This is a genomic window from Clostridium sp. 'White wine YQ' (genome assembly GCF_028728205.1).
GTDB lineage: Bacteria > Bacillota > Clostridia > Clostridiales > Clostridiaceae > Clostridium_T.
The window spans coordinates 57,672-115,342 of the sequence record NZ_JAQYUU010000007.1; the positions used below are offsets into that span (position 1 = coordinate 57,672).

Genomic DNA, 57,671 nt, shown 5'->3' on the forward strand with positions numbered 1-57,671 from the left:
TAATGCAGTAAGCTCTACTCCAAGTTTATCTGCAATTTTTCTTCCTTCTCCTAATAATTCAAGAGAAACTTTTTGAAGTTCTCCTTCTCTTTGTTCAGCAAAAACCCAAACGCCTTTGTAATCTGCTATATTACTCATTATCTTTACCTCCTAATATTAGATGTAGTGTTTTTCTTTTAACTTAGATATTACGTAACTTGCTGCTTCTTTTGCTGGCTTATCAATTACTTCTCCAGCTCCCTTAGTTTCTTTTGTCATAGACTTCTTAACCTTGGTTGGAGATCCTTTTAAACCAAGCTCAGCTTTATCTACATCTATATCGTCAGCTGACCATATTTTAATTTCTGCATCCTTTGTATCAAAGATGTTTCTAACGTTCATATATCTTGGGTTGTTTAATTCTTTTATTGCAGTTAATAATACTGGAGCTTTAACTTCAACTAGTTCATATCCATCTTCTAATGCTCTGTTTATTACTAGTTTATCTCCTTCAACTTTAACATCTTGAACATATGTTACTTGAGGAATGTCTAAGTGTTCAGCAATTTCTGGTCCTACTTGAGCAGTATCTCCATCTATTGCTTGTCTTCCAGCAAATATTATATCATATTCTAATTTTTTTATTGCTCCTGCTATTGCTTTTGAAGTTGCTAATGTATCAGCTCCTGCAAATGCTCTATCAGTTATAAGTATTGCTTCATCAGCTCCCATACTTAAAGCTTCTCTTAAAGCATCTTTAGCTTGTGGAGGTCCCATACTTACTATAGTAACTGTTGCTCCTAAGTTTTCTTTTAATACTAATGCTTCTTCTAATGCATGTTTATCCTCTGGATTTATGATTGAAGGAACTCCATCTCTTATAAGTGTTCCTGTCTTTGGATCTATTCTTACAGCTGTTGTATCTGGAACTTGCTTTAAACAAACTACTATTTTCATATTAATTAGCCCTCCCTAAATTACTTTAAAAGACTTCCTGAGATAACCATTTTTTGAACTTCTGAAGTACCTTCATAAATTTCAGTTATCTTAGCGTCTCTCATTAGTCTTTCTACTGGATATTCTTTAGTATATCCGTATCCACCAAAGATTTGTACAGCTTTAGTAGTAACTTCCATAGCTACATCAGCAGCAAATAATTTTGCTCTAGCAGCTTCTAAAGTGTATGGAAGTCCTTGATCTTTAGTCCATGCTGCTTTATAAACTAATTGTCTAGCTGCTTGTACTTTAACGTCCATTTCAGCTATATACCATTGTAATCCTTGGAATGCAGCTATTGGTCTTCCGAATTGTTTTCTTTCTTTCATGTAAGCAATTGCTTCATCTAAAGCTCCTTGAGCTAATCCTAAAGCTTGTGCAGCTATACCAATTCTTCCTCCATCAAGAGTTTTCATTGCTATACCAAAGCCTTTTCCTTCAGCTCCTAATAAGTTTTCTTTTGGAACTATACAGTTTTCCATTATTAATTCTGTAGTTGAAGATGCTCTAATACCCATTTTGTTTTCAAGTTTTCCAATTGAGAAACCTGGGAAGTCTTTTTCAACTATGAAAGCTGATATTCCTTTAGTTCCTTTACTTCTATCTGTCATAGCAAATATTATGAAAGTTTCAGCAACTCCACCATTTGTTATGAATATTTTAGAACCGTTTAATATATAGTTATCTCCATCTAATACAGCTACAGTTTGTTGTCCTGCTGCATCTGTTCCTGCTCCTGGTTCAGTTAAACCAAATGCACCTATCTTTTCACCTTTAGCTAATGGTGGAAGATATTTTTCTTTTTGAGCTGGAGTACCAAATTGATCAACTACTGATGCACATAAAGATGTGTGAGCTGAAACTATAACTCCATGAGTTCCGCATACTTTTGATAATTCTTCAACAGTCATGATGTAAGATACTGTATCTCCACCAGCTCCGCCGTATTCTTTCTTAAAAGGAATACCTAACATTCCTAATTTAGCCATTTTCTTTACATTTTCCATTGGAAATTCTTCAGTTTCATCAATTTCCCCTGCTATAGGCTTTACTTCGTTTAATGCAAATTCTCTTACCATTTGTCTTACTAATTGTTGTTCCTTTGTTAATGCAAAATCCATTATTTTACCTCCTTATTAATCCCCTAATTATTTATTTTGGAAGTTCTTAGCTCTTCTTTCAATGAAAGCGCCCATTCCTTCTTTTTGGTCTTCAGTTGAGAAACATTTTCCAAAGTCTTCTGCTTCAACTAATATTGCTTGATCCATATCAACTTGTGTTCCTCTATTTATAGCATCCTTACATAGCTTAACAGCTATAGGAGCATTTTCAGCTATTTTATTAGCAAGTGTTAAAGCTTCTTCCATAAGATTTTCTAGTGGAACTACTTTATTTACTAGACCTATTCTTAAAGCTTCATCAGCCTTAATAATGTCTCCTGTATATATTAATTCTTTAGCTTTTCCAAGTCCAACTATTCTAGGTAATCTTTGAGTACCTCCAAAGCCTGGAGTAATTCCTAAACCAACTTCTGGTTGAGCAAATTTAGCTTTTTCTGATGCAATTCTAATATCACATGCCATAGCTAATTCACATCCGCCACCTAAGGCAAATCCTGATATAGCAGCTATTACTGGCTTATCCAAATTCTCTAGTCTTCTGAAAACATTGTTTCCTAAAATACCGAATTCTTTTCCTTGTTCTTCTGTTAAGTCCTTCATTTCAGCTATGTCAGCACCAGCTACAAATGATTTGTCTCCTGATCCAGTTAATATTACTGCGTATAGGTCTTTGTCTTTTTCTAATTCTGCTATAACAGTATCTAAATCCTTTAATGTTTCTGAATTTAATGCATTTAAAGCTTTAGGTCTGTTAATTGTTACAATAGCAACCTTCTCTTTTTTTTCAAGAGTGACATTTTTTAATTCCATGGTGGCAATCCTCCTTAAAATCAACCTACAAGTTTAACTCTTTTTTTGACATATTTTTTAAAATCTAATTAATTTTCTTTGTAATTTCATGAATATTTTTTAAATCTTTGTTAATAATATAACAATTACAGCCAAAAAAATAAGTGAAGTTTGTAACTCCACTTACGATTATAATAGATTGTTAAATTCTTTGCAATATTTTTATGGTATATTTCACTATAATTTAATATTATATTGTGAAACCTTAATCTATTAATCATTCTCTTATATATATCAATGACTAATCTTCATCTTATTTAGAAGTCCAATATCAATATTAGGATTTCATAAGTTCTTCTACTCTATCTTTTTACTGCATTTCTTCTCCTTAAAGCCTCACCTGTAATTATAGCCAAAGCCCCCATAATTAGTAAGGCACTTGTCCCAACTTCAGACCCTGTCTTAGGAAGATTATCAGTTGAAGCGCCAGTATTGTCCGTATTACTTGGGTTATTAGTATTGCTTGGGTTAGTGGGGTCAGGATTATTATTTCCATTAACTAATACCAATTTACTTAGAGCTTCTCTAACACTCTTAATTACATTATCAACATCTTCTTGAGTTGTATTTTTATCGCCTAGTAATTCATTTGCACTTTTTACAGCTTTTATAAGTGCTTCTATACTTTCTTTTGTATATTTGCTTTCATCTATTTTACCCGCCTCATTTATAGCTTCTATAAGTTTAGATTTATCAGGAAGCAATTTTAAACTTTCAATAGCATTACTCACTAAATCTGTTGCTTCATTAACTTCTGTTTGAGATGCTGCTTTATCTTCATATATTACACTTGCACTTTGTACAGACTTCTCTAATGCAATTACACTTGCCTCTGTATATTTTGTTTTATCAATGTTTTTAGCCTTCTCTAAAACTTCTGTAAGTTCTGCTTTATTTGTAACAATCCTACTTTCATATTCTACATTACTGCTAAAGGATTTTGCCACTAGGATATTGTCAAAATTATAAGTTCCTGCATATCTCATTGCAAGCCGTATCTCTACTATTTGTGATTTGTCAATATCTCCACTAGCATCACTTAATCGCAATGTAACTTTAGACCATGCTCCTTTTAAAGAAGGTGTGCTAGTTTGGGTTTGTACTGTTATCATCTTTCCATTCTTATCCACCAAAGTTACATATACACTTCTATTAGTACCAGTTCCATTATAAACATCAAATACTAAATAGTTAGGGAATCCACTCGCATCATCAGTTAAATCTAATACTTTTGAAGGTTTAATACTTACATATTGTTTTGTGCCGTCTGGTTTTTCATTTCCTGTAATCACAAGTTTTACTGAGGCTTTACCTATTTTATTTTCCTTATCTATACTTGCTATTGCTCCACTACCTGCCTCAAAGGTAACATCATTACTTTCAAAATCAGCTATATTTATTTTTTTATCAGTATTTCTTGAAGCTGGGTTTGAAAATGCTCTAATTGTATCTGCATAATAGTCATTACGTTTAAATGAAGTATCTGTTCCTACTTTTGACCACTTATTTCTTATTGCCTCTTCTGTATCATTATAAATATCAACTTTTTCAGGATCTCCTGTGTAAAGTCCCCAGCTACTTCCACTACCTGTCACCTTATAACACCATGTTGTATAGTTCCATCCCTGTTCTTCATATGTCTTAAGGGCGTATTCCCAGCTTTGTAGGTTGTTAAACAATGTAAATTCTCCAACTAATAGTGGAACGTTATAATTAGTAAGTTCATTAACCATTGGAACTTTAGAATCAGTAAAATTACTTTGTGCAACAGAATCCCCTGTGTTTGACCATCCATAAAAATGATATTGATAAAGCACATTTTCCCATCCATATATCTTTGGATTTGGTAAATGATATGGCTCCCATATTGCTTCTATTGAGATCACATGATTTTTATCCTGTGCTCTTACTGCTTTATATAATCTATCATATAGCTCGAATTGAACAGTTCCCACAGCACCACCTGGTTCATTTAATAAATCATATGCAGCTACCCAAGGATTATCCCTATATCTTTCAGCTATCTTACTCCACAAGAATTCAGTTTTCTTAATATTTTCTTCATTTCCAAATAAATCTCCTTTATCTGGCTTAGTAATATCACCTGAATGATCTTTACCATTTTGAGAACCAGGTGCTCCATGCATATCTAATATTACATAAAGTCCTCTCTTTGAACTTTCTTCAATAAACCAATCCATTCTTTTGAATGCACTTTCCTTTAATGTTCCATCATTGTTAAGCATTTCGAAATAAGAAAATGGTAATCTTATTACATTCATACCTTCCTTTTTAACATTATCAAAATCTATTTCTTTCCACCAATTATCTTGATATAGATTAATTAGTTCCCATGCCTTCTCTTCCCCAAAACGATTTGTTAAGGTTTCAATGGTTGTTTTTTGATCAGGTGAATTAGTAGGGCTCATCCACCCTTCCATTACTAGCCATGAACCTGCATTTGTGCCATGTAAAGTAACTGCATCTCCTGATCCATAATCCTTACGCAATACCTTTCCATCTGCCTTTAAAAACGGAGTTGGTGTCTTATCAATGGTATAATCACTTATTGTAACATCACTTTTTCTATTATCTTTTACTGAGATTGATTTAATCACAGTATTTTTAGAAACTGTAATTGGAGAAGTATATTTATTAGAACTTGTAGTTGGTACACTTCCATCAAGGGTATAATAAATTTCGGCTCCTTCTGTTGTTGTATTTAATTCTACTTTCTGAGTTCTTGAATAAACTCCTGATGCAGGTAAGGAAGTTGGATTTACTAATTTACCTGTTTTATTTATAACATAGTTAAATTCGCCTACATCACTAATTCCATCTTTTACAGCATCATATGCTACTGCTTTAATTGTTTGATTTTTAGTTATTAGCAAAGGATTAGTATAACGTGTAGAATTTATGCTTGGTGTACTTCCATCTAAAGTATAATATATTATGACCTTATCAGTAGCGCATCTTAATTCAACTACAGCAGAATCATCATAAGTTCCTGGCACTTTATCTGCAGTTGGTGAATAAGGTACAATTGAATATTCTAGAGTTACGACATTACTATATAATCCATCCCTTTCAGCTAGGGCTTTAATTGTCGTATGTTTATCAATTAATATATTTTGTGTATATTTAGTGGATGCACTTGTGGGCGTTGTTCCATCCAACGTATAGTAAATGTTAGCATCACTATCAGATAATAGCCTTACTCTTTGATTTGATAAATATTTCCCAGGGGCTACATCTGGACTTGGTGTCGTTGGAACCTCAGGGAACTGATACTTGAATGTCACTACATTTCCTTCTACTCCGTTTTTAACTGCTAAAGCTTTAATAGTAGTAGTTTTATCAATATGAATTGGTTTTTCATATTTAGTTGAATGCTGAGTAGGTTCACTTCCATCTATAGTGTAGAATATTTCGGAACTACTAGTACTACTTGAAAGTGTTATATCTATTGGATTACTATATTTATTTACTTCGGGTGAGGCTACGACATTCTCTGGAACTGCACTGTCAATTGTATACTTAAATGTTTCAGTTGCACTTTTATTTCCCTGCTTTATGGCAAATGCTTTAATTGTTGTGTCTTTATTCACTGTAATTGGACTAACATAAAGTGACGAATCCATATTAGGTTCTGTTCCATCAATACTGTAATATATATCTGCATTTTTACTAACTGTGCTTAGCTCAACTTTTCTTTCAGAATTATACTTTCCAGAAACAGGATTAGCAGTTGGTACCTCTGGAACTAATGATGGTAAATCTCCATTTAAGCTTACATCAAAGAAAACTCCATCGATATAATAAGTTCCTGCATTCCACTCTCCAATACGTATTTGTGTAATTGAAGTCTTGTCTATACCTGAAAAATCACTCATAGGTATATAATATTTTATCCACTGATTTTTAACTGTACTTACTGATCTCCAATTAAATTCTGATTCAAAACCTTTTGAATCAGTTAATGAAGCTTTAAGCGTATTTGATCCTTGAGTATCTTTAATATACATAATTAAATATTCCATACCCGTTGTATTAATAGGTCCATCCATACTATTAAGAACTATACTTCCACTCGAAACACTTGGATCTCCGCTATATTTCACTTGATACTTAAGACTTTTTTGTCCGTCGTACTTATCTGCATCTGTTATGGACGCTAATACATTATTTGAAGTTATAAAAGATTTATCTGCATCCTTACCCTCGAAATTTTGAAACCATATTTTTTCATTTATAGCCTTTACTTTGACTATTGAAGATGGAAATAATCCAAGTAATAAGAATGCTGCTACAATAACTGATAACATTTTTCTTATTTTTAAATATCTCATAAACATTCCCCTTTCTCATGTATTTTGATGATATCTACATAATAATTATACATATTTTACCATTTACGTATGAGTATCCATTTTAATGAAATAGGGTTCAAATTTAGGGATTTATTTATAAATAATAAAAACATAGGGACGTTTTGTTTGCGCTAACAAACAAAACGTCCCTATGTATTAGAGTTATTCTAATATTCTACTCTTCCTTTTGGTTTAATAAATAAACTAGGGTCATAACACTTTCACTTAAATGAACATTTTCTACCGTCATGCCTTCAGGTACATTTAAATCCACTGGAGCAAAGTTCCAAATCCCTTTTACTCCACCTTGAACTAATTCATCGCAAACCTTTTGAGCATTTAATTTCGGAACACAAATAACTCCTATGTCAACGTGGTTATTTTTCAAGAAACTTTGTAAGTCATCAATATCTTGAATCTCAATATCCCTTATTCTTATCCCAATAAGTTTAGGATTAGCATCAAAAATCCCAACTAGATTAAATCCAGCTTTATCAAATCTATAATTAGCTATTGCCTGACCAATATTACCAGCACCAACTATTATAGTATTATATTTTTTATTTAATCCTAATATAGAACTTATTTGAGAATGAAGTTCTCTTACATTGTAGCCATAGCCTTGTTGTCCAAAGTCTCCAAAGCAGTTTAAATCCTGTCTTATTTGTGAAGCAGTAAATCCTATTTTCTCACTTAGTTCTTTTGAACTTATTCTATCTACATCATTCTTTAAAAGTTCTCCTAAATATCTATGGTATTTAGGAAGTCTTTTTATAACTGCCATTGATATATTTTTCTTTTTCTCCATGTCTGCACCTCTTTCATTAAACTCTATATTGAAAGTTAAATACAAATTTGATATACCAATCTTCATAATTAAATTTATATTTTACTGTGTAAAAACTTAGAATAACTAAGCTTTTAATTAAATTTATGTATGGAAGTAGTATAGCTTAAAATATGTAAATTATAAAAACAACCTAACTTAAATATTTTAACATAAAATTCACTTTTTATCTATATGCTAATAGGAATATAAAACCCATTAAATTAGATGCATAATGGGTTTTATTGGCAATAAATTTTGCCACGATATTATTATATAACACTTCTTATTAAGAATAAAATATTTAATGAACTTAATTTACTACTATTTATAAGTTTTTTCGCCATATATTTTGTTGATATACCTATTATAAAGAGGTATAATATGTAAAAAGATATTTGGAGGTGTAATTATGTTTAGTACTAAACTATTAGATGCATTAAATCATCAAGTTAATTATGAATTTTACTCATCTTATTCATATCTTTCTATGGCTGCCTATTGTGAATCCATCGATTTACCAGGTTTCTCAAACTTCTTTAGAGTTCAAGCTCAAGAAGAACTTTTTCATGCCATGAAATTTTTTGATTACATACAACAAAAAAATGGTGAAATAATATTAGAAAAAATCGATCAACCAACTATAACCTTTGAAAGCGTAGCTCATGTCTTTGAAACTGCTTTTGAACATGAACAAATAGTAACAAAGAAGATATATAACCTTGCAGATATAGCTACAGAAGAAAGAGAACATGCTACTTTAAGTTTATTAAAATGGTTTATTGATGAACAAGTTGAGGAAGAAAATACTTTTGATACCATTTTGAAAAAACTAAAAAGAGCTAAAGATAATCCCGCTGCCCTATATCTATTAGATGATGAACTTGCCAAAAGAGTATATACTCCACCAGCTGCTACAAATTAAATTAAATAACTATAAATACAAGAGAAACTCATATTTTTTGAGTTTCTTTTTTAATATTAATGTATAAAAAAATAGGACTTATATATACTGAAATTCAGCCATATATAAGTCCTTATAATACAAAACTTATTGAAAATTTTGTACCAGGCTTATGCCTGTAGCTATTCCCTTTTGCCTGAAAGTTTACTATCGAAATAGATTATATTTAAAATATCGATTTTTGTCAATATATATCGTATTATGAAACTTTATTTTTTCTTAATATCCTCATAGAATTCAGTACAGCTAAAAGAGCAACTCCAACATCTGCAAAAACGCCTTCCCACATTGTACCTAATCCTATTACTGCTAATATTAAAACTAACGCTTTAATCCCTAATGCGAAAATAATATTTTGTTTAACTATTAATGATGTTGTTTTAGAAATACTTATTGCCTTAGCTATTTTAGATGGCTCATCTGTCATAATAACAATGTCAGCTGCCTCAATTGCCGCATCTGAACCTACCCCTCCCATTGCTATTCCAATATCAGCCCTTGCAAGTACAGGAGCATCATTTATTCCATCCCCAACAAATATTACTTTAGTGTCATCATTCTTATTACTTAATATTTCTTCAACCTTCTCAACCTTATCTTGTGGAAGAAGTTCTGAATATACCTTATCAAGATTTAGTTTTTCATTAACAGCTTCGGCAGTAGCTTTATTATCTCCTGTAAGCATAACTGTCTCTTTTATCCCTAATGATTTTAACATTTTAATTGCTTCATCAGAATCCTTTTTAATTTCATCTGATATTACAATAGCACCAATATATTCTCCTTCTAGTGCAATATATACTAGTGTTCCTTCATGTTTAATATCCTCAACCACAATGTTATTTTCAACCATTAATTTTTCATTTCCAGCAATAATCTTTTTTCCTCTTACTACTACACTTATCCCTTTTCCAGCTATCTCTTTATAATCTGAAATCAATGCATTATCCAATGATCCATTAAAAGCATTCTTTATAGATTCAGCTATTGGATGATTTGAATAGCTTTCTGCATAAGCAGCACATTCCAATATTTCCTCGTTTGTATATTCATTTGTTGAATAAATTTTAGTAACACTAAATACCCCTTTGGTTAATGTTCCTGTTTTATCAAAGATAACTGTATCTACTGACTTTAATGCTTCTAAATAGTTTCCGCCTTTTATTAATATTCCATGTTTAGAAGCTGCCCCTATACCTCCAAAGAAAGCAAGAGGTATTGATATAACTAATGCACAAGGACAAGAAACAACAAGGAATATTAGAGCTCTATATATCCACTGACTAAATGACCCTAATCCTATAACTGGAGGAATTACTGCCAATGCTAGAGCTGAAAAAACTACAGCAGGTGTATAGTATCTTGCAAACTTAGTAATAAATTTTTCTGTTTTAGCTTTTTTGTTTCCTGCATTCTCAACCAATTCTAAAATCTTAGATACAGTTGATTCTCCAAAAGTTTTTGTAACTTCAATCTTAATTGGTGAATTTTTATTTATTGAACCAGAAAGGACTTCATTTCCTACGCTTACCTTACGTGGAAGTGATTCTCCTGTTAATGCAGATGTATCCATCATAGCTTCTCCATTTACTACTTTCCCGTCTAAAGGCACTTTTTCACCAGGTTTAACTATTATAATATCACCAATTGCTACTTCTTCTGGCGAAACTTTAACTTCTCTTTCATTTACCATCTTATTTGCATAATCAGGTCTTATATCCATTAATTGACCAATAGATTTCCTAGATTTATTTACTGCATACCCTTGGAACATTTCTCCTATTCCATAGAAAATCATTACTGCAGCACCTTCTGGATATTCACCTATCGCAAATGCACCTATTGTTGCTATAGTCATAAGGAAGTTTTCATCAAAAACTTCACCATTTCTAATATTTTTTAATGCTGTAATTAGAACTTCTCCCCCTACAATTACATAACTAATACCAAATGCAACCACTTCTACGTAAGGTATCCCTTTAAAAAAGAATCCTATTCCATAAAAAATTATTCCTATAACTAACTTTATTAATTCCTTAGAGTCAAATCCTTCATGAGAATGCTCATGATTGTGTTCATGAGTATGTTCATGATCATGATGTTCTTCTTTGTGTTCTTCTTCTGTTTTGTTAATTTGAATATTACTTCTTACTGCTTTATCTGATGATAGAACCTCCTTTACTTTAACATGAGGTTCTAATTTTATTACAATTTCTTCAACCTTATTTTTAATCAAATCTAAATTTGTTGCTTCTTTTGGGGATATAGCTAAGGTATTAGATGAAAAGTTTAATGAAGCTTCCTCTACTTCTTCTAATGCATTAACTCTACTTTCTATTTTTGCAGCACAATTAGCACAATCTAACCCTTCTAATAATAATTTTATCTCTTTCATATTATTTTCCCCTACCTTTCTGTTATATGTCTTAACCCTTGATTAAATATACCTTTAACATGTTCATCATCTAGGGAATAATAAACTACTTTTCCTTCCTTTCTAAACTTAACTAACCTAGCTGATTTTAAAACTCTTAATTGATGTGATATAGCTGATTGAGTCATTCCAAGAAGTGCTGCCATATCACAAACGCACATCTCACTTTCAAATAAAACACATAAAATCTTTATTCTTGTAGAATCCCCAAAAACCTTAAATAATTCAGCTAAGTCATAGAGAGTTTCCTCTTCCGGAATGGTGTCTTTAACCTTATTTACTATATCTTCATGAATAATATTGCAGTTACAGCTTTCAATTTTATTTAAATCCTTCATAATTACACCTCTGAATATATGAATAATTGTTCATACGTTTTCTTATATTATATTCATTTTTCATATAAATTGTCAATATTTCTTTATATAAATAAAAAATAAAAACTAGATAAAAGAATTTTTGAGTTCCTTTACCTAGTTTTAAATTAATCAAATACTCTTTTTTATTTTAGTGATGCACTATATAAGGATGTATATATTCCATTCTTAGATAAAAGTTCTTGATGATTTCCTTTTTCTGCTATACCTTCAGCAGTTAATACAACAATCTCATCTGCATTTTTTATAGTTGATAATCTATGGGCTACTATAAGAGTTGTCCTTCCTTTTGCTAGTTCTTCTAAAGATTTTTGTATTATAAGTTCTGTAGTATTATCAAGTGCAGAAGTTGCTTCATCCAAAATTAATATTTTTGGATTTTTTAAGAACACTCTTGCTATTGACATTCTTTGCTTTTGTCCACCAGATAATTTTAATCCCTTTTCTCCAATATAAGTATTATACCCATCTGGCAAGCTCATTATAAAATCATGTATATTTGCTCTTTTAGCTGCTTCAATTACTTCTTCTTCACTTGCATCAGGATTTCCATATAGAATGTTTTCATATATGGTTCCAGTAAATAAAAATACATCTTGCTGAACTAATCCAATATTCTTTCTTAAGGAGTCTCTATTAATATCCTTTATATTAATATTGTCAATAAATATATCACCCTCATCAACTTCATAAAATCTAGGTACCAAGTGACATAGAGTTGTTTTTCCTCCACCTGATGGTCCAACTAATGCAACAGTTTGTCCCTGATTAATACTAAGTGATAATTCTTTTAAAACATGAGTTTCTTCGTCATCATATTTAAAACTTACATTATCGAATCTTATTTGCCCTTTTACATCTTTAATTTCTATGGCATTATCTACGTCTTCCTCTTCTGGAACTTCCATTATTTCTTTAAATCTCTCAAAACCAGTCATTCCAGACTGTAATTGCTCAACAAAATTAATTAATCTCTTAATTGGATCCATAAACATTTTTATATAAAGTAAATATGCAACATAATCTCCCACTGAAATATATCCCTTGAAAGTAAAGAATCCACCAAGCGATAGAACAGTTAGATTAAGAAAGTCAACGATAAAATTCATTCCAGAAAAAAACTCTGCCATCGCTTTATATGCAAATTCTCTTGCTCTTTTAAAGTCATTATTGCCCTCTTCAAATTTCTCAATTTCATAAGCTCTATTAGTAAATGCTCTAGAAACCCTAATTCCTGAAACAGAATTTTCTAAAGAGGCATTAACTTCACCAATCTTTACTCTAGTTTCCTTAAATGCATTTGCCATCTTCATTCTTTTCTTAATAGCAAATATCAATAAAAATGGTATAAATGCAAAAGTAATTAATGTTAACTTAACGTTTATAGTACACAAAATAACAAATGACCCTATTAACATTATTATCGATAAAAATAGATCTTCTGGGCCATGATGTGCAAGCTCAGATATATCCATTAGATCATTAATTATTCTAGACATAATTACACCTGTTTTATTATCATCAAAATATTTAAATGGCAGCTTCTGAAGATGCTTAAAGATATCTCTTCTCATATCACCCTGCATTCTTACTCCAACTACATGCCCCCAGTATTCAACAAAGTAATTAAGGCCTAACTTAAGTATATAAATGAATAATAAAGCAATGCTCCAGGTTACTAAAAGCCTTAAATTTTTATTTGGAACATAATCATTAATAATTCCTCTTGTGATCATTGGGTAAAACAAATCACAAATTGCTGCTAAAAATGCGCAGAATAAGTCCATTATAAAAAGTTTTTTATGTGGTTTATAATATTTTATAAAATCTCTAATCATCCTATCCCTCCTTTATTAAAAAATCGTCAAGGCGATTATGAGCCGTCGATTTTTTACTCGCATCTGCCTTTCCAAACGCATGTGAGGAAAAATTGGCAGGCGACTAATTCTTTTTTTATTCTTTAAGGGAGTCTAGTAAATCCTTAGATTATAATTCAAACTTATAATGTTATCCAAAACCTTAAAATATTATAAACTCTTAAAGAATAAAAAATTGAAAACCCACAAAAATGAGTTTTCATATTAATACATTATACCTATTTAATTGCTAATATACTAGTGAAATATAAATTATAGGGTTTTAAGTTCAACTAATAACTTATTCATGCATGAACTCAAACAAGAATAAATTAAGTTTCCTATAAAAAACCCTATCTACTTCCTTATATCATTAATACTTATATTCACTTACATTTTCACAAAGATCTATATTTAGCTGTTTGTCATCTATTACTTTTTTATAAGAAACTAAAAATTCATTTAACTCATTATCTGTTAAGTCTATTTTTCCACTACTTAAAATCATTATATTTTCTTTATCTAATATAATTTGTATTTTATTCTTTGCATTTTCTATTGAATACTTAGTTATATTACTAACATTTAATCTACCTTTATACTTCTCTTGGAATCCTATAGTTTTTCTTAATTCCTCATAGTTAGAACCTAACCCATATGCATTTAAATCTATACCCATATTTTTAATTTGGCCTTCTATATTATTCATATCCACGCCATATCTTTTCATCATTTCTTTTTGTATATTCATAAACTTTTCTTGGGAAATATTATTTTCTTGCATATATTTATTTATCTTAGTCATCATTTCTGCCATGGATAACTGACCTTGTGATAATGAATAGTATAATTCATAAATATACGACTCAAATTTATCTACATCTTTATCCCTAGCCTTATTTTTCAATTCATTAAAATCTATTATTCTATCATCCATAAGCTTTTCCTCCCATATTCATTTATAGGGTTTTAAGTTAAGTTTCCTATAAAAAACGCTATATATATATTATAGTCTATTAGTTTTTGTAAAGAAAGTCTTATTGGTATGATATAAGTAAAGCTTAAGCAATATTTAATTATTGTTATGAAAAACTTATGTTTAATATTTTTTCTGTATTAATAAAATCAACACTTACTCTTTTTTTGGTTTCTTTAAGTAGTTTATCAATATCTTCATTTACATCCTTAGGACTAACAATTACACCATTGTAAACACTGCTCTTTACTAAAATTCCAAGAAAACTTAAAAATTCATCCCTGTCTATAGCACTCTTATTACAATAAACGAGCACGTTTTTCTCTTTATCCTTTCCAATTATTAATTTATTTTCTTTCTCCTTAAATTGCATATTATTATAGTTTATTTTTTGCAAATAATTTAAACAATATCTAGTATATTCATAATCAGATAGTCTTTCTATATCCTTTAAAGTAAGGACCTTATTTTTTAGTCTACATAATCTATCCTCTTTATATCTTAAATATCTAATAAGGGATAATACTTTATCCATAAAAATCAAAAACTTTATTGTTACTATAATAAGCAAAAATCCATATACTAAAGATAAAAAATTACTAATCATATTCTCTCCTCTTAAACTATTTATTACAGTATATATTTAAACAGTGCTTTAACCCCATACTTCTCTTCTTCTCTCACAAAAATCATATCCATCAATCAAGTCAACACTTATGCTACTTGGTAATTCTTCTATGTACTCTACTATACCTTTTGAGAACTTCCCTTGAGTTATTACTGTTGCTCTATTAATATTTTTACTTATCATTATTCCTAGAATTTCTTGCATATCTTCTAATTTAACTTCTTGTAAAACCGTCTCATCTAAGATATCTTCATCATACTTGTAGTATACAAATGTAGCTATGCCTTTTAGATTATTTTTCTCATACTTCAAAACCTTCATGTCTTTCTTATTCTTTTCTTCAATGGAATATATATTATATCCACAATTGGTTAATAATTCTTCACAACTCTCAAAGAAATCCTCTTTCTTACACGTCATCAAATCCTTTATCGCAGGAAATCCCCAAAAAAAATCTTCTCTTCTATAGTATTCTTCTCTTTCTATTTTAAATTGTCCTAATTTTTTGTCCAAAACCCTTAATATAAAAATGATTAAAATTAATAAAACTATTTTTCCCATTCTTTCCTCCACTACTTTCTTTCATATATAATTATTAAACTTATTAAGCTTATTTATTCACACTTCTTATTTATTTTGTGTCTTATAAATTCAATGCTATAATAGTACTGATATTATAAAAAGGGGGCTACTTAAGTGTTAGGCACAATTATTAATTTCATTGCCATATTAATTGGAGGTTCATTAGGGCTGTTTATTAAAGGTGGACTACCTAAAAGATTTATGGATACTATCATGAATGGTATAGCTTTGTGTATTATTTACATTGGGTTTTCAGGTGCAATTAAAAGTGAACAAATGCTATTAATTGTTGTATCCATAGTAATTGGTTCATTAATTGGGGAACTTATTGATATTGATGGAAAGCTAGTTGCTTTAGGTAATTTTATTGAAAGTAAAAGTAAAAAATCCTCTGAAGGGGTTTCCATCTCTCAAGGCTTTGTTACGGCAAGCTTATTATTCTGTGTTGGCGCCATGGCTATTGTTGGGGCATTAGAAGGTGGTTTATCACATAAACATGATATCTTATTTACTAAGTCTATTTTAGATGGTATTACTTCAATAATATTGTCATCTACTTTAGGTATTGGTGTTCTTCTATCTGCTTTTTGTGTTTTAATATATCAAGGTATCATAGTGCTTGGCTCTAGTTTACTTCAAGGGATATTAACAACTAGTATAATAACAGAAATGAGTGCTGTAGGTAGTTTATTAATTTTAGGACTTGGTTTAAACATGTTAGGAATAACTAAGATAAAAGTTGCTAATATGCTTCCTGGAATAATCGTACCTATTATATATGGAATAGTCATTAGTCATATTTAACATAATAAGCTAATAAAAAAAAGTGGACAATTTGTCCACTTTTTATTTTATAGTTCTATTAATGGAACTATCTTATCTAATCTTCTTAAGCCAAAGTCTGCTGGTTTAAGCTCTACATATTTAATACCCTTACTATCTAGATCAGCCTTTATCTTAGCTTGAACTAGAATCATTTCAGGAGATATAAGAACTATATCAATACCATCTAAAACATTAACATATTCTTTTTCATCAGCAAAAACCCATTCAAAAGGTAAGGCATTGTCCACTCTATACTTTTCTGCATCCTTTTTGAAAGCTCTTGCTTGACCTGTTTCTTTGCACAATACTAATACTTTTTTCATTTTTACCCATCCTCTCTACTAAGTATATTAATAATAACTTATATACTCATTTTAGTTGTGAATTTACCCGTTCACACTTACTATTTTACCATGACAGAAAAGATTTACAAACATCTTTATTGCATTTTTTCTGCCAAAATAACTACATTACGCTGACTTTTTGTTATTTTTCTGTTTTATATATACTTTTACAAGCAGAAAAACAAATCCCCCGTTAAATATATTTAACGAGGGATTTATGATTAATTTTTATTTTACATCTGAAGCTAATTTATCTTTTCCGTAAACAGTTCCCCAATCATTTATAAATTGATCTATACTCCAATCAGTTAATGGATGAGCTAATAGTGCATCCAATATTTCTGGATTAACAGTTACTGAATGACCACCTGCAAGTGCAACATTATGAACTTGTTGAACATTTTTGAAAGAAGCTGCAAGGATTTTAGCATCTAAGCCATAAATATCAAACATTTCTCTAATTTCTGCTACAACTCCTACGCCATCCCCACTAATATTATCTATTCTATTTACATATGGTGCTACATAGTCTGCACCAGCCATAGCAGCCATTAATGCTTGATCTGCAGTAAAGATTGCAGTTGCAGTAATTTTTACTCCTCTTTGCTTAAGTAATTTCATTGCTTTTATTCCTTCTGGAATTACTGGAATTTTGATATATAAATTCCCGCCTATTGTTTTGTTTAAATATTCTGCTTCCTTTATAATATCCTCTGCCTTTATTCCTAATGCTTGAACATGAAGCATAGTATCTGCTCCAATTACCGCTCTAATATCCTTTAGTATCTTTATAAATTCTGATTTTTCCTTTGATATTATAGTTGGGTTAGTTGTTACTCCGCTAATTGGATATAAATCATAAGCCCTTCTAATTTTATTAACATCTGCAGTGTCTAACATATAAATCATATTCTCATCCTCCAAAATTTATTTATCCACCAATGACTACTTTTATTCCTGAGCTCTCAAATATACTTCTCACCTCATCTATTTCTTCTGACTTTGGCGGCGTTATGTCTTTAAGCTCATATTTTTTATTTATTCCTTTATATTTCGAACTACCATATTGATGAAATGGTAGCAGATGGACCTCTTTAATTCCAATAGAGACTATAAATTCTTTAATTGATTCTATATTTTCTTCTTCCATTGTATATCCTGGAATAAGTGGAATCCTTGGGATCACTTTATGTCCAAGATTTATAAGTCCTTTTAAATTATTTTGTATTACTTCACTATTTGCTTTTATTATTTTTTGTGATTTATCATTATCCATTATCTTTAAATCAAATAGAATTGTATCCGTATATTCTGCTAACGCCTTTAGCGTCTCAAAGTTTCCTGAACCTGAGGTCTCTATTGCTGTATTTATCCCTAGTTCTTTTACCCTTTTAAGTAAAGCACAGGCAAATTCCCCTTGAGAGAGTACTTCTCCTCCTGAAAGAGTTACTCCTCCTTCTGTTGAGTCATAAAAAACCATATCTTCTTTTATGATTTCAAGCAATTCTTCTATTGTGTACTCTTTTCCTACATATTCAAGTGCTCCAGTAGGACAACTTTCAGGATTTTTAGAACATTTATAGCAATCATCAGAACTGCATTTTATACACAAGCTATTCTTCCTTATTATTTCTCTATTAAAGTTTTGAGATTCAGGGTTAGAACACCATGGACAAGATAAGGGACAACCTTTGAAAAAAACAACTGTTCTTATACCGTCGCCATCATGAAGACAATATTTTTGAATGTTAAATATATAGCCCTTCTTCAACTAATCACTTCCTATAATTGATGTTCTGTTCTATTTATAATATCATCTTGTATTGCCTTATCTAACTCAACAAAAATCGCACTATATCCTGCAACTCTAACTACAAGATTTTGATATTTTTCAGGATGCTTTTGAGCGTCTTTAAGTGTGTCAACTGAAACTACATTAAATTGAATATGTTGTATTTTTAGTCTCATAAATGCTTGCATATATCCAACTAACTTCATTATTCCACTATTTCCTTCTAATGTTGAAGGACTAAACTTAACATTTAGCAAGCTGCCATTTGAAGTTAAATAGTTATCTAGCTTACTTACACTCTTTAAGCTTGCCGTTGGACCTAATCTATCTCTTCCAACCATTGGTGAAAGACCTCCATCAGCTAATTGGTCACCAGCTTTTCTTCCATCAGCAGTTGCTCCAACAGCTCCACCTAATGGAATGTGAGCTGAGACTGTATATGACCCTGGTTGGAATATACCATCTCTTATATTTCTATATTTTGAAACCTCATCACAATAATGGGTTAAAATATCTGAACTTAATTCGTCTACCTCAGTATTGTCATTTCCATACTTACTGAATTTGTTAATAAATCTTTGACGAAGCACTTCATTATTCTCATAATTTTCATCAAGAATTTTCACAAGTTGTGGAAGGGTAAATTCTTTTTCTTCAAATACTACTTTTTTAATTACATATAGTGAGTCACTTAAGTTTGCAATTCCTATCCCTTGTACCCCAGAAAAATTATATTTTGCTCCCCCATCTGTAATGTCTTTTCCACTTTCAATAGTCCCTTGGACAAAATTAGAAAGGAACGGAGTAGGGGCAAATTCTTTATGACCTAAGTCAACTATATTTGACCCTTTTACCATATACTCTACATATTCTGAAACCTTTTCTTTAATCTTATCCATTAATTCTTCAAAACTGGTAACTTTCTCATTATTTTCTTTCAATGTTACTTCCATTACCTTTAATAGGTTAAATAAAGCTATATCATGAAGACCATAGGTTTTGCCAGGAATAGATAGCTCTACACAGCCAACTACAGCATAATCTCTTGCATCCTTTAACTCTACACCTCTATTACTATAAGCTAAGATATTTACTTCATCATTAAATACTTGAGGCATACCTGTTCCTATTCTAATTATTTCCGCAGCCTTTATCAAAAATTCTCTAGGACTTTTTTCACTAACCCTTATACTCATATTAGGTTGAGGCAATCTGATTTCTCCTAAAATATCTAGCATTATATAGGAAAGTTCATTTGTTGCATCTTTTCCCTGTTCATCTTGCCCACTTAATACAATTGTATATCCAATTGGAAAACCTCCAAAAAATCTTGCACTTTCTTCGCTTCTAACAGCAACTATTGAATTAAATTTAATATATAAACATCTTAATAATTCCTTTAAAAAATCCTTATCTTCTCCTATATTTAAAGATCTATTAAAATATGGAAACATATATTGATCAAATCTACCTGGTGAAATTGAACTTGCATTAGATTCATGCTGAAAAATTATATTTAAAAACCAGAATAATTGAATTGCTTCATAAAAATCCTCAGCACCTCTGGATGAGATGTTGTTACATACTTTAGCAATTTTTTGTAGTTCTAATTTTCTTTCATTATTTTTCTCTACAGCTGCTAATTGTTCTGCAAGTTTAGCATATCTTAATATATATTCTTTTGATGCTTCCAAACTAATTAATGATGCCTTATAAAAATCATTTTCGGGGTAATCCTGCGTTTTATTTTTAATTTCATCAATTAGAAAATCTAATCCTTTTTCTAATACTAAATCATACTGTGGTATGATGTGTCCTTGCCCTTTATCTGTTTGATTTAAGCTAATTATCTTAGTCCTAGCTGCCTCTTTAATATGTTCTGGAAGTATTTTATCAATATCATCTTTTAATGATTTTCCTTTCCAGTAAGGATAAAGAAATTCTTTAAAATATTTTTTATCTTCCTCTGATATTTCAAATTTATCTTGAGGTCTCGTAGGAAATGTATCTAATTCCTCTAATATCCAATAAGGGGACATCTCTGGAGAAATCACACCAGCTCTTGGTTCAACTGTTCTTCCCCCAACAATTAATTCTCCATCACTAATTTTTATCTTTGAGTTTAGTAATATTTTTTCTAAAGCCTTTGCTCTTCTTATTATTGATGGTTCACCTTCTGTTTCCCTATAACTTTCAGTGTATAGGGTTGCTCTTTCTAATGATATTTTTCTCTTTTCTATAAATAAATCCTCTTTTAATTTTTCAATTCTTGAAGTTAACAATTCATCATCTCCTTATCGATATTACAAATTATTAATTCTTATTGTTTATTATTGTTTTATATCATTATAGTATCTAATTTAGTATTTAAAGTCAATATCAATGTTTAAATCCTACCGATTTTATTTATATTATTTCCAATATTAATTATATTATTGTTTATTATCAATTAATAATATATAATAATATATAGTAATATGTATATACTTATTAAATAATAATGGGCAAGGGGATTTTTATGTTTGCAGAAGAAAGAGTTCAAGAAATAATAAATGAATTAAATAGTAATGGAAAAGTTACTGTAAAGGATTTAAGTGTTAAATTTAGCGTTACTGAGGATTGCATTAGGAAGGATTTAAGAATTCTCGAAAATAATGGGTTCCTAAAAAGGACCTATGGAGGTGCAATTCAAAAAAGAAAAACTCCCGATATGGATAGAGTTGATGACAGAATGCAAATTAATACTTCTGCTAAAGAGAAAATAGCTGAAAAAGCATTTAACTTCATTAAAGAAAGAGAGACCATATTTTTAGATATTTCAACTACAAATATACTTTTAGCAAAGCTTTTAGCAAATTCTAATAAGCATGTCACTGTAGTTACTAATATGACTGATATTGTTGATGCTTTATCAATAGAAAATAATATAAATGTAGTTTGTACTGGTGGTGTACTAAATAAATTTTTAGATGGCTTTACTGGTTCTTCAACTATAGAGTTTATAAATAAATATAGATTTGATAAAGCTTTTGTCGGAAGTTGTGGGGTTGATATTCTTGATAACAACATTACAACCTTTGACATCGAAGATGGAAATACTAAAAAAGCTATTATTAGTGCAAGCAAAGAAACCTACTTAATTATGGAAAGTAACAAGTTTTATTATGACGGTCCTTATAAATTTGCAACATTTAAAGACATTAAGGGAATTTTAACTGATTCCGCGCCTGAAGCAGATATTTTAGAAGTTTTAGAAGAATTTAATATTAATCTAATTTAAAAGAAAATGCAGAAACCTAGTTGGTTTCTGCATTGTTATTTCTTACGCTTCTAGGTCTTTCTTTCTTCTTGTTACCAAGAAAGCCCCAGAGAGCAGCATTATTACTCCTAAGAATATAATGTTATTGGTGTTAATATCTGATCCTGTTTTAGGAAGTACTCCATTACTACTTTGTGATACTTCTGCGATTATGAATTTTGAGAAATGTTTTGTATTAAATATTACTTTGTTTCCATCTACTCTAGTATCCATTAATTCAAATTTTCCAGTTGCTTCATTATAATAGAATACTCCAATGTTATTCATATTTAATGATTTAACCTCTGAATCACTTAAGTTTAATGAAACTTCTGCTTCCCCTTTTGCAAAGTTATGAATTTGTACTTTCCTATCCCCATTTACAACAAATAGATTGAAGTTAAATACTCTACTCAAACCCTTAATATGCTTAGTCAAATCTGAACCCTCTTCTAAGGTTAAGTTTAATACAACTTTTGAACCTGTTGTTAATAGTGATTTGTCAATTGCACTAAATGGTAATGTGATAGTTGCTGAATCATTTTTTATTTCTAGACTTCCTGTTCCATCCTTAATTGAATCTATATCTGATATTTCTACAAATAAGCCTTTTTGTCCATTTGGAACTACTATTATATTCTTTCCGTCTTTGTTATTTATCTTAGTAACAACAACTACTTTATTTCCATTCTCATCTGTAATAATTGAAGTTGTTGGATTAGATCCATTATCTCCTGGTGTTGGATTACCTCCATTACCTGGATTGTTTCCACCGCCATTACCTGGATCAACTGGTTTATCCTTAACAGTTACTACTCTTTCTTTAGTAATTACTGTATTTTCACGATCTGTTATCTTGTATACAACCTTATAGGTTCCTGCTTTTGAAGCATCTACATCATTTGAAACTATTATGATTTTTGAAGTAATATCTTCCCCATTTAAATCATATGCCTTAACTCCAGTTAAAGGATCAAATGAATCACCTACAGTTAATGTAACATCTGAAGTATCTATTACTCCTTGGCTGATTACCCTTACAATAAATATTCTTTCAGAACTATTTCCTGCTTTATCTGTAGCAGATACTTTCACCCTAAATACGTTATCAGTTGAGGTATCTACAACATGAGTAATTTGTGCTTTTGTAGTTATATTTCCATCTTTATTATCAGTTACTTTTAATCCTAAATCAGCTATTGGATCAAATTTAGAACCTACAGGTATTATAGCATTATGACCTTCTATAACTGGTGCAGTTCCATCTTCTTTTATTGTAAGTTTAAATGTCTTTTCAGTTTTATTTCCTGAGTCATCAGTAACTGAAGCTTTAACTTCATATTCACCAACTGTATTAAAATCAACTTTACTAGAATCTATTACAACTTTAGATGTTATATCTCCATCCATATCGTCAATAGCTACAATTGATAATGCTTTTAATAAATCTGCATTTGAACCTTTTTCAATTGCTCCATCCTTACCAGTTAACTCTGGTGCTCCGCTATCCTTTACTGGTTCGAAAGTAAGTGATCTGTAGTTGTATCCATCACCATCTACATAAACTCTAATAGTTTGTACTCCTTTATCAAGAGTTACATATATAGGTGTTGTTGTATCAACAAAATTACCCCAATCTCCAGTTGAAGTTAATGGAAGTCTTCCTAATTCTTTACCTGCACCTGTTTGTAGAACTGCTACAGCTCCACTTACATTTGTTGCATAATTAAAGTTTACTTTATACTTTCCTGCTTCAGCTACATTTACTGAGTAATCTAAGTAAGTGCCTGCTACAGTACATCCAATATTCTTTATATTGTTCTTAGTTTCAATTGCATATCCCTTATCATTTGATGCTTTATAGAAGCTATCTGCTACAATTTTAGATTTATCTCCTAATGTTCCACTAATAACTTGAGGTTGTGCCTTCTTCTCAATCTTAATTGAGTTTAAAGTGAACCCTGTATTTACAGCTTCAAATCTTAATGTTTGCAATCCTGCTTCTAAAGTTATAGTATCCTTAAAACTATTTGTAGAATTATAGAAGTTTCCTAAGTTATAAGTTACTAAATTACCAGCAATGTTAATTCCACTACCTTTACTTACTTTTATAGCATTAGCAATAGAAGCATTGTTTTTTCCAGTATAAGTTAATGTATATTCTCCTGCTTCAGCTACATTCAAGTAATAATCCACTCTATTTCCAGACACTACATTTGATGTTAAAGAACCTTTTGTTCTGAATGCATTAGCTTCAGTTAATGTAACTGCTGTATCTCCTATAACATTTGGTGTAGGTAATGAATTACTCTTTCCGCATGTAACATCTGTAGTTAATACTGTATTACTTGTAGAATCGCTATATGCAGCTGCTGGAACATTAACAGTTAAAATTAAATCTTCATAATAAGTTTTCCAACCAGTTAAATTAACTTTAACATGAGTTGAATCAATATACTCAACTGAGCTTAATTTTACATTTCCGTTAGTGATTATATCTCCAGATAAAGTTATTGTATTTACTTTATCTTGAACAAAAGTACCACCATTTAGAGTTACTATAAATTCATTTGTATTAATTGCTATATTAGCATTAGTGTTTAATTCTTCTGCATCATTATTTGCAACTATTACAAAATCATCAGTTATACTATAAGTTTTAGCATCTCCCCCTACCAATTCCTTAGCTGACATTGCAACTGTAACAGTTTTATCTAAATCAAAATCAACTTTTCTTTCACCTGATAGAGTTATTTTTGCATGAGTTGCATCTATTCTCTCTACATTATAAGTCACTCCTGCAGGAAGATTAGATAACACCCAATTATTATTATTTAATGTATCTACAAATGTTCCATTTGATAATTCAACATTGATCACTTTTCCGTTTAATGAATTTTCAGTTATATCTGTACTTGTAAGTTTTATTGATGAACCTACTGTAAAGTAATCTAAGTTAAAACCTTGTTTAACAACAAATTTCAATGTTTGTTCCCCAGCAGGAAGATTGATACTTGCATTTGTAAGTTTCCAGTTTGCCCAATCTCCTGTACTTGCTAAAGAAATAGTGCCTAGCTTAGTATCATTAGAATAAACATCAAACTCTGGATCAGCAGACCCTGATGAAATTAACATATTTAAATCATACACTCCAGCTTCAGCTACATTTACCTTGTATGAAACAAAATCATCTTTATCTAAATATCCAATAGCATTATTTTCAACAACAATACCATTTGCATTAGTAAATGCTTCTGCTTCAATTCTTCCAGGTAAATTATGAATTTCCTTTACCTTTTCAAATTTTATTGTTCTAAGATCAAATGCACCTGTAATGTTTAATCTAATTTTTTGAATTCCAGCTTTCTCAAATCTTACTGTTGTACTATTATCCTTATAGTTATTCCATCCAGCATTAGTAATGCTAGTTTCACCTAATACTACATCCCCTTGAGTAACTTTTACTCCTTTTATTAGATTTTGTTCAATGCCATTGCCATCAGTCCAGGTTCCACTTGCAGCTAATAATTTCACATTATATAATCCTGGTTCATTAACATCAACTGTATAATCTAACCATGAACCAGTACTCATTCCACCAACGTGACTGCCATCTGCACCATCTTCTACAACATTAGCATTATTCTTTGCAGAAAAGTTTTTAGCTAAAATTGTACTTGGAACTTTTGAAATATTTTGAACTGGATTCCACTTATAGGTTGCTACGTTTTTAGCAGGTACTACACCACCTATTTGAACTCCATCACTTAAAGCCTTAAATTTTTGATCTTTATTAGTTTGATTAATAACAACCATTACAATTGAACCATCTGTATTTTTAAATGCTACATTAGTAACAGTATCTGCTGAACCGTAATTTGAATCAATCCTTACAGCTCCTGGTCTTATAAATTTAGAGAATTGACCAGAAATGTAGAATTCAGGAGTAGCCCAGTAATTTTCGCGGTCATTAGCATCCTGAACCAACATGGTTGGGTCTGGAGTACCTGTCCATTGTTCTGGAGCTATATTACTATCTAACATAGTAACCCATGAAGTATAACTTTCAGCATAATTTCTAAAGTATTGAGCTATTCTATCAGCACCTTTTGTTCCCCATACTGCTCTTTCTGTTAAGTTCATTGATTTACTTGGGAATAAGTTATGAACTTGAGTCATTGCTGTTGGTTCTCCACCATAATCATGGAAAGCAACACCATCAACTGCAGCATTTCCTTCTGAATCATTTAATATTGGAGAAACATAATTAACTGAACTACTGAAGTTATGATCAAATGCCCAGACTTTTGGATCTACATTTTTAGCCTTAAGAATACTACTTTTAGCAACCTCTGCCTTAATATCTATAGCTAACTTTCTTTCTTGTTCTGATGTCATTTTACAACTTGGATAGTTAATTTCTAACTCTGGTTCATTTTGAAGAGTCATTGCATACATAGGAATTCCTAATTTAGCGTACTCCTCCATATATCTAACATAGTATTTAGCTAAGTCATCTATATAGTCATCATTTAATGTTCCACCTTTAAGAAGCAAATCATTATTTTCATAACTCTTACTATTTGAAGTAGGAAGCTTCATCCATCCTGGTGGAGTCCAAGAAGAAGCAAATAATTTAACATTTGGGTTAATTGCTAATGCTTCTTTAATTGTATCTACGATTTTATAATCTATATCCTTTTGAATTGAGAATCCTTTACCAGTAGTATTATACCAATCTGGATTGCTTGGATCTTCTACCTTATCATAATAAGTGTAGAAATCTTGTGCAGTAAAGTCAGGTGTACCTATAGTAACTCTTAACAAGCTCATTCCAGCACCTTTTTCAGGATCTAAAAGATTAGTTAAGAATTCGGTTCTCTTTTCTTTAGACATTTTAGCTATATTATTTACTGAAGATTCTTCTAATGATGTTCCCATTCCTAAGAATGTTTGATATGTCTTTGAAGAATCAACATTTATAGTTGTTGCTTGTTGTCCATCAGGCGAAGTAATATCAATATTATCTTTTTTACTAAGCTTATTTGATATTTCTTTCGGAGAGTCGTACCAACTCATGCTACCTGATTCTTCTGACGAACTCATATATACATCTACAGCACCTTTTTCAATAACTTGTCCTTGAGGATTATAAGTTACAGGAGGGTCTTCTGGTTCTGCCTCATAAGGGCCAACTTTAACAAAATTCATATAGTTAAAGTTAAAGTTTCCGCTTCCTGCTCTAAATCTTAAAGTTTGTTTCCCAGCTTTAAGATTTACAGTTCCTTTTACAGATGTCCATGATTGCCAATTTGATGTATCAGGTACGTCAAGTTTTGTTAATAGCTTTGAACCTAATAATAATTCAACACCACCAGTTGAACCACCAGGACTTGCTACTCTAAATTCAACTTCATATTTGGCATCCTCTGCTACATTAACATAATAATCTAACCAATCACCAGCATCAGTATAACCAGCATTTTGTCCGCCACCAACATCTTGAGTGTTTTCAAATTGGAATCCACTTTGGGTTGAATAAGCTTCTGTTTCTATTTTCCCTGGTACTGGAATAGAAGGTTTATCTTGCTTCTCTGGTTTTGCAGGTAATTCTTTATTTTCACCTTTTTTAAGTCCAAAACCATAATTAAATAATGCTTTTCCATCATCATGTTTTGTTGTTATATCTTCTGCATACCATGGCCATGTCATAGTAAGCTTTCCTGTAAAATCATAACCACCAAATAATACATCAGCTACACCTTGTCCTTCAGTTCCTGGTAGCCATGCTTCAACTAATCCATCAAAGTCTTGTACTTGATCAGCTATAGTAATAGGTCTTCCTGTTACTAATACTGCTACAACTGGTAGATTCGGATTAGTTTCTTTTATGTTTTTAAGTGTTAATAAATCATCTGAATCTAAAGTTAACTTATCAGGAGTTCTATCTCCATCTGTTTCTGCATAAGGAGTTTCTCCTATAACAACTACAGCTACATCATTATCTGCAGCAGCTCTTCCACGTTTGTTATAAGTAACCTTAACATCGCTACCTACTGTATTTTTAATTCCTTGTAATATAGTTGTACCAGGAGTTATATTACCTGCACTACCTTGCCAAGTTATTGTCCATCCACCTGATTGTAATCCTATATCATCTGCACTTTTTCCAGCTACAAGAATATTTTTCTTATTCTTTAACTGTCCTACTATGTCATTATCATTCTTAAGTAAAACTAATGATTCTCTTACTGCTTGTCTTGCTACTTCTCTATTTTCTTTAGAACCTACTGTATTTAATAAGTCTCTTTGAGCATATGGATCTTCAAAAAGTCCCATTTCAAATTTAACAGTTAAAATTCTCTTTACTGCATCATCTATTCTTGTTTGTGGAACCTTACCCTCATTTACTAATTCTTTTAAGCTTGTCATGAAACCTTTCCAATCATTAGGTTCCATAGCCATATCTATACCTGCATTAATAGCAACAGCTATCTTGTCTTTTTGAGTTGTAATTCCAGTTCCTGATATTTGTTTAATTCCTTCATAGTCAGAAATTACAATTCCCTTAAATCCTAAGTCTTGTTTTAATACCTTAGTTATTAAATCTGCATTTCCATGACACTTTACTCCATTTACACTATTATAAGAAACCATTACTGATCTTACTCCTGCATCTACTGCAGCCTTATATGGAGCAAGTAATTCACCCTTTAATGCTTTTTGGAAATCTTCATCACTCATGACAACATTACCTTGGTTAGTTCCATTTTCTGTAAGACCTTCACCAATATAATGTTTTGCTGTAGCAATAACCTTATCATTTCTCTTAAGCGTTTTACTAGGATCTTCTCCTTGTAACCCTTTTATATATGCTTCACCCATTTTTGCTACAAGTTCTGAATTTTCCCCAAAAGTTTCGTAAGTTCTTCCCCATCTTTCATTATGAGGTATTCCAAGGGTTGGCGCGAATGCCCAGTTTACACCTGTTGCTCTTACTTCTTCAGCAACTGCTTGTCCAACTTTTTGAACTAATGCAGCGTCTCCAGTAGAACCTAACCCAATATTGTGCGGAAATATAGTTGCTCCATAAACATTGTTATCTCCATGTACCGCATCTACTCCATATAAAATAGGTATTTTTAACTCTGTTGAAGTTGCTGACTTTTGATATTCATCAATCATATCAGCCCAACCCACAGCAGTATTAGGTGTAGGCAATGATCCTCCACCACTTAAAACAGAACCTAGTTTATAGTTTTTTACATCTGCCGGTGTCGCTGTTTTTCTTTCGGCTTGTACCATCTGACCAATCTTATCATCCAGTGTCATTTTTGACATTAGATCATTTACCCTATCTTCTACTGAAGCTCTTGGATTTAAATAAATATCAGCACTTTGTTCAGCTGCGTGAGCTTGAACGATATTACCCAAAAGCATCGTTGTTGCAAAAGTAGTAGTTAAAAATCTGGATAACCATCTCTTTAACATATTCAATTTTCCCCCTTCATTTTTTAACTTACACCTATTTATTATTTTTTTCTTTAGTTACTTCCTGATCCATTTGCGATAAAAAATTGTCCGGTGATATAATTCCTGCAGCTAATTCATAGGACAACTCTTCACTTACTGTCTTAAAATCCGGCGTCATACTATCATGCCAGGATGTTCCACTTATAGAAGTTGAATTGCTTAATATTTTTGCTAGTTCTTTCTGAAGTGGAGACTCTTTAAAGTCTATTTCGCCTTGATATCTTTGGGCAGGAACAATTAATCCCATTTCCAATCCATTTTTTGACCAATTATCAGCTCTCATCATATACTCTAGTAACTTCATAGCTTCATCTTTTACTGCAGATTTAGCTGAAATTGCATATCCACCTCCATTCCATGCTATCAAGCCTTTCTCTTCAGTATCATTTTTCTGAGGAAACTTAATAGCAGTTATATTCTTCTTGAATCTATCTGAAAGGGCAGGATTATTATACATTCCTAATTCCCAAGATCCCATATAATACATAGCAGCCTTCTCTTGAGTAAATAAATTCATTGATAAGTTATAATCTTCTGATGTGGATAGGTTTATATCTCCATTTGCCTTCAAAAGTTCTTGTAAATCTTCAGCCGCTTTTTTTAATATTTCATTTCCTGAAAACTTCACTTCACCATTAATTGCTTTATAAATAAGCGTTTGATTATTTCCTTCCATTAGGACAAGTTCTTGATATAATAAGGCCATTGGCCATTTATCTTTCATATTCATAGCTATTGGATTAATGCCTGAATTTCTTAATTTTCTACATGAATCTATTAGTTCCTCATAATTACCTGGGATTGGAAGATTCAATTTACTAAACACATCTTTATTACAATATAAGACCATATAATCTGTACTTTTGGGAATTCCATAAAGCTTATCATTCATCTTAAAACCTTTTAAAGAATCTTCACTAAAATTATTTTCATAAAAGTAGTCTAAGTTTAACTCTGCTGCATATCCCCCTTGCATTACAGGATTAAAAAAGGATGGTTGTCCCCAAACAAAAAATATATCAGGTAACTCATTACATATAGCATACGCTTTAAATCGCTGTTTATATGGTTCGTCTTGGTATGCTTCAACCTCAACTTTCACATTTGGATTTTCCTGCATATATCTATCTATAAGTATTTGCTCTAATTTTCCTTGTCCTGATGTTCTCTCAGGTAGATTGGAAAGAAATTTAATAGTTACTTCTTTACTTTCTTTTAACTTGTAATCTGATTTTTCTCTGTTATTTTCACATCCAACGAAACTAATAATGCCAACGAAAATAAATAAGATTATATACTTAAATTTAAATCCAATTAATCTTTTCATATATGTATTCTCCCTACTTAAATTAGTAGTCTTTTAAAAGCTATCAAGTTTCTCTGACATTTATACTGCTAGAGTAATTATATAAACCTTTTCATTTAAATAATAGTATTCAAATTTATGAAAATGGTCTCATTTTTTAGAAGTTTATATTTTACCTCTTGTGGAAATATTTGAAATTTATTATTCTTTAATATAAAATTAATTTATATCTACTCGGAGGCTTTTTATGTCTATGTTAAAACGTATATGTAGAAATTTTAATAAAATTTATATAAATATGACCCTTAAAAATAAATTGATTATATTTTTTATGACTATTATTTCTTTTATCTCACTAATTTTAGGGGGATATTCATATTTAGTATCATCAAAGTCTCTAAAGGAACAAATGACTTCAGTTAATGTTAAAGATATAAAGCAAATAGGTTCTAATATAGATTTTCTGCAAAAAGATGTAATCGATTTATCAACTTTTATATGCTTAAATCCACTTGTCCAATCTTATGTAAAAACTGAAGAAGTTTCTAATGATAATCAAAACTTCACAAAGTATGGATTGGAACCATTAAATATACTCCTTGCTTCAAAAGACTATATTAGTTTTATGGCTATTTATGGTGATCTTGGAGCAAATTATTACTTAAGCAAAGATGGAAGTACAGGTCTAAAGCCCTATGACAAGTTTAAAGAAGACGATATATATAATCTTGCACATAAGATGAAGGGACAACCTGTTTGGTTTAAACTCAAAAGTGGAGATACTCCTTTTATATCTGATAATAAAAACAATAAAATTGCTATGGTTAGAACAATAATAGATACAAACACCCTTAAGGAATGTGGTCTTATGGTTATTTGTATTAATTCTTCAACCATAGAGAATATGTATGCTCAAGAATTAAAGGTTTCTTCAAACAGTGTTTTAATTTTAGATAGCAATAATAACTTAATTGCTCTAAATGACCCTTATAATGTAATGGATAGCCCAGAAAGCTTAAACTCTATTATTCCATATATCAAATCCGCTTCTGGATATAATACTGTAAAACTTAAAGGTTCTAATTATATAGCTACTTTTGATAATATTACAAATAGCAATTGGAAGATAATTTCCCTTACACCGGAAAAAGAGATCTTTAAAAATCTACACTCAATTATGGAGCTTACTTTTGGAGTAATTTTAGGATGCTTTATTATATCTTTTTTACTTTCAATATTTTTATCAACAAGATTAACTCTTCCATTAAAGGAATTATTAGCTTCAATGAGATTAGTTAAGAAAGGGAATTTCAAGGAAAAGGTTACCTTTAAGTATAAGGATGAATTTGGAATGTTAGTTTTGGAATATAATGACATGATTGATAATATACAAACGTTAATTAACAGTGTATATAAATTGCAGCTTAAGGAAAAGGAAGCAGAACTTAAGGCCTTGCAAGCTCAGATTAATCCTCATTTTTTATACAATACCTTAGACATGATTTTCTGGAAAGCTGAAAAATCTAAGCAAACTGAAATAAGTGATATGGTATATGCTCTTTCAAAACTATTTAGAATAACTTTAAGCAATGGCAGAGAATTTATTTCAGTAAAAGAAGAAGCTGACTTTATTGAAAACTATCTTCTGCTTCAAGGAAAAAGATACAGAGACAAGTTAAAATATAAAATCAATTTTTCTGATAAAATTCTTAATTACTCAATACCTAAGCTTATTATTCAACCGTTTGTTGAAAATTCAATAATACATGGTACTGAAGAAGATAATGATAGAAGTCTTATTATTATTTCTGGCGAATTAGTAGAAGATTTTATAGTATTTCAAATAATTGATAATGGTAAAGGTATGGATAATAAAACTATAAACAATTTATTAAGCCTTGAGAGAATTGATGAATTAAGTACAAAAAATGGTTATGCAATAAGAAATGTTAATCAACGTTTATCACTTTATTATGGTGATAACTATACTTTAATTATAACAAGCGAACTTAATTTAGGTACCACTGTTACAATTTCCATCCCACTCAACAAGAGTATTAATAAATAGTATATTTTATATAAGAGAGGTTTAATTTATGTACAAGTTATTCTTAGCTGACGATGAGATAGATTTAATTGATGGAATAAAGTCTTTAATATCCTGGGAAGATTATGATATAGAAGTAGTTGGAGAGGCTGATAATGGATTAGATGCATTGGATAGCATTATTAGCCTTAAGCCCGATATAATTATTATGGATATAAAAATGCCAAAAATGACTGGTCTAGAGGTTCTTGAAGAACTAACTAAAATAAAAATAAAATCAAAATGCATAATCTTAAGTGGATATGATGATTTTTCTTTTGCTAAAAAGGCTATTGAATTAAGTGCGTCAAATTATCTTTTAAAACCCTGTAAGCCATCTGAAATATTAGATGTTGTTTTGAATGTAAAGAAAACATTAGATTTTGAACGTTCAAAAGAAGCGCTGTTAAACGAAAACATCTTAACCCTTAAGGAAAAGTTATTTACAGAACTTATACTAGGTAATCACAATTATTCAAGCGAAAGTCTGCTATCAAAACTTAACCTGTATAATATTCAAAATGATTTTAATTATATTTTAGTACCAGTTATATCTTTAGATTATTCCTCAATGATTTATGATATCTATAATGAAATAGATATCAACTCAATTAAAATTTCTATTAAAAATTTGATTTATAGTAGTCTAAGTAGTCTATTTACCATTGAATCATTGGATTATAAGGAATATATAGTACTAATTTTATTTATATCTGATAACTGCTACTCTTATGAGAAAATTAAACAATCATTACTAAGCTTAAAAGACTCTATAAAGGCTAACCTTGGTTTCACAATAAGCATTGGAATAGGTGACCCTGTTACTGATTTAAAAGAAATTGATAAATGTTATAAAGAATCTTACCTTGCTATTAATTCAAAATTCTATTTAGGTGATGACATATTAATTTCTATCCATGACGTAAAAGACTCAGAATCAAAACAAAGTTTCTACCCTGTTGAAGAAGAACTAGCTATAATAAATGCCTTGAGAACTGGTGATAACTTAATTATTGACAAGTATATTGAATCTTTTTATTATTCATTATCAAAAGGTGGATTTCCTTTAAAAAATTATTTACAAGGGTCAACCTTATCACTATTAGGTAGCATTTATAAGTTTTGTATAGAAAATGATATTAATATTGACTTCGCCTCCACTAAAGATTTTTCACCTTTTCATAGAATATTAAAATGCCAAACCATAAATGAAATTAAGGATCAGGTAAAGTTAATCATAGATAAAATATTTAATGAATTTAATAAAAATCATAAAAACAATTCTTTAGTATCTGCTGCCATGAATTATATAATTAATAACTATAATAAAGATATATCTTTAGAAACTACTGCTAAGGTTATATATATAACCCCAACCTATCTCAGTCAATTATTTAAATTAGAAACAGGAGTAAATTTCTTAGAATTTCTTCACAGTTATAGAATTGAAAAATCTAAGGAACTCCTAAAAAACCGCACATTAAAAAATTATCAAGTGGCAAAGCTAGTTGGTTATAGTAATGAAAAGCACTTTTCTAAAACTTTCAAAAAATATACCGGCTTAACGCCTAAACAATTTAGAGAAAGTATATCAAATTTCATATAAGCAAAAGCCTTAGGCTTTCACCTAAGGCTTTTTACAAATACCTTTTTAAGTTCTCTTTTTCTCCTATGGTATTAAATAAATGCTTTATTTCTTGATCTCTGCTTTTATCCATTACTAGTATTACATCACCAGCATCTACTATTACTAAATCTTTAATTCCAAACCCAATTATAAGGTTTTTATCATTTCCAAATACTGAACAATTTTCGCATTCCTCGAGAAAAACCCCATTAGTTATTGAGTTAGAATTTTGGTTATTAAGAAATCTACTCAGTGCTCCAAAGCTCCCTATATCATCCCAGAAGAACTCACCTTTTATCACATAGGCTCTTCTAGTTTTCTGCATTACTCCAAAATCTATTGATATTCCATCGATAAGTTTATATTGCTCCTTTATTACCTCTTCTTCATTTTCTTCTCCTAAACTTTTATATATTTCCATAAGAGATTTATACATTTTAGGAATATATTTTTCTATTTCTCTTAGTATTACATCCGCTCTAAATATAAACATCCCAGAGTTCCATAGATAAGTTCCCTTAATTAAAAAATCCTTTGCTACCTCCAAGTTTGGTTTTTCAGTAAATCTAGCTACTTTATATGATGGAAAATTTCCTCCTATTCTCTCACCCATCTCTATATATCCGTATCCAGTCTCTGGTCTAGTTGGATCAATTCCTAAGGTTACTATACCTCTTCTTCTTTCTGCAATCTCTACTGCCTGCTCCAAAGTCTCAATATAGTTTTTTTCACCCTCAATATGATGATCTGATGGAAGAACTATCATAAGAGCATCCTTATCTTTTTTAAGGAGTTTAACGGCTGAAAGACCTATACAAGTGGCAGTTTCTTTATTTTCAGGTTCAAAAAATATATTTTCTTCCTTAAACCCTTCTAATTCCTCCCTTATTTTTGGGAGATAGTCCTTATTGGTCACTATATAAACATTGTCTTTTTCCACTAGTGGGTTTATTCTATCAACAGTATTTTGTAAGAAGCTTTTGCTATTAACTACTTTAAGAAACTGCTTTGGATTTGCTCCTCTTGAAAGGGGGTAAAGCCTTGTCCCTTTTCCTCCGGCTAATATTAATGCGTATAACAATGCCTTCACTCCATAAATTGTTATATAGTATTTTATGAAAAGCGTATTTTTTTTGTGATAAATTTCCATTTAGAATAAAAATAAGATAAATATTCTTTTTTAATGTAAAATAATATAGTATAATTTCTATAGTCTTTATTTTTAGATAATTTTTTTCCATTAGGAGGAATTTATGAATACAATTGACTTAATTAACAAAGGTAAGGAAACCCATATCCTTAGCAAAGAAGAAATACTTGAAATACTAAAAGATGATAGTATTAACGATGAATTATTTAAAGCTGCTGATGCTGTTAGACAAGAATACTTAGGTGACTATGTTCATTTAAGAGGATTATTAGAATTCACAAATATTTGTAAAAGAAATTGCCTTTACTGTGGTCTAAGAAGAGATAATAAAAATCTTAAGAGATATAGACTTTCTTATGAAGAAATAATGGATTTTGTTAATAAAGCTGTTCGCTATGGATATAAAACCATTGTACTTCAAGGCGGGGAAGATGATTATTTTACTGTTGAAAAAATGAAGAAAATAGTTTCTGATATTAAAGCTTTAGGAGTAGCTATTACTTTAAGTCTTGGTGAAAAAACTTTTGAAGAATACAAGGCGTTTAAAGAGGTTGGCGCAGATAGATACTTAATAAGAATTGAAACAACTGATAAAAAATTATATGAAGATATGGATCCTGGAATGAGCCATGAAGAAAGAAAAAGATGTCTTAGAGACTTAAGAGATCTAGGCTATGAAGTTGGCTCTGGGGCATTAGTAGGTCTTCCTGGACAAACCTTGGAATCTTTAGCTGATGATATCCTGTTCTTTAAGGAATTAGATGCTGATATGATTGGTATAGGACCATTTATCCCTAATGAAGATACACCTTTAGCTAATGAGAAAGGTGGAGATTTCACTCTAGCCTTAAAAATGATGGCCTTAGTTAGATTAGTTCTTCCTGACATTAACATACCTGCCACTACTGCTATGGAATCTCTGAATAAGGATGGTAGAGTTATAGCATTACAATCTGGTGCAAATGTTGTTATGCCAAATGTAACTGAAGGAGAATATAGAGCACTATACGCTCTTTATCCAGGAAAGATATGTATTAGTGATACCCCTGCTCACTGCAGAGGATGTATTACTGGCAAGGTTACTCGATTAGGTAGAAAAATATCTGATGGTCCTGGCTTTAGAGGTAACGGAACAAGTCCAAAAGTTAGAAGTTAAATAAAATGAACCTGTAATGCTTAATATTACAGGTTCTCTTTTCTTATATATAAATACTATTATCTTTAAATTTCTTTTCTGCTATCTCAGTTACAGATTTATTTATTTTGAGCTTAATTTTATGTGCACTGGATTCCTCATTTATTAATAATAAATAAACAACATAATCTTCAGCTTCTTCTTTTTGAATTATTTTTATTTCATCCCATCGTATTAACTCACCATCACTTAATAACAAGCCTTCACTAATCATTTGGATATTATATTTCTTATACATTACATAACTGAATATAACTATGCTAAGTACTAATATAGATGTAATATTAAGTGCTATTGTTGTTATATCACTAAAAGAAACTAACTTTGGAAGTAATCCATTTTGTTGTCTAATATTAATAATCTCTATTACACCTATTAAAATTATTATAGTAGTTAAGCCTATTATTTCATCCATTGATATTATGCGTACAAATGTAGTTATAATATTTGTATATTTTTTTCTAGCTAAAATTGGCCTTATAATTTTCAAATATGAAATATATATTACTGCAAGCATACATCCTAATACAAAGGTTACATTTAACTTTAAAACTTCTGAAATAGCAAGATCTACTAGTAATACCATGGCCAATATATTTTGTGTTGTTCTTTCTTCTAGTTTTAAAATATAATTCATAATAACTCCCCTTACCAATTTACTATATATGTAAATTATATAGTTTTTTTGAAGAAAAATTCATGATACTACTAACTTTTTATAGAAATTGCCTCAAGAAAAAATATTTCTTGAGGCTATGATTAACAATTTCCTAATTTTCTTAAATCTTCACTATCTTCTATAACTTTGTACTTTCTTAATTTTAAAAGTATAAATGCTATTGCAGGAATATACATCCCCCCAACTATTCCAAAGGTCATTGTAAAACCAATCTTATCTGCTATAAACCCGAATAAAGGGAAAATACAAATCATGAATAAACTAAAGCATAAGCTATCCACCGAAAGTATTGTTGCTCTATACTCTGATGGTATTCTTGAATTAATGCAATCACTTAAAATCGTATATGCTAATCCCCCAGCTATAGAAGTTAATAAAAAGAAAACTACCGATAGGTTCTTCCATACTGCAAGACCAAATAGTGCTATTATATTTACCATAGATACTCCAATTATTATCCCTTTAATTTTAAAGAAATTCTCAATCTTATATGCATATTTTGAGAATATTGCTTCAACCAAACTGCCTAGTGCACAAATTAATGCTATAGATGTTTTAGTATAATCTAAATCCTCAAAATACTTTTGACAATAAAAGAATACGGTTGTTTGAAGACTTCCTATCAAAGCAGAAAATAAAATTAAGTATAAAACTACTTTTCTTACTTTCAATACTTTAACACTCGTGATTAATTGTCCAATTAATACATTATTTTCTTTACATCTATTCTCAGTAGTAACTTCGGTAAATCCAAAGGTTATTATTAAGGCTATGATTTCTACCGTTAACCCTAAAATATATGCATATATAAAACTTAAATCTGCGAGTATTCCTCCTAGTAGCACTGCTATTCCCTGGGCAATTGACATAAAAAATGCAAGTTTCCCCCATACTAGCTTATATGTTTCTTCTTTATTAAGCCCTTTTAAACTGTCATATACTAATGCCTCTGCGGAACCTGAATTTAAATTTTTAGCTGCTGCACAAAATAAAAATGCTATTGTAAATCCTAAAAAACTATTAGCTGTTATCATTAGAATACTTGATATAATTTGAAGAATTCTGCCAAGTATTAAGGTAAATCTCTTCCCATATAAATCTGCAATTGCTCCAGTTGGTAACTCAAATAATAAGCTAGTAATATGATAAATTGATTCTATTAACCCTATCTGAACCAATGACATTCCCTTAAATGCAAGATATAGTACCCAAATTGCTGATGTTACATTTAATTGTATTAAAAAACTATAAACATAGCTTATTGATATATTTTTATTTAAACTTTTCTTCATATTCATTGATATACACTCCTTCAAAAATCATTTAATTCAAATAAAAATAAGCCCCTGTCCTTGTTTTAATTCAAAATCAAAGACATAATAAGGCTTATATGAAAAAGTGTATCCAATATAAATAAAGTACTTATTCTTATATAAAAAGACTCAAGATATTTACCTTGAGTCTAAACTTCTTAAATAATAACTAATTTAACAAAATATTATTTATTAGAGCCAAGATTATATATATAATTAGTACTTATTCTAAAAGTGGACGCACTTCTCCCGTAGAAGTCCAAAATTGCACTTTTCATTACTGAGCTGCTATATTTCCACTGTTTATTTATTTTAAACTTTACAGTACCAATTATATTAGTCATAATCTACCCTCCTTATAAAATAATATATTTATTATATTAAACATCTAATCCCCTGTCAATGAATTACAACTTATTACTCTCCCACTAGACTCATTTCTTTATTAGAATATTTTATTTTATATGCTGCAATTACTAAAAATGTCACTATAAATGCTATAAGAGTTACTATATTTATTAAAATATCTTTAAAATCTCCTATTCCATTTTGATATTTCTCCAATATATCCATAACCCAGCTTTGAGGAAATACATAAGATATGCTCCTTATATTCTGTGGAATCCATTCAACTGGAACAAAACATCCACTTATCATGCAACTTACGTTTATTAACAAATTACTCACAAGCCCAGATATTTTATCATCTTTTATTGCTATTCCCATCATTGTTGTAAATGCTATAGCAACTAATGAAATTAATAATAGAGCAAATAGTAGCATTGGCATTGGAACCCCTGTAGCTATTTTAAACACCCATTTCATAAAAAATACAGTCAGCAACATTTGTATCAATAGTATCGACAAATTTGCTAGTATATTTGCTCCAATGAATTTTAACGGAGTTACTGGTGAAGCAAATATCCTACTATAGCAATTACTCCTTTTTTCTTCTAGCATAATATCAGACGTAGCGCTAGCCCTTATCATCATAAAGAATATCAATATTCCAACAGACATTTGAGTTACTTGAAAATCATATTTTTTGTCTTCTAAATTATACTGGTTAACACTAATGACTTTATTACCACTCTCAGCCATAATATTATAGTAGGCTTCTTTAATTCCTTTAGCTCCTTGGGCCATTTCTGATAGTGTTCCTGATTTATCGTTTATACTAGACTTTAATGAATTTTTTAAACTGCTATCACTACCCATAATTATTGATATCTTATTATCTGTACCCTTTAGTATTGCATCTTCAAATCCTTTAGGAATTATATATGCTCCATCTATTTCTCTATTTTTTATCTTTTGCTCTAATTCACTTTCATTTTCAAAATACGTAATATTTCCTTTATTAACTTTGGTCCCCTCAATAACATATTTTGAGCTTGTAGTTTTATCTAAATCTATAACACCATAATTTAAAGTCCCACCCATTGATGAAAATAATTTTATAAATGCAAGGGTTGCTGCAACTGGAATTAGTAACTGTGCAATTATTAACTTTGAATTAAATATTAGCTTCAGATTTTTTCTTACTAGATAAAAAAATTCACTCATGATAACTTCTCCTCTCCCTTGATCTTTAAATAAGAAATTAGGATTAATATTAATGTTAGAGTTAAATTAATTACAACTGATGTTGGGATTTTGCTATAATCGCCACCATAAATCATGTTTATTATTGATCTATTTGCCCATCTAAGTGGTGAAAACTTTGTGATTATATCAAATACAAAGGGGATGTTATCACCAAAATAAACATATCCTCCACCTAAAAAAGTTAATGCTGGAATAACTACAGCCTGAAGCATTGTATTTGCTACTCTTTCCTCTTTAAATAAGAAACCAAAAGTTACTCCTAAGGCTGCTGCGAAAATATTTAATGTTATAAAAATGGTAAACAATGTTACTAAATCCGTCCCATAATAAATTCCTATTATCTCCTTAAGTATGATAAATGGAACTGTCATTAATACCATATTAAATATAGTCATACTTAAGATTCTAGAAATAATATATTGAAGCTTTGATACTCCAGCAAGAAATATTCTTCCTTCTGTCCCATTTCTTCTTTGAGTGTTTATTATTCCTAATGAAAACAAGCTTATATACATAATTATCATGGTGAATTCTGCTACTCCATAGTAATCATACGAAGTCATTTCTCTTTTTAACTCTATCTTCTTAAAATCTGTAAAGTCTTTTTGAACTTCACTAAAATCAATATCTCGAATGGCCTCTGGATTTATTTTCTCAATAGAATACATTACATTAAATTTATCTGCAATTGTATTTAAAACTCCATAAACAATTTCAGTTGAAACACTTCCATTATTATTTCTATAAACTTTTACTTCTTTATCAGTAAAACTTATTGCTAGCGAATCATAATTTTTTCTAATTTTTTCATTGGCCTCATTTATATCTTGTACTTTTTCCATATCAAAATCTATTTTTCCCTGCAATGACTTAAACACATCAAAAAATTGAGTACTTACTTCTTTTCCATCTGAAACATAATATACTTTGACTTTTTCCATTTCATAATTAGAATAGAATACATTTTTCAATACAAATCCTAACACTAAAGTTAGTACTATTGGATAAAACAAAATTGTTATGATATACTTACTTGATTTATTTGCTAGAATATCATATTTAATTATTGCAAATATCTTTCTCATGATATCACCTCTAATCTCTTAAATTTCTTCCTGTTAAATTTAAAAATACAGTCTCAAGGTTAATATCTGTATATCCTATATTTCTAATTTTTACTTCTTTGGCAGTTAGGTAATCAATAATTAAATTAAGATTACTCACTTCTCTGAGAGAATTTATATTTAGAACCTCATCCTTAATAATTAAACTTTTTACACCTTTTATATTTAGAATTTCTTCCTTATCAATTTTTTTAATATCTGAAATCTCAACTTCTAAGTTTTGAGTATCTGAAACCATTGTAATTAACTCTTCTTGAGTTCCCTCTGCTATTATCTTTCCTTTATCCATTATGGCAATCCTATTACATAAATTTTCAACCTCCTCCATGTAGTGAGAAGTATATATAACAGTACATCCATTTTTATTTAATTTTTTTACTGATTCTAATATATGATTTCTAGACTGAGGATCTATTCCTACCGTAGGTTCATCCATAATTACAAACTCAGGCTTATGAACTATTCCACATGCTATATTAAGTCTTCTCATCATTCCACCTGAGAAATTTTTAGCTTTATTCTTTCTATGCTCTAAAAGTCCAGTAAACTCTAAAGCATATTCTACTGCTTCATTTAATGCTTTTCCTTTAATTCCATATATTGATCCAAAGAATTTAATATTTTCTTCTGCTGATAATTCTCTATATATTGCTAAGTTTTGAGGTACTATTCCTATTTTCTTTTTTATTTCCTTCTCATGTCTTTTTTGATCTTTTCCGAAGATCTGTATTTCTCCGCCATTACTCTTTAGAAGACCTATAATTATATTTATGGTTGTACTCTTTCCTGCACCATTAGGTCCTAATAGTCCAAATACTTCCCCCTCCTCTACCGATAGTGAAATATTATCTACTGCTAGAAAATTGCCATATCTCTTTTCTAAATTGTTTATATTTAAAATCTTCATTATATTCCCTCCTCTAACTTATATTTTAAGTATAATAAAAAACCTTCTACTTTCTTAGGGTAGAAGGTCACAACTTATATATGACTTTTGTCATTATTTAAATACTTCCTTTTATATAATATATAGCAATTTGAGTTCTATGACTCAAATCCGTCTTATCTAGAATACTGCTAATATAATTCTTCACTGTTCCTTCAGATATAAAGAGTTTCGCAGCTACCTCTTTGTTTGATAAGCCTTCAGAAATAGCTTCCATTATTTGAAGTTCCCTTTCTGTAAATAATTCTTTATTTATAGTTGTTTTCTTCTCTAATGAATCTTTTAGCTTTTCTATTATTTCACTACCATATACATGATTACCTGCAGCAACCATCTTTATTGATTGTATTATATCTTTTGGCGGCGTGCTCTTAAGCAAATAGCCTGAAGCTCCATTTTTAATACCCTCTCTTATATATTCATCTTCATCAAAGGTAGTTAATATGATAATCTTAGTTTTTTTATTTTTAACTAATTCTTTTGTAGCTTCTACTCCATTCATTATCGGCATTCTAACATCTAGTAATACAATATCTATTTCATTACTGCTGCATATTTCTATAGCCTTTAAAGCATTATCACAGGTACCTACTACTTCAATATTGTTATCCATCTTTAGAATAATTTTCAGACTTTCTCTTATTAACTCATCATCATCAACAATTAATAACCGTATCATATTATCTCTCCCCAACTCACTTTTTTTACTATTTATATAGGCATTAATATAACTATAGAAAATCCACTAGATCCATCTAAAGTTATATTACCTCCTAACTCCTGAACTCTTTGCTCCATACCAGCAATCCCTAAACCTTTTGTAATTATACTTGATCCAACACCATTATCTTTCAGTTCCACCTTCAGCATTTTATTCATTACATGAATATTAACCCAAAAATCCTTTGCTTTAGAATACTTTATTGTATTAGTTAATGCCTCTTTTGTATTATCAATTATTACTTTCCATTGGTTATAGTTAATGTTGTTAAGTTCCCCTTTAAAGTTTATATATCCATTTATTGAAGAATGTTTGAGTGATCTATCTACTTCTAACTTAAGTCTATTAATTCCTAACTCCTCTTTCAAAGGCTTTATATTTCTCAATGTTATCCTTATATCTTCAATACCATTTCTTAGTACAGAAATAGTTCCTTCTAGTAACTTTTTAGATGCTTCCGTATCCTCTTCAATTATACTTTTAGCCGCCTCTAATTGCATTAGACTTCCTGCCACTACATGTCCAATTTTATCATGCATCTGTTGAGATATTTTATTTCGCTCTTCAAGTTGAGTTGTATATAAAATTTGTTCTTCAAAATCCTTAGAATTCTCTACTAATTTATTGTAGTAAGTTAAGTTTTTTCTAAGTTCTCTATTTTCCTTTTCTAAGCTATCTGTCTTCTCAAAATAACTTTTAATTATGCTTAAAGAGGTATATGTAATAAATAGAAGAAGATAGAATAAAAACTTATTCTCGTTTGTAATTACTATCCCTAAAATACTTATTAAAACCATTGACCCATACTTAACTAATTCATTAAATTCAAATAATTCAGAGATAATTTGTGAACCAAGAATCATAAAGATTGGATTAATTTTATACAATACATAAATTACCATTACTTCAAAAATTAAAAATAATATTTTTAATATTTGCCTATCTAAAAGATAAAAACCTATTGAGATACAGAAATAAATTAACAAATAAAAGATAATTATTCTGTTAAATTGCTCTTTATTAAAGTTTATACTAATAATCAATGCATATAATGCAACTAACACCCTAAAAAAAATCGAAGAATAATCAAAAGTTTTAATATTTCCCCCCTCCTCCTTATGCGTAACTTTGCTCTTGTTATTATTATACTTGAATTCTTACAATAAGTGGATATCATAAATAAAAAAGTCACAGAAACCCATGACTTTCTCGCTTATTTTAATCCATCTTTTAAAAGCTCATAAGGAATATTGAATGTAGGTATTCCGTATACATAGGGCGCTATATCATATAACTGAAAATATACTTCAATTCCTTTTTGTCCTATTGTAAACCTTTGATCATCACTTATTCCCTTAAATGCCTTACCTTCTTCAAAGAAGTTATCCTTATCTTTTTGTATCTGATTGGCTATTTCATTATTTATAACCTTCTTGTAATCATATCCTTCTATAAACAAATCTTTTAATTCAATTGATTTCTTGTCTTTTATATTGAAATTGTAAGTTTTTCTTGTAGTAATTCCATGTGCTCCCCCAGTATACTGATAAAAATCTATATAATAACTTAAATATGGACATCTGTTTAATGTTATTTTATAATTGCTTGCAACCTCAAAAGGCCTAATCTCAGATAAATTATTTTTTTTCATATCTTCCTTATATTTTACAGATAAATCTTTTAAATCAGATATCCACACTTCAATATCATTGTTTAAATCATTATTAATGCTGCTAATAAATTCATTTTTCTCATCTATTAAATATGGATACTTTAATTCCCCTTTTATCATATCTTCATCTACTTTTTTAAACTCCTCTCTAAATTTAACAACCTGACATCCTGGAGAATTATCCACAGTTTTTTCCACAGCACTTACTTTAATACAACTTAACATAAACAGACAAATTATGCTAATTACTCCTATTTTCTTCATTTTTCTACCTCCTCAAAAATATTATTAACATATTATTTGTTTCTATTTGTCTATTATTAACATACTAATCAACAACTTATACACATATAATCCACAGTTTTTGTGTATAACTAATAATATCTTTATAAACTTTATTTAATACGCATTACTTGCTATAATATTATTATGTAAAACTAAGGGGGATACACTATGAAAAACAAGCGACGCATTTTAAAAGTTATTATTGTATTATTAATAATCGATGTTGCATTATGTGCTTACGGAATCGTAAATTTAAATAATTCAAAAAAATCTTCTATAGCTACTCTTTCAGATAATGCTAATACAACTGCCAAAACAACTAAAGATACAACAATAACTTCTCCAGCAAAAGAAGAACCTGTAAAAGAGGAACCTGTAAAAAAAGATCGATTTGAAGGGAAAAAATTAGTTGTTCCTAAGGAAATTCCTGTTTTATGCTATCACGCTTTTGGTGATGATAAGTCAGACTTATTCGTAACTGCAGCAAAGTTTAGAGAACAACTAGAATATTTAAAAAATAATGGCTATTTTACATTAACCATTGATGAATTTAGTGATTATATTTTAAATAAAAAACCTGTTCCTGAGAAGTCAGTTTTAATCACTATTGATGACGGTTATCTTAACAATTACCAAGTAGCATATCCTATTTTAAAAGAACTAGGTATGAATGCAACTATTTTTATAATAACTTCTGGGGTAGGTGACAATGGTTATTATATGAACTCTGCTCAGTTAGTTGAAATGTCTCAGAATGGTATTGACATTGGTTCTCATACTACAAACCATCAAGAACTTGACAAACTTAGTTATGCTGAACAGCTAAAAATAGCGAAAGACTCTAAAGCTGATTTAGAAAAAATTATAGGAAAACCAATTAACACTTTTTGTTATCCATTTGGTAAATATAATCAAGATACTAAAAAGGCAGCAAAAGATGCTGGATACTCTATATCCTTTAATCTTTCTGGCGGAACAGCAGATTTGGGTGATAACCCTGAAAATATTGATAGAACTGCAGTTCTTGGAAAATATGACATGAATAAATTTATTTCATTATTAAAATAAAAAATATAAGAGGATAAAAAGATTGCTATCTTTTTATCCTCTTATTGATTATATCTTTTAATTTCTTCTATTATTTTTGTTGTTTTATCCAAAATAAAATCAGGATCAAAAGGTTTAGTTATATATAAATCTATATTATACATTTCGGCTCTTCTTATGTCAGTTTCAGACCCTTTAGCTGTAAGTAATATCACTCTCATATTATCATACTCTTTATGTGAATGTACAATCTCTAAAACTTCATATCCATCATATTCCGGCATCATCACGTCAAGAAAAACAATCTCTGGATTTTCTTCTGAAATTGCATGTAAAGCTTCTTCTCCATTACTAGCAAAAAATAACTCAATTCCTTCTATATCCTCCAATGTTTGTTCCATTAGCATTCTAATAGGAAGTTCATCATCAGCTACTAATACTTTCATTTCCTAATGCATCTCCTTTATATATGGGTAAAGTAAAATAGAAACGACTTCCTTTTCCTTCTTGGCTAGTCACTCCAATAGTTCCCCCTTGAAGTTCTACAAGATTTCTACTTATATATAACCCTAAGCCAGTGCCTTTGGGTTTATTTCCATCTCCATTTTCAACTTGTTTAAATTTCTCAAATATAACGCCTAAATATTTTTCATCAATTCCAACCCCATTATCAATTACACTAACCTCTATAAATTCATCATTAAGCTGCTTTACCTTTACATTAATTTTTCCACCCACCGGCGTGAACTTAAGGCTATTACTTATAAGATTAATAATTATTTGTAAAATTTTCTCTTCATCTCCCCAGACATTTTGAATCCCTACTTCTATGTCCTCTTCTACTTCTATTTCTTTTTCTTGAGCTAGGGAGTAGGTAGCTAATATACCTTTTACTATCGTTTGTCCTATAACTAAGGACTCTCTTCTTAGAATCTCATTTCCCGATTCAATTTTTGTAATATCTAAAATATTTTCTATCATAGAAGAAAGTCTTTCTGCTTCTGTAATAATAATATCTAGATTTACTTTTATTAGTTCCTTATTATAATAAATTTTTTCATCTAAAGATTCATTTTTTTCTAATTCAGGAACTATGAATTTCAAAAATTTTTTTCTTATAATCTTTGTAAATCCTAGTATAGATGTAAGAGGAGTTCTCAATTCGTGAGATATTAATGATAGAAAATCATTTTTAATGTTATCTAGCTTCTTGTATTTTTCCTCTTCGTATAAGTACTTTTCATGTAATAAATTTATCTCTCTAATTAACTTTTCATTTTCTCGCTGTAATCTTCTTATCCCTTTTAATAAATATAACATAATAAAAATTATAAATACACACATCAAAAGTGTGATTAGTGTATTTAATCCATTATTAATTTTTATATTTAAAGCGTCTAATAGCATCATATATACCATCCTATTAACCTTACTTTTATTTATATAAAATTATATACCCTACTATATTTATCGTAATAATAGTTTAAAACTTAAAAGTTATCCTGAACTTTAAAATATTATAAATTTCTAAAAAGTAAAAAAAATCCAACCTAAGGTTGGATTTTTTATGCTAAGTATATTATTTATTTTCCTTTAAATCATTATACATTTCAATCATTTCTTTAACTAATTCTTTAATAGTCTCTGCACTTAGCATTTGGTCTTCTGCATGCATTAATATTAGAGAAAACTCTACTTTTTCACCTGATGCTTCTTTTTGTATTAATTCAGCATGAGAGTGATGGGCTTCAACCATATATCCATCTGCTTCTTTTAATTTTTCGGCAGCTAATTCTTTATTTCCACCTCTAACTTCTCTTAATGCCTCAACAGCTAATGACTTAGCCATACCAACATTACTTATAATATTAAATGCAATTAATTCCATTGGATCCATATTTATTACCTCTTTTCCTAATTATTTTATAACTTTTAAATGATGATATAATGCTCCGATTAATCCTGCGTCATTTTTTAGTAAACAAGCTTCTACTTTGATTCTATGTCCAAGATCACTTAGTCCAGTAACTCTCCAACTTAATTCGTTAATCAAGTCTTCTCTTTGACTTACTGCTCCACCTATCAATATCTTGTCTGGATTTAAAACATAATATAAATTATGAATTCCAACTGCTAAATGATCATAAAATTTATTTATTTCCAGCTTAGCAATAGGATCTCCATTTTCCATAGCGTTAAATACATCTATTCCTGTCACTTTTTCTAATGGAAGTTTTTTAGCCTTTGCATATTCTTCTCTAAGGCTTAGTATTGCACCTGATCTACTTAATGTACATTCTGAAGGAACATTATTGTTTATTCCATGAGTGATCATATAACCAAATTCTCCAGCCATATATGTAGCACCTCTATAAAGATCCCCATTTAAGAAACATGCTCCACCTATACCTGTACCAATTGTCATACATAAGAAATTATCATCTTCCTTTGCGCTACCCTTCCACTTCTCTGCTAAAGCTACGCAATTTACATCATTCTCACCAGAAACAGGAATATTCAATTCCTTTTCTATATATTCCTTTATATTAAAATCATTAAAGTCTGGAATAGCTCCTCCCACTTCGATATATCCTGTAAAGCAATTAACAAAACCAGGGATGCTTAACGCAATCCCTGATATTTGTATATTCTTAAATTCATTATAAATTCTTATAATATTGTCTAATATTGCCTTACCATTAAATCTATCAGTAGGAGTTTTACCTTTTTCTAAGATTTCCCCTTCTTCAGTAAGTAAACCATACTTTAGATCGGTTCCACCTATATCAAAGCACAAATAATTTTTCAATGGTATCTCCCCCTGAAGCTATTTAATAATTATTAAGCTTGAGCTTGTTGTTCTCTTTCAGCAGTCTTATTAGCTGCTATAACGAATGGAGTGTAAACAAGTGTAGCTGCTGCTAAACATACTAGACCTACTAATAATGCTACCCAGTTTCCGCCTGTTCCTAAGAATGCTATTAATGGTCCTGGAGTAGTCCATGGAACTCCATAAGCAATTGGTGGAATAAGTCCAGCTTGAATTGCTGAGTAACCAATAATTATATTTATAACTGGTGCTAATACGAATGGTATTATTAATATTGGATTTAATACAACTGGTAAACCAAATATGATTGGTTCGTTGATGTTGAATAATCCTGGTGCAACTGATAATTTAATAATATCTTTGTAATCAGCTCTCTTAGAGAAAATGAATACTGCTATTATTAAACCTAAAGTACATCCTGATCCACCATAGTTAGCGAATGCATCGTTAACTGCCCATGTAGCATGGAATGGTGCTCCCCAAGCTGTTCCATTATCATTAACCCATTTTAAGTTTGCTTGGTTTGCTTCAGCAAATAATGGGTCTCTGATTGCAGCAACTGTATTTGGTCCATGAATACCTAAGATCCATAAGAAGTTAGATACTAATGCAAATACAATTATAGAACCAACGTTATTACTTAAAGCTGTTAATGGTTGTTGTAATACTTTATAAATTAATGCGTGAATTCCATCTGGATATGCTCTTGTAATAGCATAGTTAACTACTGAGAATATAACAGTTACAATGATTATTGGAATTAAGATTACGAAAGCTCTTGCAACTGCTGGTGGTACTTCTGGTGGTAATTTTATCTTTAACTTTTCTGACATAGAAAGTCTAGTTACTATTTCACCAACTAAAAGACCAACTATTAAAGCAACGAATAAACCTTGTGGTCCTAAATATTGACTCTTTAGGTAACCAACACCTTCAATAGTTACAGAACCTGGATAAAGTATAAAGTATACTGATACAGCTGTTAAACCTGCTAATAAGTCATCACCCTTCATATTTAAAGAAAGGTTTCTACCTATAAGGAAAACTATCATAATTGCTAGTATATTAGTAGAACCGTTTAATACTGGTGATAATACTGCTTGAGCAGCACTTAAGTTAGGAAAAATATCTCCTAAATGAAGAATTTTAGCTATAAATCCGTCTGGTGCTAATATTGCGAAGTTAATTAATACTATAATTGAACCCGCCATTGTTATTGGAAATGTTAAAATAAATGCGTCACGCACTGCTATTACGTGTCTTTGAGCATTAAGTTTAGTAGCAACTGGAACTAATAATCTTTCCATTACTGCTTCTAGTTTATTCAAATTAATCCCCTCCATCAGTTTTGATTAAATTAATTTTTACCCAAATTAATTTTTACCCATTTTTTAAGATTTAACTTTTTAGATTTTTGTTAATGCACCTTCTAAAACAGCTTTTCCATTCATTGTTCCATATAATCTCATGTCAATTACTTCAACAGGAATTCTTCCCTTAACTAAAGCATCAACTTGAGGTTTTTGGAAACGAACTTGTGGTCCAAGAAGAACCATATCAACTTGATCTACAAGTTTGCTAGCTTCTGAAACTGGCAATGCTGTTATCTCTACTTCCACCCCCTTTTCTTTTGCAGCGTCTAACATTTTATTAACTAGTAGACTTGTGGACATACCTGCTGCGCATACAAGTAAAATCTTTTTCATATTAAGGACCCCTTTCAAATATGTTAATTATAATTGCTGCCCATTTGATTTGATAACATTACTGTACCATTCAAAACTTTTTTTCTTAATTCTTCTTAATTCTTTTTCATCATTTTCATCTCTATCAACATACACAAAACCATAACGTTTTTGATATCCGTTAAGCCAGCTTAATAGATCTGTAAATGACCAAGTACAGTAACCAATTAGTTCAACGCCATCTGTTATGGCACCTTGGCAAGCTTCAATATGCTTTTTTAAGTATTCTATTCTATAGTCATCGTTAATTACATCGTTTTCTTCTAATTTATCAAATTCACCTAATCCATTTTCTGTTATTAACATAGGTAATTTGTATCTATTTGAGATTCTTCTCATTCCTACTCTTAACCCTTGAGGATCTATTTCCCAATCCCAATTTGTTGCTTCTAGGAATTCATTTCTCTTTGTCTTAAATGCCCCTGGCACTCCACTTTCAGCTGTAGTTCCCTTTTTACCTGAGTTGTTCATTTGAACATCTCCAACTCCATCTAAAGGATTTAATTCTACTGTAGTTGTTCTATAGTAGTTAATTCCCATAAAGTCTGGTTTTCCAGCTTTAAGTATTTCTATATCACCTGGTTCGATAGTTGGTGTTACACCTTCTTTTTCTAAGATGTTCCATGCTATCTTAGGATATTCACCCCAAACGTATACATCTAGCCACCAATAATTTGTAAGTTCTTCTGCATTTTCTGCAGCTAGTACATCTTCTGGTTTTGGACTATGTGGATAAATTGGTGAAAAAGCAAAACTTGGACCAATTTTACCATCTGGAACGTATTTTCTAAATGAAGCTATTGCCTTAGCACTAGCTAAACTAGCAATATGATTTGCTTGATACATTCTCTTTCTATCCCTAACCTTAGGTGGGTGTAATTCTCTTTCATAACCATGAGTTATAAATACATTTTGTTCATTAAGTGTTACCCAGTATTTAACTCTGTCCCCAAATCTTTTATATAATGTTATACAATATTCATTGAAGTCATCAATTATTCTTCTTGACTCCCAACCACCATATTGATCTTGTAAGCCTTGTGGTATATCCCAATGATATATTGTAATTATAGGTTCTACTTTATGAGCTATTAATTCATTTATTAAGTTATCATAAAACTCTAAACCTTTTTCATTAACTTGTCCATTTCCTTCTGGATAGATACGACTCCAAGCTATTGAAAACCTATACGCTTTTAGGCCCATTTCAGCCATCAAAGCCACATCTTCTTTGTATCTGTGATAATTATCAACAGCTACATCTCCATTTGTGTTCATATAAGTTGTTCCGGGAATTCTAACGTATTTGTCCCAAACTGATGGGCCTTTACCATCTTCATTCCATGCTCCTTCTACTTGATAAGCTGCGGATGCCGATCCCCATAGGAAACCTTGTTGAAATTCATCAAGCTTTCTGTATATCATGCTATATCGCCTCCCCTCATAAACTATAGTATTCGTTTCCATAAAGTCTGTAAATAGTTTCGGGGCACTAAAAAACGTATATTGCTTCTTGTAAATTGTTACGTAAAAAAAACAAGTTGTTTTTATTGTTTCAGAATTCTATTTCTTCTCATTTTGAGCTAAGTTAAATACTCTCTTTGCCAAGGTTTCAATAATATACATTACTGGCAATTGTGTAGTTATATCATAATATTTATAAGTCTGATATTGTGCATAATAAGTTATAGTTATATCAGACATTTGTGCTAAAGTTGAGTTTTTACTATTTGTAATACTTATAATCTTCCAATTGTTGCTTTTTAATCTTGAAGCATGACTAATTATAGTTGGAGTTTCCCCTGAAACTGATAATACTATAGCCAAGCTTTTTTCCTTTACTTCTCCTGTTACTGGATAAAAAGGATCTGATATAGAAGATGATAATTTATTTAATGAAGAAAAGTAATGAGCTCCATAAGCTGCTATACCGCCTGAATTCCCTATGCCAATAAATAACACCTCAGCTGAATCATGTATTATATTACACGCTTTATTCAAAAGTTCATCAAAATCCTTTGATGATGCTCTATTTAAGAATTCCAAAAAAACGGTTTTATCGTCGTTTAAGATTTGTTTTTCTTGTTCCTCTAAAAACATCTTTAGTTTAACCTTAAATTCAGAAAATCCATTACAATCCATCTTTTTGCAAAATCTTAATATTGTAGTGGTGGATACATGTACCTCCTTTGCTAAATCCCTTATTCTCATATATATTACTTTTTCAGAATTTTTAACTACATAATTATATAGTAAAAACTCTAATTCATTTAAGCTTTGTATTTCTTCTGGACTAAACATCTCGTTTCACTCTCCACTTCTACTAAAAAAATGTCTTCATATATCAATTTTAACATATATTATATTTAATCCACAATTATTTGTTTTTTTTACTCCTTATAGATGCTATAGAGTTTAAGTTCAACTAATACTTTGTTCAGACTTTAACGAATTATAAGTTTCTATAGAGTAAAAAAAAGACCTCGAAATTAAATTTCGAGGTCTTTTTTGGTGCACCATCACGGGTTCGAACCGGGGACACCCTGATTAAGAGTCAGGTGCTCTACCAACTGAGCTAATGGTGCATATTATGGAGCGGGTGATGAGAATCGAACTCACGTAACTAGCTTGGAAGGCTAGGGCTCTACCATTGAGCTACACCCGCATTTTGAACACAAGAATCATTATATAATATACATTATGACTTGTCAACATCTATACAAATTTAATATATATATTTAATAAAAGTTATTTGGCTGGGGTAGTAGGATTCGAACCTACGAATAACGGAGTCAGAGTCCGTTGCCTTACCGCTTGGCGATACCCCAAAAATCAGTGCGTCTCTTACTTATCAAAGAAGTATTAGACGCACTTACAAATCTCATTATATTAATTGTGGTTTATATTGTCAATACTATAGGCTATTGCTATTATAAAATTTCTGTAAGCTTTCTTGAAAGTATTTTTTTCAATTTCTTTTCACATTCTGCATCTTCTGAAGCCATTAAGCATATCTTTCTAAATCCTTCTTGATCTATACCTAACTCCTTCTCAAACTTTTCCCCGATGCTTGTCATATTTGTGGTATCGATTACAAAATCAGCCAATTCTTTGGCACTTGTGAAAATTTTCAAATACAAAAACTCTGTATTATCTCCTAACCAGGTCTTATTAAAATCTCTAGTAAATTTCTTTAACTCTGTAAGAATTTCTTCATTAGAAAGGTCCCAACACTTTTTAACCATAGACAAATGTCTTTTCATATTATGTGCTTCTGTCTTGGATATTTTGTTATTTTTAATAGCTAGAGTAATTATCTCCTCTGTATACATATTAGATATATCTATTGAAGGCTTATCATTTCCTTTTCCGCAAAAAGCCCATTTATAAAAAGCCTCTTGTAAAAAGGAATACTCAATATAACCTACCAAAAACTTAATCGAAGGTATTGGCATCCAAAGATTTTCTATACCAGTATTTTTACAAAATATCAAACTATGAAGATAGACTGTCTTATTTGTGATTGGCTCTTCTAAGAACATGCGCCCCCTAAGTGTTTTACTTCGTGTTATTTGTTCTTTCCAGTAATCACTTGAATTGTAAGCTTGTCTCATCATACCACCCTCTTCTTACATTTATTTACATCTTAATTATACAGTATTTCTTACCCTATATCAAGTGAATCATAAATTTTTCTTCAATAAATTGGATTCCTTATACAATTGAACTTTTATGATTATTATCATATAATAATATTATAAAATACATTATTTTAAGGAGGAATAACATTATTGTATTATTGTGAGATTTGTGGTAAAAAAGCTGATATTCATCACATTATTCACAGAAGTCAAGGCGGACTAGATTTCCCACTAAATTATAAATATCTATGTCAAGAACATCATCGCGGCAAAAATGGACCTCATAAAAGTCCCGAAATAGATTTAAAATATAAGTTAGAACTCCAAAGTAAATTATTAACTTTACTTCATAAAAGATATTATACTACTCAGGAACTTTACTCTATGTTAGATATAACTAATAATTCACTTAAAAGATTAACTAAAAAAATGAAACTTTATAAAGAAGGTTATCTTACAGATGATTTAATTTTTTGTTTAATGGGTAATTACTTTTACACTTATGAAATGTTAGAAGATTTAAAATTAGAGCATTTGGTATTAAAACTATCATGGTAATTATAATAGTAATTAATCTGTAAATACAATTTAAATATAAAAAAAAGAACAGCTTAAATGCTGTTCTTTTTTTTGGAGCGGAAGACGGGATTCGAACCCGCAACTTTCACCTTGGCAAGGTGACACTCTACCATTGAGTCACTTCCGCATATTTGGTGCAGGTGAAGGGAGTCGAACCCCCACGCCGTAGGCGCTAGATCCTAAGTCTAGTGCGTCTGCCAATTCCGCCACACCTGCATCACATATAATATTATACAACTATTTTATATAAAAGCAATATATTTTTCACTTTATAGTAACATTAATAATATTCTATATCAAAATAGAAGAGGGGCATGTACGCCCCTCTTCTATTCAACTAAAATAAAGTTATCTTAAACTCTATTGATCAATACTTTTCTTTTGTGTCTCTAAATCTTTATATGCAATTGCATATACTTTTCATTTGTTTATTATTTTATCATCTTTAGTTTGCTTTTACTTTTGTATTTCATTTGATTTATCTTTCGCCTATTATTATTTTACATTTTTCTCTTTAAATCGTCAATTACTATTATCGTTTTTAATTAAATTTTATTCTTTTTTCATGTTTTGATATATTTACTTAATATTTCACCAAAAATCTTTTCTTTTTATTGCTAATTTTTTTCTAAAAAAATTAATTTTTGTTCATCAATTTAGATACTAAATAATATATTATATATGGTAAAAATTTAACAGGAGGTAAAAATGAATTTAGACGAACTATTATTAGCTGAAGCAAAACTAGCTTTAAAGGAAGTAAAGAAAAATTATACTTTTTTCTCAACAATAAATTTACTTGAACAAATTACCGGCACCCCTTTTTCTCCTTCTTACTCAGCTAGCAATGTAGGTTTTTCTGGTTTTTTAAGCATTTATCAAAAAGAACTTGGAATTAAGTATTGGGATACTCAGTTATCTGTTATCGATGAAAAAGATATCTATAATCCTATTTGGACTATAGATAATTAAATTCTTTAATGCACTATATATAGTTAAAATAACTAGTAATTTATAAATTCTATATTACTAGTTATTTTAATTCAATTGATTTAATTCCACTCCGCTCTTCTATCTTCTTCATGTATTTATAATCATCTTGAGATGTTATGTTATAAAGTATATTTTTGCTACTCCATTTCTCACCGTCCTTAAATACAATTATAAACCTATGCCCATCCCAAGCGAATTTTTCAATTATATATGCTACATCATCATACTTATAATTTTTCTGTATTAATGTATTGTATTCATTTAACTGTATTCTATCGTTTCCAAATTCGGAAAAATAAGAAAATCCAAATACAACATATATGAAAAATATACAAATTAAAAATCTACACACAATCTTATAAACAACATTTTTATATATGTTTTTTAAAATCATGCTCTTTATAGATAGACAACCTTTCCGTGCAAAAATATAAATTACCAGTTCTTCATATTCTCCTAATAAAATAACTTTGAATATTTTTTTAGCTAAAAGCACTGAAGAAGGCACCGATACAGCAACAGATGGCAAAATCCAATATTCACTTCTCACACTATAAATGATGTCCGCTGCTAAAAATAGCTTACTGCTAACTATTTGAAAACCAACAAATACTATGAAACTGTTTATTACGATTAGTACCATCATAAGAACTTTAAGCATAAGATACCTACTCTTATAATTTTCCTCTAATTCCTCATAACCATAGTTTTTCTTAAACTCTGGTAATTCTAATACAACAGTTCGTCTATAATATACAAGTAGAGCAAAAAATAATGCTGATATTATTAATGCTAATGACCATCTTAAAAAGAGCATTTAGTATCCTCCAAGCATTCTATGTTCTATTATATGAGTACTTAAACAAAAGAGTACATTTTCTAATCATTAAAAATCTTTTACTTCTCCCTTCTATTGACAGATATATTTTTTATAATTATAATGATAAAAAACAATTAATTAACACGTTGAAGAGAAGAGTAAGCTTTATAATATTTTCAGAGAGAAAATACAATTGGTGTGAGTATTTTTAAATTGACTTTAGCTGAAGACCACCTCTGAGTGACTCTAATAAAGTCCGTAAAATCACGTTACGATTATTCTAAAGCGGCTATTTTTTAGCAATTTGGGTGGAACCACGGGAATTATACTCTCGTCCCTTTTATTTATCAGGGATGGGAGTTTTTTTATTTTTATACAATTTTTGAAAGGAGATTTTATTATGGTTAAGATTACACTAAAAGATGGATCCTTAAAAGAGTTTCAAGAGGGTCTTTCAGTTTATGAAATTGCAAAATCTATAAGTGAAGGTTTAGCAAGAGTTGCATGTTGTGGAATCGTCAATGGAAATGTTGTTGACCTACGTCATGAAA

48 protein-coding genes, 5 tRNA genes and 1 other annotated feature (2 of these 54 cut by a window edge) are annotated in these 57,671 nt (G+C 30.0%); of the genes, 10 read left to right on the forward strand and 43 right to left on the reverse strand.

Going from position 1 to position 57,671, the window contains the following annotated elements; all coding sequences use genetic code 11:
• The 6 genes from PTZ02_RS16105 to PTZ02_RS16130 form a co-directional block, all read right to left on the reverse strand.
• On the reverse strand, positions 1-138 hold the beginning of the coding sequence (locus PTZ02_RS16105; RefSeq protein WP_274228810.1) for an electron transfer flavoprotein subunit alpha/FixB family protein. The gene continues 873 nt to the left of window position 1, outside the view; the window shows 138 of its 1,011 coding nt (coding positions 1-138); its start codon is at positions 136-138; the stop codon falls past the left edge of the window.
• Positions 139-156: 18 nt separating this feature from the next.
• Positions 157-936 carry an electron transfer flavoprotein subunit beta/FixA family protein gene (locus tag PTZ02_RS16110; protein ID WP_274228811.1) on the reverse strand — a complete coding sequence of 260 codons (780 nt, stop codon included), beginning with the start codon at positions 934-936 and terminating at the stop codon, positions 157-159.
• 20 nt (positions 937-956) lie between these two features.
• The gene (locus PTZ02_RS16115; RefSeq protein WP_274228812.1) at positions 957-2,096 is read right to left on the reverse strand and encodes an acyl-CoA dehydrogenase; all 1,140 of its coding nucleotides are present in this window, start codon (positions 2,094-2,096) and stop codon (positions 957-959) included.
• Between the two features lie 27 nt (positions 2,097-2,123).
• Positions 2,124-2,906, reverse strand: coding sequence for a short-chain-enoyl-CoA hydratase (locus PTZ02_RS16120; RefSeq protein WP_274228813.1), 783 nt, complete (start codon positions 2,904-2,906; stop codon positions 2,124-2,126).
• A 341-nt stretch (positions 2,907-3,247) separates the two neighbouring features.
• Positions 3,248-7,297 (reverse strand): chitobiase/beta-hexosaminidase C-terminal domain-containing protein, encoded by a 4,050-nt coding sequence (locus PTZ02_RS16125; RefSeq protein ID WP_274228814.1) that lies wholly within the window; start codon positions 7,295-7,297, stop codon positions 3,248-3,250.
• 196 nt (positions 7,298-7,493) lie between these two features.
• The gene (locus tag PTZ02_RS16130) at positions 7,494-8,126 is read right to left on the reverse strand and encodes a redox-sensing transcriptional repressor Rex (RefSeq protein WP_274228815.1); all 633 of its coding nucleotides are present in this window, start codon (positions 8,124-8,126) and stop codon (positions 7,494-7,496) included.
• 430 nt (positions 8,127-8,556) lie between these two features.
• On the opposite strand from PTZ02_RS16130, the gene PTZ02_RS16135 reads away from it, so the two are divergent.
• A complete protein-coding gene (locus PTZ02_RS16135) occupies positions 8,557-9,069 on the forward strand; it encodes a ferritin (RefSeq protein ID WP_274228816.1) in 513 nt (170 codons plus the stop codon).
• Between the two features lie 238 nt (positions 9,070-9,307).
• On the opposite strand, the gene PTZ02_RS16140 is transcribed toward PTZ02_RS16135, so the two are convergent.
• From PTZ02_RS16140 to PTZ02_RS16165, 6 genes are all read right to left on the reverse strand, one after another.
• Positions 9,308-11,503 (reverse strand): heavy metal translocating P-type ATPase, encoded by a 2,196-nt coding sequence (locus PTZ02_RS16140; RefSeq protein ID WP_274228817.1) that lies wholly within the window; start codon positions 11,501-11,503, stop codon positions 9,308-9,310.
• A gap of 11 nt (positions 11,504-11,514) precedes the next feature.
• Positions 11,515-11,880 carry an ArsR/SmtB family transcription factor gene (locus tag PTZ02_RS16145; RefSeq protein WP_274228818.1) on the reverse strand — a complete coding sequence of 122 codons (366 nt, stop codon included), beginning with the start codon at positions 11,878-11,880 and terminating at the stop codon, positions 11,515-11,517.
• A gap of 164 nt (positions 11,881-12,044) precedes the next feature.
• Entirely contained in the window at positions 12,045-13,757 is a 1,713-nt protein-coding gene (locus PTZ02_RS16150; protein ID WP_274228819.1) for an ABC transporter ATP-binding protein, read from the reverse strand.
• A gap of 391 nt (positions 13,758-14,148) precedes the next feature.
• Positions 14,149-14,712, reverse strand: a complete 564-nt coding sequence (locus PTZ02_RS16155) for a DUF3867 domain-containing protein (protein WP_274228820.1) — start codon at positions 14,710-14,712, stop codon at positions 14,149-14,151.
• 145 nt (positions 14,713-14,857) lie between these two features.
• The gene (locus PTZ02_RS16160) at positions 14,858-15,358 is read right to left on the reverse strand and encodes a hypothetical protein (RefSeq protein WP_274228821.1); all 501 of its coding nucleotides are present in this window, start codon (positions 15,356-15,358) and stop codon (positions 14,858-14,860) included.
• Positions 15,359-15,406: 48 nt separating this feature from the next.
• Positions 15,407-15,940, reverse strand: coding sequence for a restriction endonuclease (locus PTZ02_RS16165; protein WP_274228822.1), 534 nt, complete (start codon positions 15,938-15,940; stop codon positions 15,407-15,409).
• Positions 15,941-16,075: 135 nt separating this feature from the next.
• Here PTZ02_RS16165 and PTZ02_RS16170 point away from each other — a divergent pair, with 135 nt between their 5' ends.
• Entirely contained in the window at positions 16,076-16,765 is a 690-nt protein-coding gene (locus PTZ02_RS16170; protein WP_274228823.1) for a DUF554 domain-containing protein, read from the forward strand.
• Positions 16,766-16,812: 47 nt separating this feature from the next.
• Here PTZ02_RS16170 and PTZ02_RS16175 read toward each other — a convergent pair whose 3' ends face one another.
• From PTZ02_RS16175 to PTZ02_RS16190, 4 genes are all read right to left on the reverse strand, one after another.
• On the reverse strand, positions 16,813-17,109 hold the full coding sequence (locus tag PTZ02_RS16175; protein WP_274228824.1) for a hypothetical protein: 297 nt from the start codon (positions 17,107-17,109) through the stop codon (positions 16,813-16,815).
• A 249-nt stretch (positions 17,110-17,358) separates the two neighbouring features.
• Positions 17,359-18,039: a fructose-6-phosphate aldolase gene (locus tag PTZ02_RS16180; RefSeq protein WP_274228825.1), complete on the reverse strand. Its 681-nt coding sequence runs from the start codon at positions 18,037-18,039 to the stop codon at positions 17,359-17,361.
• 22 nt (positions 18,040-18,061) lie between these two features.
• The gene (locus PTZ02_RS16185) at positions 18,062-18,901 is read right to left on the reverse strand and encodes a [formate-C-acetyltransferase]-activating enzyme (protein WP_274228826.1); all 840 of its coding nucleotides are present in this window, start codon (positions 18,899-18,901) and stop codon (positions 18,062-18,064) included.
• Positions 18,902-18,912: 11 nt separating this feature from the next.
• A complete protein-coding gene (locus tag PTZ02_RS16190) occupies positions 18,913-21,204 on the reverse strand; it encodes a formate C-acetyltransferase (protein WP_274228827.1) in 2,292 nt (763 codons plus the stop codon).
• A 236-nt stretch (positions 21,205-21,440) separates the two neighbouring features.
• Between PTZ02_RS16190 and PTZ02_RS16195 the strand changes: the two genes are divergently transcribed.
• Positions 21,441-22,202: a DeoR/GlpR family DNA-binding transcription regulator gene (locus PTZ02_RS16195; RefSeq protein ID WP_274228828.1), complete on the forward strand. Its 762-nt coding sequence runs from the start codon at positions 21,441-21,443 to the stop codon at positions 22,200-22,202.
• 42 nt (positions 22,203-22,244) lie between these two features.
• Here the strand turns inward: PTZ02_RS16195 and PTZ02_RS16200 are convergent, their stop codons facing one another.
• Both PTZ02_RS16200 and PTZ02_RS16205 read right to left on the reverse strand, forming a co-directional pair.
• Positions 22,245-29,711 (reverse strand): glycoside hydrolase family 3 N-terminal domain-containing protein, encoded by a 7,467-nt coding sequence (locus PTZ02_RS16200; RefSeq protein WP_274228829.1) that lies wholly within the window; start codon positions 29,709-29,711, stop codon positions 22,245-22,247.
• Between the two features lie 34 nt (positions 29,712-29,745).
• Entirely contained in the window at positions 29,746-31,080 is a 1,335-nt protein-coding gene (locus tag PTZ02_RS16205; protein WP_274228830.1) for an ABC transporter substrate-binding protein, read from the reverse strand.
• 226 nt (positions 31,081-31,306) lie between these two features.
• Between PTZ02_RS16205 and PTZ02_RS16210 the strand changes: the two genes are divergently transcribed.
• Positions 31,307-33,127 carry a sensor histidine kinase gene (locus PTZ02_RS16210; RefSeq protein ID WP_274228831.1) on the forward strand — a complete coding sequence of 607 codons (1,821 nt, stop codon included), beginning with the start codon at positions 31,307-31,309 and terminating at the stop codon, positions 33,125-33,127.
• Between the two features lie 28 nt (positions 33,128-33,155).
• Positions 33,156-34,751 (forward strand): response regulator, encoded by a 1,596-nt coding sequence (locus tag PTZ02_RS16215; protein ID WP_274228832.1) that lies wholly within the window; start codon positions 33,156-33,158, stop codon positions 34,749-34,751.
• Between the two features lie 31 nt (positions 34,752-34,782).
• Here PTZ02_RS16215 and PTZ02_RS16220 read toward each other — a convergent pair whose 3' ends face one another.
• Positions 34,783-35,853 carry a mannose-1-phosphate guanylyltransferase gene (locus PTZ02_RS16220; RefSeq protein WP_202768838.1) on the reverse strand — a complete coding sequence of 357 codons (1,071 nt, stop codon included), beginning with the start codon at positions 35,851-35,853 and terminating at the stop codon, positions 34,783-34,785.
• 172 nt (positions 35,854-36,025) lie between these two features.
• Between PTZ02_RS16220 and hydE the strand changes: the two genes are divergently transcribed.
• Positions 36,026-37,078 (forward strand): [FeFe] hydrogenase H-cluster radical SAM maturase HydE, encoded by a 1,053-nt coding sequence (gene hydE, locus PTZ02_RS16225; RefSeq protein ID WP_274228833.1) that lies wholly within the window; start codon positions 36,026-36,028, stop codon positions 37,076-37,078.
• Positions 37,079-37,121: 43 nt separating this feature from the next.
• Here hydE and PTZ02_RS16230 read toward each other — a convergent pair whose 3' ends face one another.
• The 9 genes from PTZ02_RS16230 to PTZ02_RS16270 form a co-directional block, all read right to left on the reverse strand.
• Positions 37,122-37,754 (reverse strand): hypothetical protein, encoded by a 633-nt coding sequence (locus PTZ02_RS16230; RefSeq protein ID WP_274228834.1) that lies wholly within the window; start codon positions 37,752-37,754, stop codon positions 37,122-37,124.
• 122 nt (positions 37,755-37,876) lie between these two features.
• Positions 37,877-39,094: an MFS transporter gene (locus PTZ02_RS16235; RefSeq protein ID WP_274228835.1), complete on the reverse strand. Its 1,218-nt coding sequence runs from the start codon at positions 39,092-39,094 to the stop codon at positions 37,877-37,879.
• A 200-nt stretch (positions 39,095-39,294) separates the two neighbouring features.
• Positions 39,295-39,453, reverse strand: coding sequence for a hypothetical protein (locus PTZ02_RS16240; protein ID WP_274228836.1), 159 nt, complete (start codon positions 39,451-39,453; stop codon positions 39,295-39,297).
• A gap of 73 nt (positions 39,454-39,526) precedes the next feature.
• Positions 39,527-40,675: an ABC transporter permease gene (locus PTZ02_RS16245; RefSeq protein WP_274228837.1), complete on the reverse strand. Its 1,149-nt coding sequence runs from the start codon at positions 40,673-40,675 to the stop codon at positions 39,527-39,529.
• The gene (locus PTZ02_RS16250) at positions 40,672-41,802 is read right to left on the reverse strand and encodes an ABC transporter permease (RefSeq protein ID WP_274228838.1); all 1,131 of its coding nucleotides are present in this window, start codon (positions 41,800-41,802) and stop codon (positions 40,672-40,674) included. The genes PTZ02_RS16245 and PTZ02_RS16250 overlap by 4 nt, the downstream gene beginning before the upstream one ends.
• 10 nt (positions 41,803-41,812) lie before the next feature.
• Positions 41,813-42,748 carry an ABC transporter ATP-binding protein gene (locus tag PTZ02_RS16255; protein ID WP_274228839.1) on the reverse strand — a complete coding sequence of 312 codons (936 nt, stop codon included), beginning with the start codon at positions 42,746-42,748 and terminating at the stop codon, positions 41,813-41,815.
• Positions 42,749-42,845: 97 nt separating this feature from the next.
• Entirely contained in the window at positions 42,846-43,466 is a 621-nt protein-coding gene (locus PTZ02_RS16260; RefSeq protein WP_274228840.1) for a response regulator transcription factor, read from the reverse strand.
• 32 nt (positions 43,467-43,498) lie between these two features.
• Positions 43,499-44,395, reverse strand: a complete 897-nt coding sequence (locus PTZ02_RS16265; RefSeq protein WP_274228841.1) for a sensor histidine kinase — start codon at positions 44,393-44,395, stop codon at positions 43,499-43,501.
• Between the two features lie 326 nt (positions 44,396-44,721).
• Positions 44,722-45,444 (reverse strand): DUF3298 and DUF4163 domain-containing protein, encoded by a 723-nt coding sequence (locus PTZ02_RS16270; protein ID WP_274228842.1) that lies wholly within the window; start codon positions 45,442-45,444, stop codon positions 44,722-44,724.
• 189 nt (positions 45,445-45,633) lie between these two features.
• On the opposite strand from PTZ02_RS16270, the gene PTZ02_RS16275 reads away from it, so the two are divergent.
• Entirely contained in the window at positions 45,634-46,533 is a 900-nt protein-coding gene (locus PTZ02_RS16275; protein WP_274228843.1) for a polysaccharide deacetylase family protein, read from the forward strand.
• Between the two features lie 41 nt (positions 46,534-46,574).
• Here PTZ02_RS16275 and PTZ02_RS16280 read toward each other — a convergent pair whose 3' ends face one another.
• From PTZ02_RS16280 to PTZ02_RS16335, 12 genes are all read right to left on the reverse strand, one after another.
• Positions 46,575-46,958 (reverse strand): response regulator, encoded by a 384-nt coding sequence (locus PTZ02_RS16280; RefSeq protein WP_274228844.1) that lies wholly within the window; start codon positions 46,956-46,958, stop codon positions 46,575-46,577.
• Positions 46,939-47,922 (reverse strand): sensor histidine kinase, encoded by a 984-nt coding sequence (locus tag PTZ02_RS16285; protein WP_274228845.1) that lies wholly within the window; start codon positions 47,920-47,922, stop codon positions 46,939-46,941. Before PTZ02_RS16285 ends, PTZ02_RS16280 begins: the two co-directional genes overlap by 20 nt.
• 169 nt (positions 47,923-48,091) lie before the next feature.
• The gene (locus PTZ02_RS16290) at positions 48,092-48,409 is read right to left on the reverse strand and encodes a PTS lactose/cellobiose transporter subunit IIA (RefSeq protein WP_202768852.1); all 318 of its coding nucleotides are present in this window, start codon (positions 48,407-48,409) and stop codon (positions 48,092-48,094) included.
• Positions 48,410-48,430: 21 nt separating this feature from the next.
• A complete protein-coding gene (locus tag PTZ02_RS16295) occupies positions 48,431-49,321 on the reverse strand; it encodes an ROK family protein (protein ID WP_274228846.1) in 891 nt (296 codons plus the stop codon).
• Between the two features lie 32 nt (positions 49,322-49,353).
• Positions 49,354-50,670 carry a PTS sugar transporter subunit IIC gene (locus PTZ02_RS16300; RefSeq protein ID WP_274228847.1) on the reverse strand — a complete coding sequence of 439 codons (1,317 nt, stop codon included), beginning with the start codon at positions 50,668-50,670 and terminating at the stop codon, positions 49,354-49,356.
• Between the two features lie 78 nt (positions 50,671-50,748).
• Positions 50,749-51,048, reverse strand: a complete 300-nt coding sequence (locus PTZ02_RS16305) for a PTS sugar transporter subunit IIB (protein ID WP_274228848.1) — start codon at positions 51,046-51,048, stop codon at positions 50,749-50,751.
• Positions 51,049-51,075: 27 nt separating this feature from the next.
• The gene (locus tag PTZ02_RS16310) at positions 51,076-52,512 is read right to left on the reverse strand and encodes a glycoside hydrolase family 1 protein (protein WP_274228849.1); all 1,437 of its coding nucleotides are present in this window, start codon (positions 52,510-52,512) and stop codon (positions 51,076-51,078) included.
• A gap of 138 nt (positions 52,513-52,650) precedes the next feature.
• Positions 52,651-53,388: a MurR/RpiR family transcriptional regulator gene (locus tag PTZ02_RS16315; protein WP_274228850.1), complete on the reverse strand. Its 738-nt coding sequence runs from the start codon at positions 53,386-53,388 to the stop codon at positions 52,651-52,653.
• A 208-nt stretch (positions 53,389-53,596) separates the two neighbouring features.
• A tRNA-Lys gene (locus PTZ02_RS16320) sits at positions 53,597-53,672 on the reverse strand.
• Between the two features lie 6 nt (positions 53,673-53,678).
• Positions 53,679-53,752, reverse strand: a tRNA-Gly gene (locus tag PTZ02_RS16325).
• A gap of 88 nt (positions 53,753-53,840) precedes the next feature.
• Positions 53,841-53,915, reverse strand: a tRNA-Gln gene (locus PTZ02_RS16330).
• A gap of 102 nt (positions 53,916-54,017) precedes the next feature.
• Positions 54,018-54,704: a hypothetical protein gene (locus PTZ02_RS16335; RefSeq protein ID WP_274228851.1), complete on the reverse strand. Its 687-nt coding sequence runs from the start codon at positions 54,702-54,704 to the stop codon at positions 54,018-54,020.
• A 174-nt stretch (positions 54,705-54,878) separates the two neighbouring features.
• Here PTZ02_RS16335 and PTZ02_RS16340 point away from each other — a divergent pair, with 174 nt between their 5' ends.
• Positions 54,879-55,286 carry an HNH endonuclease gene (locus tag PTZ02_RS16340; protein WP_274228852.1) on the forward strand — a complete coding sequence of 136 codons (408 nt, stop codon included), beginning with the start codon at positions 54,879-54,881 and terminating at the stop codon, positions 55,284-55,286.
• A 73-nt stretch (positions 55,287-55,359) separates the two neighbouring features.
• Here the strand turns inward: PTZ02_RS16340 and PTZ02_RS16345 are convergent.
• Together PTZ02_RS16345 and PTZ02_RS16350 are read right to left on the reverse strand one after the other, a co-directional pair.
• Positions 55,360-55,434: transfer RNA gene (locus tag PTZ02_RS16345), tRNA-Gly, on the reverse strand.
• 5 nt (positions 55,435-55,439) lie between these two features.
• Positions 55,440-55,523: transfer RNA gene (locus PTZ02_RS16350), tRNA-Leu, on the reverse strand.
• Between the two features lie 492 nt (positions 55,524-56,015).
• Here PTZ02_RS16350 and PTZ02_RS16355 point away from each other — a divergent pair.
• Positions 56,016-56,279: a hypothetical protein gene (locus PTZ02_RS16355; protein ID WP_274228853.1), complete on the forward strand. Its 264-nt coding sequence runs from the start codon at positions 56,016-56,018 to the stop codon at positions 56,277-56,279.
• Between the two features lie 61 nt (positions 56,280-56,340).
• Here the strand turns inward: PTZ02_RS16355 and PTZ02_RS16360 are convergent, their stop codons facing one another.
• Complete coding sequence (locus PTZ02_RS16360) at positions 56,341-57,117, reverse strand: hypothetical protein (protein WP_274228854.1); 777 nt, start codon at positions 57,115-57,117, stop codon at positions 56,341-56,343.
• A 140-nt stretch (positions 57,118-57,257) separates the two neighbouring features.
• Positions 57,258-57,462: a binding site (T-box leader), on the forward strand.
• A 58-nt stretch (positions 57,463-57,520) separates the two neighbouring features.
• Between PTZ02_RS16360 and thrS the strand changes: the two genes are divergently transcribed.
• Positions 57,521-57,671: the 5' portion of a threonine--tRNA ligase gene (gene thrS, locus PTZ02_RS16365; RefSeq protein WP_274228855.1), read on the forward strand. Its footprint extends 1,787 nt past the window's final position; the window shows 151 of its 1,938 coding nt (coding positions 1-151); it begins with the start codon at positions 57,521-57,523; its stop codon lies beyond the right edge, outside the window.

Excerpts from the sequence above, each read along its gene's own strand:
- PTZ02_RS16110 (WP_274228811.1), bottom strand. The coding sequence starts at position 936 with ATGAAAATAGTAGTTTGTTTAAAGCAAGTTCCAGATACAACAGCTGTA.
- PTZ02_RS16115 (WP_274228812.1), bottom strand. The coding sequence starts at position 2,096 with ATGGATTTTGCATTAACAAAGGAACAACAATTAGTAAGACAAATGGTA.
- PTZ02_RS16120 (WP_274228813.1), bottom strand. The coding sequence starts at position 2,906 with ATGGAATTAAAAAATGTCACTCTTGAAAAAAAAGAGAAGGTTGCTATT.
- PTZ02_RS16125 (WP_274228814.1), bottom strand. The coding sequence starts at position 7,297 with ATGAGATATTTAAAAATAAGAAAAATGTTATCAGTTATTGTAGCAGCA.
- PTZ02_RS16130 (WP_274228815.1), bottom strand. The coding sequence starts at position 8,126 with ATGGAGAAAAAGAAAAATATATCAATGGCAGTTATAAAAAGACTTCCT.
- PTZ02_RS16135 (WP_274228816.1), top strand. The coding sequence starts at position 8,557 with ATGTTTAGTACTAAACTATTAGATGCATTAAATCATCAAGTTAATTAT.
- PTZ02_RS16140 (WP_274228817.1), bottom strand. The coding sequence starts at position 11,503 with ATGAAAGAGATAAAATTATTATTAGAAGGGTTAGATTGTGCTAATTGT.
- PTZ02_RS16145 (WP_274228818.1), bottom strand. The coding sequence starts at position 11,880 with ATGAAGGATTTAAATAAAATTGAAAGCTGTAACTGCAATATTATTCAT.
- PTZ02_RS16150 (WP_274228819.1), bottom strand. The coding sequence starts at position 13,757 with ATGATTAGAGATTTTATAAAATATTATAAACCACATAAAAAACTTTTT.
- PTZ02_RS16155 (WP_274228820.1), bottom strand. The coding sequence starts at position 14,712 with ATGGATGATAGAATAATAGATTTTAATGAATTGAAAAATAAGGCTAGG.
- PTZ02_RS16160 (WP_274228821.1), bottom strand. The coding sequence starts at position 15,358 with ATGATTAGTAATTTTTTATCTTTAGTATATGGATTTTTGCTTATTATA.
- PTZ02_RS16165 (WP_274228822.1), bottom strand. The coding sequence starts at position 15,940 with ATGGGAAAAATAGTTTTATTAATTTTAATCATTTTTATATTAAGGGTT.
- PTZ02_RS16175 (WP_274228824.1), bottom strand. The coding sequence starts at position 17,109 with ATGAAAAAAGTATTAGTATTGTGCAAAGAAACAGGTCAAGCAAGAGCT.
- PTZ02_RS16180 (WP_274228825.1), bottom strand. The coding sequence starts at position 18,039 with ATGATTTATATGTTAGACACTGCAGATGTTAATAAAATTAGAAGGGCT.
- PTZ02_RS16195 (WP_274228828.1), top strand. The coding sequence starts at position 21,441 with ATGTTTGCAGAAGAAAGAGTTCAAGAAATAATAAATGAATTAAATAGT.
- PTZ02_RS16200 (WP_274228829.1), bottom strand. The coding sequence starts at position 29,711 with ATGTTAAAGAGATGGTTATCCAGATTTTTAACTACTACTTTTGCAACA.
- PTZ02_RS16205 (WP_274228830.1), bottom strand. The coding sequence starts at position 31,080 with ATGAAAAGATTAATTGGATTTAAATTTAAGTATATAATCTTATTTATT.
- PTZ02_RS16210 (WP_274228831.1), top strand. The coding sequence starts at position 31,307 with ATGTCTATGTTAAAACGTATATGTAGAAATTTTAATAAAATTTATATA.
- PTZ02_RS16215 (WP_274228832.1), top strand. The coding sequence starts at position 33,156 with ATGTACAAGTTATTCTTAGCTGACGATGAGATAGATTTAATTGATGGA.
- hydE (WP_274228833.1), top strand. The coding sequence starts at position 36,026 with ATGAATACAATTGACTTAATTAACAAAGGTAAGGAAACCCATATCCTT.
- PTZ02_RS16230 (WP_274228834.1), bottom strand. The coding sequence starts at position 37,754 with ATGAATTATATTTTAAAACTAGAAGAAAGAACAACACAAAATATATTG.
- PTZ02_RS16235 (WP_274228835.1), bottom strand. The coding sequence starts at position 39,094 with ATGAATATGAAGAAAAGTTTAAATAAAAATATATCAATAAGCTATGTT.
- PTZ02_RS16240 (WP_274228836.1), bottom strand. The coding sequence starts at position 39,453 with ATGACTAATATAATTGGTACTGTAAAGTTTAAAATAAATAAACAGTGG.
- PTZ02_RS16245 (WP_274228837.1), bottom strand. The coding sequence starts at position 40,675 with ATGAGTGAATTTTTTTATCTAGTAAGAAAAAATCTGAAGCTAATATTT.
- PTZ02_RS16250 (WP_274228838.1), bottom strand. The coding sequence starts at position 41,802 with ATGAGAAAGATATTTGCAATAATTAAATATGATATTCTAGCAAATAAA.
- PTZ02_RS16255 (WP_274228839.1), bottom strand. The coding sequence starts at position 42,748 with ATGAAGATTTTAAATATAAACAATTTAGAAAAGAGATATGGCAATTTT.
- PTZ02_RS16260 (WP_274228840.1), bottom strand. The coding sequence starts at position 43,466 with ATGATACGGTTATTAATTGTTGATGATGATGAGTTAATAAGAGAAAGT.
- PTZ02_RS16270 (WP_274228842.1), bottom strand. The coding sequence starts at position 45,444 with ATGAAGAAAATAGGAGTAATTAGCATAATTTGTCTGTTTATGTTAAGT.
- PTZ02_RS16275 (WP_274228843.1), top strand. The coding sequence starts at position 45,634 with ATGAAAAACAAGCGACGCATTTTAAAAGTTATTATTGTATTATTAATA.
- PTZ02_RS16280 (WP_274228844.1), bottom strand. The coding sequence starts at position 46,958 with ATGAAAGTATTAGTAGCTGATGATGAACTTCCTATTAGAATGCTAATG.
- PTZ02_RS16285 (WP_274228845.1), bottom strand. The coding sequence starts at position 47,922 with ATGATGCTATTAGACGCTTTAAATATAAAAATTAATAATGGATTAAAT.
- PTZ02_RS16290 (WP_202768852.1), bottom strand. The coding sequence starts at position 48,409 with ATGGATCCAATGGAATTAATTGCATTTAATATTATAAGTAATGTTGGT.
- PTZ02_RS16305 (WP_274228848.1), bottom strand. The coding sequence starts at position 51,048 with ATGAAAAAGATTTTACTTGTATGCGCAGCAGGTATGTCCACAAGTCTA.
- PTZ02_RS16310 (WP_274228849.1), bottom strand. The coding sequence starts at position 52,512 with ATGATATACAGAAAGCTTGATGAATTTCAACAAGGTTTCCTATGGGGA.
- PTZ02_RS16315 (WP_274228850.1), bottom strand. The coding sequence starts at position 53,388 with ATGTTTAGTCCAGAAGAAATACAAAGCTTAAATGAATTAGAGTTTTTA.
- PTZ02_RS16335 (WP_274228851.1), bottom strand. The coding sequence starts at position 54,704 with ATGATGAGACAAGCTTACAATTCAAGTGATTACTGGAAAGAACAAATA.
- PTZ02_RS16355 (WP_274228853.1), top strand. The coding sequence starts at position 56,016 with ATGAATTTAGACGAACTATTATTAGCTGAAGCAAAACTAGCTTTAAAG.
- PTZ02_RS16360 (WP_274228854.1), bottom strand. The coding sequence starts at position 57,117 with ATGCTCTTTTTAAGATGGTCATTAGCATTAATAATATCAGCATTATTT.